We start from the raw sequence: 55,724 nt of genomic DNA, 5'->3' as shown, positions 1-55,724 counted from the left end.
CTCAGCGCGAACCGCTGCGGCGCGGACAGATCGGCTTCGTCGCTGACCAGGCCGAGTTCGGAGTCGCCCAGCTTCAGTCCCACGAAGAAGACGGGGCCGTCGTCCGGGAAACGGCTCGTCTCCACCGCGCCGAGCAGCCGCTCGTAGAAGGACCGCATCCGAGGCAGGCCGGGGGTGATGATGATGGGCTGGACGGTCGTCATATCCGCTCCTTCGTTCACTTCACGTCGCTGTCCGAGGTGGTACGGCGCGGCGGCGCGAAACTCATCGGCGGGACCGGAGTGCTCACGGCCGCAGGGGCGCGCGTCGGCCGGGAACGTCCGCCGCGGCCGGGGTGAGGCGACCGTGAGCGGGGCGGCGCCGAATGGGCCGGTGCGTCCGCCGCGGCCGGGGACGCGTCAGCCGGAGACGTTCTCGGCGGCGAAGGAGGAACCGGCGGGCATGGACGCGCCGGCGGGGAGACCGAAGAGCGGAAGCAGCCGGTCGGCGTCGAGATGGGTGGTGCTGCCGGTGACCAGCCCCCCGGACACGTCGAGGACGACCAGCCCGAACGGGACGTGGACGCCGTCGGGGCCGGGCCTGGTCTGCCAGAACGCCGGTGAGCCGTTCGCCTCGACCGGGATGAGCCGCGCGCCCTCGCAGGACGCGCCGGGGGCCAGCAGCGCCCGCCTGATCTGCTCCCGGCCGCGCAGCCACCAGGCGAAGGGAGGCATCGACAGCGTCGCGTCCTCGTGCAGCAGGGCGACGAGCGTGGCGACGTCGTGCCGTTCGAACGCGGCGCAGTAGCGGGCGAGCAACTCGCGCTGGGCGGGGTCGGACGGCCGGAACGGCTCACCGGGCACGGCGCCCGCCGCCCGGAGCGTCGTCCTCGCCCGCTGCAGCGCGCTGGTCACCGACGCGACGGTGGTCTCCAGGAGGGCCGCGACCTCCTCGGCCTTCCACCGCAGCACGTCGCGCAGGATCAGCACGGCCCGCTGCCGGGGCGGCAGGCGCTGCAACGCGGCGACGAACGCCAGGCGGATCGTCTCACGCCGTACGGCCAGCTCCTCCGGATCGCCGTCCAGCGGCAACACGAGGGCGTCCGGAACCGGCTGGACCCAGGCCCGCTCCGGCACCGGCCCGCCGATGCCCGCCCCGGCCTCCGACGCCGGGCCGAGGTCCATGGCCAGGGCGCGACGCTGGACGCTGCGCAGCATGTCGACGCAGACGTTGGTGGCGATGCCGTAGAGCCAGGTGCGCAGCGAGGCGCGACGCTCGTCGTAGCGGTCGAACGACCGCCAGGCGCGCAGCAGCGTCTCCTGCACGGCGTCCTCGGCCTCGAAGCCGGAGCCGAGCATCCGGTAGCAGTAACCGGTCAGCTCTGTCCGGAACGGCTCCAGCCGGGACACCTCGCCGGTCGGCGTCTTGACCATCCCCCGACCATACGCGCCGCCGCCGACACATTCCGGCTCTCCCCCGGCCGGCACCGTGAACCGGTCGTACGCGGCGGCCGGAGGCGTACGGAGCCAGGACCGATGAGTTTCGGGTCCCGGATCCGTACCCCTGTCGAGACCACAGGACGAACGGCACCGGCAGGAGATCGTGATGACCGAGGACGACATCCGCAAGGCGGTGGCGGCGGAGCGCGGTGAGCAGGCGGATCTGCTCGCCACCCTGAGCCCGGAACAGTGGGACGCGCCCACGTTGTGCGAGGGGTGGCGGGTGCGCGAGGTCGTCGCCCACACGACCATGCCCTTCCGAGCCTCGCTCGGCAGAACGCTGCTGGGGCTGGTGAGGGCACGCGGGAACTTCAACCGCATGGCCGACCGGCACGCGCGCCATGACGCGGCCACGATGTCCCCCGAGACGCTGCTCGCCTCGCTGCGGGACAACGTCGAGCACCCGTGGACGCCGCCGGGAGGGGGCGCCGCGGGAGCGCTCGCGCACGACGTCATCCATGGGCTCGACATCACGGTGGGCCTCGGACTCGACCGCCGGGTTCCGCCGGAGCGGGTCGCCATGGTGCTGGCCGGGATACGGCCGAAGAACATCGCGTTCTTCGGGACCGACCTCACGGGGGTCAGGTTGCAGGCGACCGACATCGACTGGAGCCACGGCACGGGGGCACCGCTCCGGGGCCCGGCGCAGGACCTGCTGCTCGTCGTCTGCGGGCGGCGCCTGCCGCCGGGCAGGCTCACGGGCGAGCCCGCGGCGCGGTTCTCCCGGTGACTCCGGAGCCGCCCGGTCGCCCGTCCACCGGTTCGAACGGCGGGGCGGCGCCGGCCGGGCGAGCCCGGGTTCTTCCCGAATGCGATTCGATAATTTCGCATGATAGTTGAAAGTTTCACTATCACGAAGAATTCCTCCGGGTGTTCGCCCACGTTGTAGGGGTGGCGAACACCCGCGCGCCGGCCCCCGGGCGATGCGCCGTTGACATGCGAGGCCCGATCTTGAAAAGTCGCATGGGAGCGCTCCCATTCTCCCTCCGACTCCACCTGGGGGTCAGATCCGCATGTCATCGACACATGAAGCCTTTCCCACCACACCACACGGAACGCCGGTCCCCGAGCCGGGGCGGCGTCTCGGTCCCCTGGCGGGGGCACGGCGTCTCTCTCTCCCGCTGAGAAAGGGCGTCACCGCCGACACGGCCGCCGGGAGCCAGGGACTGTTCATGGCCCTGTACCGGATCGTGCTGGGGCTGCTGTTCGCCTGCCACGGCGCGGCGACCCTGTTCAACGTACTGGGAGGTCCCGAAGGCGGCCACGTGCCCGCCCTCGGACAGTGGCCCTCGTGGTGGGCCGCGGCCATCGAACTGGTCGGCGGTGTCCTCGTCCTCCTCGGCCTCGGCGCCCGCACCGCCGCCGTCATCTGCTCGGGCACCATGGCGTTCGCCTACTTCACCGTCCACCAGCCCCACGCGCTGTTCCCGATCCAGAACGGCGGGGAGAAGGCCGCCCTCTTCTGCTGGGGCTTCCTGCTCGTCGCGGTCCTCGGCCCCGGCCGATGGGCGCTGTCCACGCTGCTGACACCCTCGCGGACCCTCGCACACGACAGGGCATGACGGCCGCGCATTCCCGCCGTACGGACGACCGATCATGTTCCCGCCGCCCCCGGTGCCGATCGTGGTGCCGGGGGCGGTGACATCCCCCTGCCGCCATTCCGTGATCAGCCGCATTCCAGGTGGTTCGTCCGTACAATCCCATCGGGGGTGGGCGAGATGGCCACGCGTTCCACGGGCACCACCGCGTCACCGCGTTCCGCACGCGCCACCGCGTCACGTTCCACGGGCGGGATCACCGTGTCACGTTCCGCACGCGTCGCCGCGTCGCGTTCCACGGGCGGCACCGCCTTGCTCGCCGTCGCGGCCGGAGCGGCGTGGCTGCTGTTCGTCACCGGCCTGGGGATCGGCCAGGGCGGCATCCGGCGCAGCGGCCTGATCTGGACTCTCGGCGCGCTGGCCGGCCTCTCCTTCCTCACGGTCGGCATCGTCATCGCCCGGAAGCACCCGCGTAACCAGATCGGCCCGCTCATGGTGCTGCTCGGGCTCGCGTGGATCCCCCAGCAGATGCTGTTCCTGCCCGGCGACCCGCTGTGGGCGCTGGCACTGTGCGGCGTCTGGGCGGGGATCGCCTGCCACCTGTTCCTCGCCTTCCCCACCGGCAGGCTGGGCCACGTGTCGTACCGGGCGGTGACCGGCCTGGCGTACGTCGCGTCCCTCGTGCTGTCCGTGGCACAGGCACTCATCCGCCTTCCGCTGCCCGCGCCGCTCCAGCACGTCGCCGTCGCGATCGACACCTCGTCCTGGCAGGCGACGGTCCTCATCTCCGGCGCGGTGCTCGTCCTCACGGTCGAACGCTGGCAGCGGGCCAGCGTGGCGCAGCGCAGGGCGATCGCACCGGTCACCGGCGCGTCGATCGTCGCCACGGTCGCCTTCACCGGGGACCGCGTGGCCAACCTCTTCCCCCCGAACCCGGTGCAGCTCCCCACCGCGCTCGTCATGCTGGCGGCCTTCACGGCGGTCCCGCTGGCGTACCTCGCCGGGCTGATGCGAAGCCGCATGGACCACGGACGGGTGGCCGAACTCGTGGTCCACCTGAGCAGACGCGAACGGCCGGACACGTTGCGCGACGAGCTGGCCGCCACCCTGCGGGACCCGGGGCTGACCGTGGGCTACTGGACGGCCGACCAGGACCGATACGTGGACGCCGACGGCCGCCCCGTCGACCTGGATCCGGGGCGGGGCAGGGCCGTCACCCGCGTCGACCAGGGCGAGTCGCCGCTCGCCGTACTCGTGCACGACGCCGCCCTGCTGGAGCAGCCCCTGCTGGTCGAGGCCGCGTGCGCCGCCGCGGCCCTCGCCCTGGAGAACGAGCGGCTCACCGCGGACCTGCGGGCCAGACTGCGGCAGCTCGCGGCCTCCCGGCGGCGGATGCTGCAGTGGGGCGAGGCCGAACGCCGCAGGATCGAACGTGACCTGCACGACGGCGTGCAGCAGCGGCTGCTGTCGGTGGCGATGACGCTCGGACTGGCCGAGGCCGCCGGCGCGAACCCCGGACGGGCCGCACCGCTGATCGGCGAGGCCAAGACGGCGGTGCTCGCCGCGCTGGACGACCTGCGCGCCGTCAGCCACGGCATCCACCCGCCGGTGCTGACCGAGCGCGGCCTGGCCGGCGCGGTCAAGGAGCTGGCCGCCGTCTCCCCCGTCACCGTCGCCGTCACCTGCGACCTGGAGGCGGCCGGGCCGCTGCCGCAGTCCGTGGAGACCGCGGCCTACTACATCGTCAACGAGGCCCTGGCCAACGTGACCAGGCACGCCGCCGCGTCGAAGGCATGGATACGGCTCGCCCGCCACGAAGGCCGCCTCCTGGTCGAGGTGGGCGACGACGGCGCGGGCGGGGCCGACCCCGCGCGGGGTTCGGGGCTCGCGGGTCTCGCCGACCGCGCCGAGGCCAACGGCGGCAGGCTCACGATCGACAGTCCCCCGGGGGAGGGAACCGTGCTGAGGGTGGTTTTGCCGTGCGCGTAGCGATCTGCGAGGACTCCACGCTGTTCCGCGAGGGACTGGCCCGGCTGCTGGCCGAGTCCGGGTTCACGGTGGCGGCGTGCGTCGACGACGCCGGCGAACTCCTCGCCCACGTGGGGCAGGACCCGCCCGAGGTGGCCGTGCTCGACATCCGGCTGCCGCCCACGCACACCGATGAGGGGCTGCGCGCCGCCGTCACCCTGCGGGAACGGCACCCGGAGGTGGGAGTGCTCGTGCTGTCGCAGTACGTCCGGGTGAGCTACGCGGTCGAGCTGCTCGGCGGCCGCACCGAGGGAGTGGGCTACCTGCTGAAGGACCGGGTGTCGGACCTGGCGGAGTTCGCCGCCGCCATCCGCCGGGTGGGGTCGGGCGGATCCGTGCTGGACCCGGTCGTCGTCGAGCAGCTCGTCGGCCGCCACCGGCAGCCCGGCGACCCGCTGGGCCGGCTCACCGACCGCGAGCGCGCCGTGCTGCGGCTGATGGCCGAGGGACGCACGAACATGGCGATCGCCGAACGACTGGCCATCGCCGAGCGCACCGTGGAGAAGCACTGCACGAGCATCTTCGCCAAGCTCGACCTGGAGGCGAGCGCGCACGACCACCGGCGGGTACTGGCGGTGCTGCGCTACCTGAACGCGTGAGGTGCGGATAACCGCACCTTTCGAAGGGTGCCAGCCGGGTTCCCCCGCCTACGGCCGTCACCGATGATCGAATCAAGGGGAAGCCGCCGGTGACCGGACCGGCGGGAAGCCGTCGGCCCGACCGGGACGGCGGGAACTCACGGTGAACGGTGAACGGTGACCGGACCGCCGGGGATCCACCGGCGATCGGACCGACGGAAAGGAACACACTGATGGCGGTGGACGCTGGAGTACGGCGGCTGCTCGCGGACTCCGGGCAGGCGCGCCCGAGGGTGAGCCTCCGGGCCGACATGGTCACGGCGCTGCTCGGCGTCTGGTTCGGCGTCGGGCTGATGATCGACGCCTGGGCGCACAGCAACCTGGCCGAGCTGGAGACGTTCTTCACGCCCTGGCACGCGGCCTTCTACTCGGGGTTCGCGGCGGTGTCGGCGTGGATCATCTGGCAGGTCTACCGCAACGTCCGCGCCGGCCGCAGCGGCCTGTCCGCGGTGCCGGACGGATACCTCGCGGGGCTGCTCGCCATCCCGGGGTTCGCCGCGTTCGGGTTCGCCGACCTGATGTGGCACACGTTCCTGGGCATCGAGCAGACCGTCGACATCCTGTTCAGCCCCTCCCACCTGGGACTGATCGTGACGATGATGCTCATCATCACGAGCCCGCTCCGCTCGGCCTGGAACGCCCCGGACCTCGGGGATCGGCCCAGCCTGTCGCGGCTGCTGCCCGCGCTGGTCGGACTCGGCTTCGGCGCCGCGCTGGTGTCGCTGTTCGTGTCGTACGGCAACGCCATCCAGTGGGGCGCGGAGAGCGTCGTCCGGGCCTTCTCCAGCGCGGACGACGGCGGCGCCGGCGCCCTGGCCGCATCGATGATCATCACGAACGCGATGCTGCTCGCCCCCGTGCTGCTCCTCCTGCGGAGGTGGCGCCTGCCGTTCGGCAGCGTGACCGTGCTGTCCTTGGTGGGCGTCCTGATGCCGGGCGCGCAGACGGCCTTCGGCAACGTGCCGATCCTGCTGACGTTCGTCATCGCCGGGCTGGTGGGCGACCTGCTGATCCGGTGGCTGCGCCCCTCGCGGGAGCGCCGGGCCGCCTACTGGGCCTTCGCCGGCCTGTCGGCGTTCGCCACCTGGTCCCTGTACGTCGCGGTCGCCTCCCTGGTCGTGGGACGGCTACCCGCCGTACCCGAACTCTGGACCGGCGCGCCGATCGTGGCGGGTCTCATCGGCCTCGCACTCGGCGTCCTGTTCCTCCCGAACGCGGTGCCCGCGCAGACGGGCCTCCTCCCGAACGGGACACCCGCGGAGACCGTCCTTCCTTCGGACGGGACGCCTGCGGGCGCCGGTTCCCCGTCGAACGCGGCAACCGCACGGAGCGGCCGGCCGGACGCCGTGTTCTCCGCGAACGCGACGCGGGCGGAGGCCGATGAGCCGGACGCCCGACGGGCATGACCCTTCGGCTCCGACGATCCCGACGGCTCCGACCGCTCCGCCCGGCCGGTCCGTTGCGGCCGCTTCGGTCGCTTAGGTCGCTCCGCCCGGCCGGTCCGCTTCGCCTGCTCCGGCTGTTCTGCCTGGCCGTCCTGCTGACGGTGGCGTCGGCGTCGCCCGCGGTGGCGCACGACGTCAGGGCGGGGGCGGACCTGCGGATCGCGCAGACGATCGCGGGCGCCGAGCTGACCCTCGTCATCAAGGCCACGACCCGCGTTCCGGGGCCGCTGCGCGTCGAGGTGGTCGGATTCCCCACCGCCCCGGCGCTGGACCTGCGGCTCCGATCGATGACCGACGGGCGCGTCACGCACGGCACAGTGGCGCCCGGCCGCCCCTCCCAGCTGCGGGTCGAGGAGACCGGGCCGCACGAGCTGACCGTCGCCGCCGGAGGCGAGATCGCGACGATCCCGTTCCGGGTCCTGGTGGACCGCGGCTCCGGGTGGGAGTACCTGATCTACGGCGGCCTTTTCACGGCCGGTCTGCTCCTGGTGGGCGGCCTGCTCAGCGGGGCGTTCAACCGGCGCGGCAGACCGGCGTTCGTCGTGACCGCGGTCGCCGCCGCGGGGATCTCGGTCGCCGCGCTGATCGTGGTCCTCGAACCCTGGCTGCCCGCCGGGTCGCCGGACGGCGCCGAGCCCCGGCCCACGGGCTCCGCGCTCGGCAGGCCGTACGTCCAGCGGATGGTGAGCACGGTCCCCGCCCACCCGGCGGCGGGGGAGGAGTTCGTGACGCGCGTGGAACTGTTCGACGGGTCCACCGGGCGGCCCGTCGACGACCTCGCCGTCCACCACGAGGCCATGGCCCACCTGGTGGTCACCAGCGAGGACGGCCGCTACTTCCGCCACGTCCATCCGCTGCGCACCGCGCCGGGCCGGCTGGAGGCTCGGCTGCGCGCCGACCGTCCCGGCCGCTATCTCGCCTACGTCGAACTCGAACGCACCGACTCGGGCGGCCAGCTCCTCACCGGCTCCTTCACGGTCGCCGGCCCGGAAAGCCCCCCGACGACCTCCCCCGACCCGGACGCCCGGGACGCGACGGCCCCGCCCGAGACAGGAGACGCCTCAGACGGCCGGGACGCCACCGCGTCGACCGGTCCGAAGCCCCGGGACGCCACGGCCCCGCCCGGTGCCGGAGACCCGGACCCCGCGTCCTCACCCGGCCCCGGGATCCGCGGCGCCGAGGCGGGGACGGTGACGATGACGCCCGCCGTACCGCAGTCGGGACGGCCCGCCACCATCCAGGTGGTCACGAGCGGGACACCGAAGCCGTGGCTCGGAATGGCGGGGCACCTCATCGTGCGCGCCGAGGACGGCGAGTTCCTCGGCCACGTCCACGAGATGGGGACGCCCGGCAGCCGGTTGCGCTTCACATTCGGCTTCCCCGCGCCGGGTCGCTACTTCGCCTGGGCGCAGTACGCCACAGACCGCGGCATCACCACCGTGCCCTTCACCGTGGAGGTCCCCCGATGATCCGGAAGAAAGCCCGGCGAGGTCTGGGCGGCCTGGAGCTCGTCGGGATTCTGGGGGTCGTGATCATCGTGTTCTTCGCCGCCCGCGCCTCAGGCGGAGACCCGGTGACCACGGCGGGCGCCCACTACGCCGTCACCGTCACCGCCGACCGGAACACGATCGACGTACGGCTGGACAGGGGAGAGGCCGACACGGTCACCGTCGCCGCCGTGATGCCCGCCATGGGCCACGCGATGCCCGAGGTCACGGCCAGGAAGACCGCCCCCGGTCACTTCGTCGCGGAGGGCGACCTGTTCTCCATGGGCGGCGGGTGGGAGCTGTCCGTCCGCCTCGCCGGCCCCTCGGGCGAGGAGACCCTCACGCTCACCACCCTCGTCACCGGCTGACGCCGCGCCGTACCCACCCGGGAAAGGCCGGACGATGCCGATCGCCCAGCCTGTCTTGTCCCCTGTGGTACGGCCTGCACCTGGCGGCGGCGGTGGCCGTGGGCGCGGTGCTGGTGGTCTCCTCTCGGAGGGAGGCCGCCGAGCAGGGGAGGACGCCGGTCCTCATCGCACTGAGCATCGGCCTCACCGTTCTGGTGATCTTCGCCATCTGATCGCCGCTCGCCGGGACCGGGAGGCTTCCGCTCACCCGGTCACACGGTCATCGAGCCTGAAATTTTCAGAGCAATGGCTTAGAAACTTTCTATGCCTTCTTCTCCGCGTATGGGACCAGAGTGCGGAAGAAGGCGGCGACACCGTCGCTGACCTGCGGCACAGATCAGGGGATCGTCTCCCGAAGTACGTGCTGGTGAAATGGCCCGCACATCGCTCCGGCCGCCATTCGGCGAGCAGTGGTCCATGGAAAGTCGTCATGTTATGTTTCCGCGCGCATCGTGTTTCTGTTGCACGGTCGGGATCGCCCTCGTGTCGGCGTCTCACCCCTCACGTCACCACCGGCGGCCGGCTCGCGCCGACCCGTACAAGGCAAGGGAGCGCTCTTGAATCCGCAATTCCTCCGAAGAGCCCGGCTGCGGGCGCGCATGGTCGTCGGCACGCTGGCCGTACTGCTCGCCGCGGGGATGACGACGGCCGTCAACGCTCAGGCGGCCGCGGGCTGCCGGGTGGCGTACGAGGTCACGACCCAGTGGACGGGCGGCTTCACCGCGAACGTGAACGTCACCAACCTCGGCGACCCGATCAACGGCTGGCGTCTGGCCTGGACGTTCCCCTCGGGCCAGAAGGTCACCCAGGCGTGGAACGCGACGGTCACCTCCTCGGGCGCGCAGGTCACCGCGGCGAACGCGAGCTACAACGCGGCCGTCGCGACCAACGGGACGGTCTCCTTCGGCTTCAACGGATCGTGGTCCGGGAGCAACGCCGCCCCGGCCGCGTTCACACTCAACGGCGTCACCTGCACCGGAGGCACCGGCGGAACGCCGTCCCCCAGCGCGACGCCGACGACGTCGCCCAGCTCGAGCCCCTCGCCGACGACGTCCCCGCGGCCGGGCGACGCGATGGCCACGGTGGCCGCGATGCAGCCCGGCTGGAACCTGGGCAACACACTCGACGCCATCTCCGACGAGACGGCATGGGGCAACCCGCTGACGACCCGGGCCCTGCTGCACCACGTGCGATCCCAGGGCTACAACAGCATCCGGATCCCGGTGACCTGGAGCAACCACCACGGCCCGGCTCCCGACCACACCATCGACGCCGCCTGGCTGAACCGCGTCCGCGAGATCGTCGACTGGTCCCTGGCGGAGGGCTTCTACGTGATGATCAACCTGCATCACGACTCCTGGCAGTGGATCAACACCTACCCCGGCGACCGTACGACCGTGATGAACCGGTACACCGCGCTGTGGAAGCAGATCGCCGGCACGTTCCGCGACCACTCCTCCAAGCTGGTGTTCGAGAGCATCAACGAACCGCAGTTCACCGGCACCTCAGGAGACGCGGCGAGCGACCAGGTGGTGAACGAGCTCAACACCGAGTTCGTCCGCCTCGTGCGCGGGACCGGCGGCGGCAACGCCACCCGGCTGCTCGTGCTGCCCACCCTGCACACCAGCGGCGAGCAGGCCCGGCTGGACGCGCTGAAGGCCACCTTCGACCAGCTGAAGGACCCCAACCTCGCTGCGACCGTGCACTTCTACGGGTGGTGGCCGTTCAGCGTCAACATCGCCGGCGGCACCACCTACAACAGCGACGTCGAACAGGACCTGGTCGGCACCTTCGACCGGGTGCGCGACACTTTCGTCTCCCGCGGGATCCCCGTGATCATCGGAGAGTGGGCGCTGCTCGACTACGACCACACCCGGCCCGGGATCATCGAACGCGGCGAGTTCCTGAAGTATCTCGAAGCCGTCGGCTACCACGCCCGCACCCGGAAGCTCACCACCATGCTCTGGGACGCGGGCCAGTTCCTGAACCGCAACGAGCTGCGATGGCGTGACCAGGGCGTCTACGAGATGATGAAGGCCAGCTGGACCACGCGCTCCGGCACCGCCTCGTCCGACCAGGTGTACGTCCCCCGCAGCGGCTCGATCACCGCCAGGACGCTCACGCTCAACCCCAACGGCACCTCGTTCCAGGGCCTGTGGCAGGGCGGCGCCAAACTCGCCGCCGGCACCGACTACACCGTGTCCGGCAACACCCTGACCCTCACCGCGGCGGCCCTCACCCGGCTTGCCGGCAACCGCGCCTACGGCGTGAACGCCACCATCGAGGCCCGCTTCTCCCAGGGCGTGCCGTGGCAGATCAGCGTCATCACCTCCGACCCGCCGACCCAGGCCGCCGCTACCGGCACGACTGGCTCGTTCACCATCCCCACCCAGTTCCGCGGCGACCAGCTCGCCACGATGGAGGCCAAGTACGCCGACGGCAGCCCGGCGGGACCGGCCAACTGGACCCCGTACAAGCACTTCTGGGAGCACTTCCAGCCCGACTACACCGCGAACACCATCATCCTGAAGCCCGAGTTCTTCGCCGAGGTCAACGACGGCCGCGTCACCCTCACCTTCCACTTCTGGAGCGGCACGAAGATCACCTACAACATCACCAAGTCCGGCACCACGGTGACCGGCAGCACCGGCTGACGGTCACCGTGCTGACCGGCGGCACCAGCTGACGAACAACCGCCGGGGGCCGTGGCTGACACAGCCGCGGCCCCTCTCGGCGTGGGAGAGCGGCCGGCGTCAGTGCCCCTGGAGGTAGGGGAAGACCTGACTGAAGTCGCGGGCGGCGAGCCGGTCCCGGCGGATGCCGAAGACCAGGACTCCTCCGTCCCCGAATATCATCTCGTTGTCCTCGTCGAGCTGGAGCAGGTTGACCCACTGGGACGCCTCCGCCGCGAAGCCGGGGTCCTTAGGCTCCACCCCGGCCACCGCGTACGCGGCGGCGGCCTCGACAGGCTGGTGCAGGGCGTCTGAATAGCCGCCGACCCGGTGTGCCCGGCCGCCCTCCGCCTCGGCGAAGTCGGCGAGCATGTCGCCGAAGGTCTCCCAGGGATCCTCTCCCACGACGCGGTCCCAGAAGTCGTCGCCCAGCCTGACCAGATCGTCATGCCCGCGCGTCGGCCAGGTGACCACGGTCTCGGCGGTCAGCGGCACCTCGGGGAACACCTGCGACTCCCATCGGACGGGCGCCTCCTTCTCGGGCACGCGTACGGCCCCGGGCGGAAGCAGGATCACCCGCGCGGCCGTACCCTCCCAGGTGGCGAAGAACAGCAGCGCGCCCTCGGCGGGCAGGCCGATGTCCGACTCATACGCCGCGAGCGCCGCGCAGTCCAGCTCGGCGAGGAACTGCATCCCCGAACCACCGTCTTCGGTCCCCGGCCACGGCACTCCGGCGGGCAGCCGGGGCAGGCCACCCAGCCGGCCGACGACGGTCTCGCCCTCCTCGGCGACCGACAGCCGGACGGCCGGACGGGCCAGGGCGATGAAACGCTCGGCGAGCTTCTCGGGTAACAGCTCTCGGACGTACTCGGCGAAATCAACCATCCAGTCCTGCATGGCGCCCATCCTGTCGGTATTCGATCTTGAGTGGAACGGTGCTCGGGCGGCGGGCCCGGCCCGTGAGAGTGCTCGGACAGCGGACCTGGCTCGTGAAAGTGCTCGGGAAACAGGCCCGGCCCGTGAGAAAGGCGAGGTCAGCGCCAGTGATCGCGCTCCGGCAGACGCAGCCACGCGTCAGGCGGGCCGGTGACCGCTCGCGCGTCGGTCAGCCGCAGACCCGCGTAGGCGCAGGAGTAGGCGACCGCGTCGTACCGGTAGAGGTAGGAGAAAAGGACCTCAAGGGGCCCGTCGTCCTCCCAGGGAGCTCCACCGGGATGCAGGTCCCACCCGACGATCTCGCCGTCACGAACGATGCTGCCCTGGTTGCCGCTCTTGGGATTGGCGTAGAGGCCGTAACAGACGGTCCCCACGGACAGCCGCCTGCTGATACCGGAGGCCTGCGGTATGTATCCCCAGGGCTGGGTGACGACGCAGCCGCCGGGCACGTCGGTGACGCCGACGTAGGCCATCGACTCGTCATCGAAGGGGTCGATCTCGTCGAGGAACTCCTCGGGGTCCACGTCCTCGGCCATGGCCTCCAGCCGCCGCGTCGCCTCGGCCGCGTCGATCCCGGCCACGCACGCCAGCCCGGTGCCCTCGTAGTAGAACTCGCCCAGCGCCGCGCTCAGCCGTTCCGCCTCCACCACCGCGGCGGCCTCGTCATCCGTCAGCCCGCTCACCCCGGCGGGACGACCGAACAGGTCCGGTTTCGGACCGGCCAGGCTGAGGCGCCCCGGCGACCAGCCACTCATCATCGGCTTCCACGGATCGGCCCCGGCGGCCACCAGAACGCGAGCGTTGTCGTGACGCCCCTCGTACACGGCGACCCAGAGGGCGGTACGACCCTCGTGCAGGGCGTCGACGTCCTCCACCCGACCGGCCAGCTCTGCGACCTCCTTGGGCGAACCGTCCTCGGCCGCGTCGTGTAACGCCGACTCGTCGTCATGCATGCTCGTGGCTCCTTTCGGGGGTGGAGTGAAGAACACACTGCGGCACCGACAAAACGGCGTCGGCGAAGTTCCACCGAAGGGGAGCGGACCGATGCGAACACCCGCGAAGCTACGGTCAGGCGAGACACGAGCCCCATCTGACCCGGGAAACGCCTTCAAGATCGTCATCTGCACCGAAGGCCGACTCCTCCCGACGGCCTCCAGAAGCCGGTGACATCCTTCGAACTGCCATTCTGTTACTAACATAAAAGTTACTAACATTGATGTTAGTATTCTGATGGGCACTGGATGAACTCTGGAAGGCGACGATGTGGCGGACTTCGTAGGCAGGCGACACGAACTCGCGACGCTGGATCGCGAGCTGGCCAAGGTGACCGCCGGAATCGGTGGAGAGCGACCCGGACGGTGCCTGATGCTCCGAGGTCGCCGCCGGGTGGGCAAGTCGCGGCTGGTGGAGAGGTTCGCCGAGAGGTCCGGCGCGCCGTTCCTCTTCTACGCCGCCACCGGAGCCTCGCCGGAGACGGACCTGGAACGGCTCAGCCAGGACGCGCGGTCCTCCAGCCTTCCCCTGGCGAATCTGCTGTCCGCGGCCCGTCCGGAGAGCTGGGACGCCGCATTCGATGTGCTGGCGGCGGCACTGCCGCACGACCGGGCGAGTGTGGTGGTCATGGACGAGGTGCCCTACCTGATGGACGCTGAGGGCGCATTCGAAGGCATGCTCCAGCGGGCCTGGGACCGAGCACTGGAGACGAAACCGGTCCTGCTGGTCCTCATCGGCTCCGACCTGTCGATGATGGAGGCGCTGAACAGCTACACGCGCCCATTCCATCAGCGTGGACGGGAGATGGTGCTGGGCCCCCTCAACCCGGCGGAGGTGGGCGAGATGCTCGGCCTCGATCCCGCCGCGGCCTTCGACGCGGCCCTGATCACCGGTGGACTACCCCTGATCTGCGCGGAGTGGCCGCACGGCGCCGGAATGTGGGAGTTCCTGCAGGCGGCACTCAGCGATCCGGTCTCACCTCTGCTGGTGTCGGCGGAGCGCTCACTCGCCGCCGAGTTCCCCCAGCAGGCGCAGGCCCGTACCGTCCTCGCGGCGATCGGCAGCGGCGAACGGACGTTCTCCAACATCGCCCGTGCCGCCGGAGGCATCGGATCGACCCCGCTGCAGCGGTCACTGGGGATCCTCGCGGACAAGCGGGTGATCGCGGCGGAGCTTCCCGTGTCCACACGGCCTTCGAAGGACCGTCGCTACCGAATCGCGGACCCCTATCTCCGCTTCTGGCTGAAGCTCCTGGGGCCGGCGATGGAGGAGATCGAGCGGGGCCGCGGTGACCTGACGCTGGGGCGCATCCGCGAGAACTGGACCAGCTGGCGCGGCAGGGCCGTCGAACCCCTGGTGCGCGAGGCGCTGGCCCGGCTGCTGCCCGATGCACACCTCCCCGCAGCCCCCGCCATCGGCGGCTACTGGACCCGCACCAACGACGTGGAGATCGACATCGTGGGAGCAGACCGCGCGCCGATCGCCGGGGAGCTGTTGTTCGTCGGCTCGGTGAAGTGGCTGGAGAACTCCCCGTTCGACCGGCACGACCTCGCGGCACTGCACCGCCACCGCGCCGCGCTCACACCCGACCCCGTACCGGTGATCGCCGTATCGCGCAGCGGGACCAGCTGCACGGGACTCGACGCCGTGTACGGTCCGGCCGAACTCCTCACGGCCTGGTCCTCCTGAGCCCGCCGGGACGCATGCCGAGTCATCGACGTACGGGCCGCCGACCGTACCGGCTCGGTACGGCGACCCGTGGCCAGCGACAGTGCCGATCCAGGAGGACGAGCCGTAGCCGGCGGCCGTCACCGAATCCTGATCACCCGGACACCTCGTCGAGCCACAGGCGGCGGCTGAAGCCGCCCCGCTCGGTCTGCTTGCGGCGTGCCGCTTCCCGGATCTGCTCCTCGGAGAGTCCGAGTGCTCCGGTGAGGGCCGCCAGCACCTCGTAGATGTCAGCCAGTTCCCCCAAACGTTCGTCGGGCCCGGCCTGGCGCAGTTCGTCGGCCTCTTCGATGAGCTTGGCCATCAACGCGGGGACCAGCTCCGATTCGTCGAGGACACGGACCTCGGCCGTCGCGCCGTCGGCCTCGATGATCTCCGGAATCCGATCGCGGATCAGCTTGCCGTACTTGATTGTCCGTTTTTGCATAAAAATGTCGCCCTCCTGGCGGATACTCCGCATGTGGATTACCAGCGCGGCGTGGTCACCGGTGAGAGCGTATGGCGCGCAATCGTCCTGTACGGTGCCAACTCGGCCACCTACAAGTTCGCCTTCGGCGCGACCCTGCTGGACATCGCCGCCACCGGTCGTGATCACGTCACGTTGGACGAGCTGGCGCCGCGGTACGCGGAGCTCCTCTGCCAAGCCCTCCAGCGCCAGCCCCGGCAGGGCACCTCCGAGAGCAGCAGGTTCTTGGCCGCCTGCCGCGCGTTCAACGCCGGCGAGATCGACCTCGACACGCTGCACCGGCGAACCGTCCAGCTCGGCTTCGCCAACGTCATCGACGCCTTCCCCAAGCTCGGCGGCGACCAGGCACCGGTGCGCTACTACGAGGACCAGCGCAAGAGCTCCGTCTCCCCGGGCCTGGTGCTACGCGACGAACTCCTCGAACTCGCCCGATCGGTGCACGCTCCCGACCTCGACGCCGAGACCGCCGCCCGATGGCGGCTGGTGGAGACGGCCTGGGCGACCGGCATCTCCGGCGCCGTACTCGCCCCCTCGCCGGCCTACGACTCCAGCGTCCAACTGGTCCGCGACCCCGGCACCCAGCCGGCCCGCGACTCCAGCGTCCGGCTGGTCCATGACTCCGGCACCCAGCCAACCCACGACTCCGTCCCCCAGCTGATCTACGACTCCGGCACCCAGCACCTGGTCCTGCGGACCGAGCGGCGCCGCAGGAGCGTCACGGGAGTCGTCCCCGCCCTCAACGGATACCAGGACGGCCGCTGCGCCTACTGCGACCAGCTCATGGTCCAGGAGAGCAGCGGCCCCATCGTCGAGCACGTCCTGCCCTGGAAACTGCTCACCCGCGACTGGAAGGGCCCTGACGTCGACACCGTCTGGAATTTGGTGCTGTCCTGCAAGCCCTGCAACGACGAGAAGCGGGACCGGGCACCGCACGAGTCCTGGATGCCGTGGCTCGAACAGCGCAACAACGACCTCATCGAGTCACGCCATCCGCTGCGCGATGTCCTCATGGCCCAGACCGGCGCGACCCCGGCCCGTCGGCACGCATTCCTCAAGGACGCCTACCGAAGGGCGACAGAACTCCTACCTGCCGTCTGGACACCAGGCTGAGAGGCGCCGGAGTTCTCATCCAGGAAGAGTGCCCCCGGCATGATTCGAACATGCGACACCCGCTTTAGGAGAGCGGTGCTCTATCCCCTGAGCTACGGAGGCGGGGACTCCCTCCAAGGGTAGCGAAAGTTCGGCGTGCGTGCGCGCCGGGTGGGGTGGTGGCGGGTGAAGTCGCGTTATCCCTTCGCTGAGCTGCGGTAAAGGCGTGGCAAGTGACGGCGTGGGGGCGTGGTGGGCATGGCTAATGTCACGCTGCGTGATCGAACGGCGACCTGTTCGCAGCCGGGAGCGTCGCGCGCTGCGGCCGTTGGTGCTCTGCGGGGCGATGCTGGCTCCCGCGCTTCTTGCCACCGGCCTGCTGGTGGCCGACCTCACCGGGTACGGCGAGGCCGTCCGGGACGCCGGTGCCGACGGGGCATCGGAGGGGGGCGTCATCGCGGCTCTGCCGTACGTGGTCGTCCCCGTTCCGGACGCGGCCTTCGGGCCGAGGTGGGTGCCTCCTCCACCTCGGCCCGACCGGATGTACGAGGGGTGGATGCCGGGGGTCGTGGTGGCCCGGCCGCGCCGTCCGGCGGAGCCCGTCAGGGAGCCCGGGAGGCGCCCGGCGGTGCCCAGGGTGGCCGTTCCGAGGGACGAGCGTACGGCGGAGCCCACGGCGACGCCGCAGCCGGAGGCGGAGCCGACGCCCGAGGTGTCGGAGACGCCGCGGCCGGAGAGCGCGGACGCCGTGTTCGAGTGTCCGAAGGAGTGGTGGGGGACCTGGCTGTGGGAGGTGTGCGAGGAACAGGAGTGGGAGGGTGCTTGAGGTAGCAGGCTGACAAAAGGTGAGTTCCGTACATAACGGCTGCACCGTCTCTGGCTCGGACACTTGGGGAGCTGTAGTAACGTGCGTGCCTGACCCAGGTCACGAGTTCGCAAACGGAGGGGTCGTAAAGTGCCACCTCGTCGATCAGTGGGTCTGATCGCCGTTGTCGCGACCATGACCTCCCTCATCCCCGCGGCCGCGGAGGCGCGAACCGGATCGACGGCCTCCGGCCAGGCGCAGTCAGGGTCCCCGGTTTCCGCCCAGGCCCAGTCCGGAGTCCAGGCCCGGCCGGAGTCCCTGCTTTCCGCTCAGGCCCGGCCGGCGTCGCAGGTCTCCGCCGAGGCCGAGCTACGGCGTGACCCGACGACCCTCCTGGAGCTGCGCCGCGAGGCCGAGAAGGCGACCAAGGAGCTGGAGGACGCGACGAAGGTGCTCCGGGACCGGCAGGCCAAGATCCGGGCCTCGGAGAAGGAGCTGTCGGGCAAGCTGCGCGAGCTCCAGGCCGCCGACCGCGCCTTCGCCCAGATGCGGCAGCCGCTGTCGGACGTCGTCGGCCTGCTCTACCAGCAGCCCACGGGCGGTGACCTGGCCGGTTTCCTGTCCGGGGAGACGAACGAGGACACGTTGCAGGCCATGGCCGACGTCACCCAGATCGTCGCCGCGCGGGACCGCGTCCTCGCGGAGAGCGGCCGCCTGCAGACCGAACGCGAGAAGCTGGCCGCCCAGGCCCAGGAGCTGCGGGCCGACACCCTGCTCTCCGAGGCGCAGGCGAACGCCGAGATCGAGGCTCTCCGGGCGCGGTCAGGAAAGATCGTGAAGTCGCTGACCCAGGCGCTGGTGAAGCTGGGCGTCAAGGTCGACAAGTCGGGCCAGCCGGCCCAGGGGTGCAACCCGGTCCAGGTGGGCATGTCGGACCAGTTCTCCAACGGGCTGATCCCCAAGGCGTACCTCTGCCCGCTCCCGCAGCCCGGCAGCGAGCTGCGCGGGGACGCGGCGCTCGCGTTCATCAGCATGAACGAGGCGTACAAGAAGCGGTTCGGCAAGTCGATGTGCGTGACCGACAGCTACCGGAGCCTCGCCGAGCAGCAGTCGGTCTACTACCGCCGTCCGGGCTTCGCGGCAGTCCCGGGGCGGAGCAACCACGGTCTCGGGCTCGCTGTCGACCTGTGCGGCGGGGTGCAGCAGTTCCGGTCGGCCCCGTTCAACTGGCTGGAGGCCAACAGCAAGAAGTTCGGGTGGTTCCACCCGAAGTGGGCCTACGTCAGCCCCTTCGAGCCCTGGCACTGGGAGTACGACCCCAAGCTCGGCTCGCTGCTGTGACGTCCTCCCCGGGGTCCCCGGGGCTTCGGTCGTCTCCAACCTCGCCGGCCTTTCCCGCCGTGCCGACCTCTACGGTCTTCCCTGGCTGAGCGGCCGGGGCGGGGCGCCGCCCATCGGGTCAGGGCTCCGCGACGGGCGCTCTCGCGACGGGCGGAGGGTTTCGGCGCGGGGACGGGGTCAGGTCGGGAACGGGGTCCAGGTCAGGAACGCCGTGGCCGGTGAGCGGCTGTGTTCCGGAGAGCCGCCGCCGCCGAGTCATCGGGCGCGTGGGCCGATGGTGATCGACAGGTGGCCGCCCGCCTGGGCTGAGGCCAGCCTGACGGCCTGCTCGGCGGTGGTGGCCAGCACGACCAGGGCGTCGCGGTCCGACCGGTCGCCGAGATCGGCCAGGACGGTGACGCCCTCGGCCACGACCCGGGCCGGGACCGCTCCCTCCCAGCTGGCGGAGGCGGCCAGGACGTTGACGACGTCGCCGGGTGACAGCAGCCGGGCCGCCGCGGAATCCGCGACGCGGACCGGTGTGGCGACCGTTCCCGGGCCGTGCGCGGCCAGCAGGCCCGGACCGAGGAGGCGCACGTCGGTGATGGGCTCCCCTCGGCGGGCCGGGCCTGCCATGACCTTCCCGGCGACCGGTGCGCCGGGCCTGAGCGCGCCGTCGGGGACCGTCTCCGGCCGGAGGGCGGCCGTGGTGAGGTCGCGTGCGGCCAGTACGCCCCCGGGGAGGTTTCTGGCCGCCACCAGGACGGTCACCGAGGCGGTCTCCGGTCGCAGCGCGACGACGGCGCACGTGGCGGCCAGAGCGGTGACAACGGTGGCGGCGAGGCGGTGGTACCGGCCGAGAAGGCGGCGGAACGCGCGCATGACGGACTCCATCGTGAGAGTGGGAAGAACCGGGTGGCGCGGTACCCGTGGATGACTGGACGACCGCGCCCCGCCGTACGGCGGGGCGGGCGGTCTGTCGGCAAGGCGGTCTGTGGGGAGACCGGTCTGCCGGGAGGCGGTGACGGCGATTTCTCGGCCGTCGCCGCACGGTGGAATCGGCTTGGGCCGACCGGTGGGACCGGTCTGGCGGGTCAGCGGTTCGTGGACGGCGGGTGCCGGTCGTCATCGGCCGACGGGACCAGCCTGAGCCGACAGACGGGACCGGCCTGAGCCGACCGGCGGGACCGGCCTGAGCCGACCGGCGGGACCGGCCTGAGCCGACCGGCGGGACCGGCTTGAGCCGGCTGGGCCGGTCTGGATCAGCTGGCGGTTCGTGGACGGCGGGCGCCGGTCGTCACCGGCCGGCGGGGCGGGCGGTCACTCCGGGAGGTCGAAGGGGAGTTTGAGGCCGTCGAGGGCGGTGGAGCAGGGGCAGGCGCGCTCCTCCGGGAGGGCGGTGACGACCTCGGTGACGAGGGATCGCATGTGCTCGACGTTGGCGGCGAAGAAGGCCAGGACCTCCTCGTGGGTGACGCCCTCACCTGCCTCGACCCCGGCGTCGTGGTCGGTGACCAGGGACAGCGAGGTGTAGCACATGGCCAGCTCGCGGGCGAGGATCGACTCGGGGAAGCCGGTCATGCCGACGATCGTCCACCCGTTGGAGCCGAACCAGCGGGACTCCGCGCGGCTGGAGAAGCGGGGGCCCTCGATGACCACGAGGGTGCCGCTGTCGACCAGATCCCACTGGGCGGAGCGGGCGGTGGAGACGGCCGCCGCGCGCCCGGCCGGGCAGTAGGGGTCGGCGAAGGCGACGTGCACGACGCCGTCGGTGTCGTAGTACGTCTGGACGCGGCCGGAGGTGCGGTCGATGAGCTGGTCAGGGACGACCAGGGCGCCGGGGCCCACCTCGGGGCGCAGGGAGCCGACCGCGCTGGGGGCCAGGACCTGGCGGACGCCGAGGGAGCGCAGGGCCCACAGGTTGGCGCGGTAGGGGATGAGGTGGGGGGCGAAACGGTGGTCGCGCCCGTGGCGGGGGAGGAAGGCGACCGTGCGGGAGCCGATGCGGCCGACGGTGATGACGTCGCTGGGCGGGCCGTAGGGCGTGGAGACCTCGACCTCGGTGGCGTCGTCGAGCAGGGAGTAGAAGCCGGAGCCGCCGATGACCCCGATTTCCGCGCGAGTGACCATGGCGCCGAGACTAGCGCGACCGGCGGCCCGGCGATGAGACCGGACCGTGCCTGTGGACAACGGGCGGGTGCCGGGCCGCGCCTGTGGACAACCTGGGCGGGACGGCCTGGTGGTGTGACGGCACGGCGGTGTCTCGCGTGGGGAACCGCTCTCGCCTGCCCCGCCTGGGGGCCGCTCCCGTCTGGGAGGAGGCCCCTGCCTGGAAGGCCGCCCCGCATGGAAGGGGCCTTCCTACCTGGAAGGGTCACCACCGCGTGCCGCCGCCCGCTTCCGCCCTGAGCCGCCTGTGCCCCGGACGGCTCATGCCGTAGGTCGGCTCGGACGGCTCGCGCAGCGGGTCGGTTCGGACGCTTCGTGCCGCGGGTCGGTTCGGGCGGCTCATGCCGCGGGTCCGCTCCCTGCTGGGAGCGGACGCGATCAGGCGGCGGGGGCCGAGCTGCTCGCCGAGGCGGGGGCCTTGCTCTTGGACTCGGACGAGGAGCCGGACGGCTTCGACTCGCCGGACGAGCCCGACGACCCCGAAGAGCTCGACGACGCCGAGGAGTCCGACGAGCCCGAGGCCCCGGAGGAGCCCGACGAGCTGGAGGATCCCACGGTGCTGGTGGAGGAGGACCGGCTGTCGGTCCGGTAGAAGCCGGAGCCCTTGAAGACGATGCCGACCGCCGAGAACACCTTGCGGAGCTGGCCGGAGCACGACGGGCACTCGGTCAGGGCGTCGTCGGAGAACTTCTGGACGATCTCGAACTCGTTGCCGCACGCGTTGCAGGCGTACTGGTAGGTGGGCACGCGCTCCTCCTCGTTGGTTCACGCCGGTTGGCACTCTACGGACGCGACTGCTAATGGTATTCGGCTGACAGGGGTGAACGCGAGTCGGGTCCTTGCCATTCCACCGCGCCGCCGCGGCCCATCGCGCCCCAACCGGACGACCGGCGGTACGGCGAAGCCTCCGAAGTCCGGTGGCACGGCCGCAGCGGCGGGTCAGCGGCCGAGTTCGCCGAACCAGCCCGCCAGCTTGCCCCGGCGACTGATCGCCCTGATCCGCCGCTCGGCCGAGTCGCGGCAGGCGGCGGTGGTCACGACCAGGAGCTGGTCGTCGACCTTGATCCTGGTGGTGTCGGTGGGCACGAACGTCCGGCCGTCCCTCACGATCAGCGTGACCTGGGCGTCGGAGGGCAGCCGGAGTTCGAAGATCTCCACACCCTGAAGCTTGGAGGTCGGCGGGATCTTTATCTGGAGCAGGTCGGCGTTGAGCTCCTCCAGCGGCGCCGACTCCACTTCCAGGTCCTGCGCCTCGTCCACCTTCGACAGCCCGAGCCGCGTGGCCACGAAGGGCAGCGTCGGCCCCTGGATCAGGGTGTAGACGACCACGATGACGAACACCTCGTTGAACACGAGCTTGGCGGAGCCGTCGCCGCCCGTGCTCGCCGCCCAGGGGATGGTGGCGAGCACGATGGGGACCGCGCCGCGCAGTCCCGCCCACGACAGGAACGCCTGTTCGCGCCAGCCGAGCCGGTCCACCCGGGCGATCCGTACCAGGAAGGCGCAGACCACGATCGACAGCGGCCGGGCCACCGCGACCAGGATGAATCCGGCCACCAGGCCCGGGATGATCGCCGACGGCATCTCCGAGGGGCTGGCCAGCAGGCCGAGCATGACGAACAGGCCGATCTGCGCGAGCCAGGCCACCCCTTCGGCGAACCCCCGGGTTGCGGCGCGGTGCGGCATCCGGGAGTTGCCCATGATCAGTGCGGCGAGGTAGACCGCGAGGAAGCCGCTGCCGTCCAGGTGGACGGCCCCGGAGTAGGCGACGAACGCCAGGGCCAGCACGGCGATCGGGTAGAGACCGGAGACCGGCAGCGCGATCCGGCGCAGCGCGTACACGCCCAGGGGCCCGATGGCCAGACCGGCGGCGGCGCCCACCGCCAGTTCGACGACCACCTCCAGCAGCGCGTGCTCCACCGAGGACGAGCCCGCCGCGCTCAGCAGCACCACCGCGATGACGGTGGGGGCGTCGTTGAACCCGGACTCGGCCTCCAGGATGCCCGCGAGGTGGCGCGGCAGCGGCAGCCGGCGCAGGACGGAGAAGACGGCCGCGGCGTCGGTCGAGGCGAGCACCGCGCCGATGATCAGGGAGGTGCGCAGGTCCATGTGGAGCAGCAGGTGGACCGGTACGGCGACGGCCACGATGCTCACCCCCACGCCGACGGTGGCGAGCACCGCCGCGAGGGGGACGGCCTTCTTGACGTGGTTCCAGTTGGTGGTCAGGCCGCCCTCGGCGAGGATGACGGCCAGGGCGATCATCCCTATCTGCTGGGCGAGCTGCGGGTTCTCGAACTGCAGGCCCAGGCCGGCCTCGCCGACGAGCAGGCCGATGCCGAGGAAGATGAGAAGGCTGGGCAGGCCGGTGCGGTGGGCGACGCGCACCGCGACGATGGCCGCTATCACCACCCCTGCGCCCAGAAGAAGCCAGAAGTCGATGTCCATCTGGCCCCCTCTCCGACCTCGGGGACCATTCTGTCGTATTCGGCCGCCTCATCCGTCCCGCGCGTCTCACCGGGCCTGCTGGACGCTCTCATCCGTCCCGCGCGTCTCACCGGGCCTGCTGGACGCTCTCATCCGTCCCGCGCGTCTCACCGGGCCAGGTGGACGATCTCACCCGTCCCCTGCGGCCTCATCCGTCCCGTGCGGCTCACGGGGCCAGGTGGACGATCCCCTCCGGGGTGGCCGCGTACCGGACCGGCACGTCGTGCGGCTCGGCCGGCACGCCGTCCATCAGCTCGCCCTCGTGCAGCAGCGCGACCGTCGGCACGTTCGGGCCGACCCGGGCCAGCGCGCGGTCGTAGGAGCCGCCGCCGCGGCCGAGCCGTACGCCGGTCGCGCGGTCCACGGCCAGGGCGGGCACGATGACCAGGGCGGCGGTACGGATCGCGTCGACGCCGCGCCGGGTGTCGACCGGCTCCATGATCCCGAAGCGCCCGGGGGCGAGGGTGCCGGGGCCGTCGTACACCGCCCAGTCGAGGTCGTCGTCGTCACGCAGCACCGGCAGCATCACGGTCGCGCCGTGCTTCCACAGCGCGAAGACGAGGCCGTGGGTCTCGGGCTCGGCGCCGACGGACCAGTAGCAGGCGACCAGCCCGGCCATCTGCACCCAGGGCCGGTCGAGCAGGGCGTCCCTGATCCGGACGGAGGCCGCGTGCCGCGCGTCGCCGGGGATGGCGGTCCGCGCGTCCTCGATGGAGGACCTCAGCCTCGACTTGTCCACAGACGCCTCCGTTATGGTTTCGGTTATGACCGACTTCCATTCTGTGACCAAAGCCGTAGTCCCCGCCGCGGGGCTGGGCACGCGCTTCCTGCCCGCCACCAAGGCGACCCCTAAGGAGATGCTTCCGATCGTCGACAAGCCGGCGATCCAGTATGTCGTGGAGGAGGCCGTCTCCGCCGGTCTGCTGGACGTCCTGATGGTGACCGGGAAGAACAAGAGGTCCATCGAGGACCATTTCGACCGGGCGATCGAGCTTGAGGACGTGCTGGAGGCCAAGGGCGACGACGAGCGCCTGTCCAAGGTGCGTGAGCCCGCCGACCTTGCGACCATCCACTATGTACGGCAGGGCGAGCCGCGCGGCCTCGGCCACGCGGTGCTGTGCGCCAAGCAGCACGTGGGCGACCACCCGTTCGCCTGCCTGCTCGGTGACGACCTGATCGACCAGCGTGACGAGCTGCTCAAGCGGATGATCGAGGTGCGCCGGACCCACGGCGGCAGCGTCATCGCACTGATGGAGGTGCCCCAGGAGCAGGTGTCCCTGTACGGCTGCGCCGCCATCGAGGCCACCGCCGAGGACGACGTGGTGCGGGTGACGGACCTGGTGGAGAAGCCCCCGGCGGACGAGGCGCCGTCCAACTGGGCCATCATCGGCCGCTACGTGCTCGACCCGGCCGTGTTCGACGTCCTGGAGAACACCGGGCCCGGCCGCGGCGGCGAGATCCAGCTCACCGACGCGCTGCGCACCCTGGCGGGCCGCGGCAAGGAGGAGGGCGGCCCGGTCCACGGCGTGCTGTTCCGCGGCCGCCGCTACGACACCGGCGACAAGCTCGAATACCTGCGTACGGTGGTGAAGTTCGCCGCCGACCGGCCCGACCTGGGACCGGACTTCCTGCCCTGGCTGAAGGAGTTCCTGGCGTCTCGATGAACGATCCCATGAGAACGGTCGACGACCACCTTTCCGACATTCTGCGGACCGTGCGGACGCTCGCGCCGCTGGAGATCGAGCTCGACCAGGCGCTGGGCACCACCCTCGCCGAGGAGGTCGCCTCCCCGGTGCCGCTGCCGTCTTTCGACAACTCGGCCATGGACGGCTACGCCGTACGGGCCGGGGACCTCGCGACGGTGCCCGCGAGGCTGCAGGTGCTCGGCGACATCGCGGCCGGCAACGCCCGGACGCTCGCCGTCGGCCCCGGCACGGCCGTACGGATCATGACCGGCGCCCCGGTTCCGCCGGGCGCGGACACCGTGATCCCGGTCGAGTGGACCGACGGCGGCACCGTCGAGGTGCTGATCGACCGGCAGGCTCCCGAGGGCAACGCCATCCGCCGCGCGGGCGAGGACGTCTCCGAGGGGCAGGCCGTACTGCCGGTGGGCACGCCCATCGGCCCGGCGCAGCTCGGCATTCTCGCCGGGGTCGGCCGCCGCCGGGTGCTGGTACGGCCCCGCCCCCGGGTCGTGGTGATCTCCACCGGCGCCGAGCTGGTGGAGCCCGGCGCGCCGCTGGAGCACGGGCAGCTGTGGGAGTCCAACAGCTACACCCTGGCCGCCGCGGTGCAGCAGGCCGGAGGGGAGGGCTACCGCGCCGGGATCGTCGCCGACGACCCCGCCCGGTTCCTCGACCAGCTCGACGCCCAGCTGCTGCGGGCCGACGCCGTGATCACCAGCGGCGGCGTCTCGATGGGCGCCTACGAGCCCGTCAAGGAGGCCCTCTCGCCGCTCGGCACGGTCCGCTTCGAGCGCGTCGCGATGCAGCCGGGCATGCCGCAGGGGTTCGGCGTCGTGGGCCATGACCAGATCCCGATCTTCGCGCTGCCCGGCAACCCGGTGTCGTCCTTCGTGTCGTTCATGCTGTTCGTCCGTCCCGCGCTGCTGAAGATGCGCGGCCTGGCCGCCGGGGCCCCGTACAGCGTGCGGGGGGTGACCGCCGCGCCGCTGCGCTCGCCGCAGGGCAGGCGCTCCTACCTGCGCGCCGTGCTCGGCCGCGACGGCACGGTCACGCCGGTCCGGGGGCAGGGCTCGCACCAGCTCGCCGCCCTCGCCTCGGCCAACGCCCTGATCGTGGTCCCCGAGGACGTCACCGAACTGCCCGAGGGCTCGAACGTGGAGGTCATCCCGCTGTGAGCGGATTCACACCCGGGTTCACACCAGGGTTCACCCCCGGAGCCACTTCCGGCGCCACACCTGGGTCGGCTCCGGGAGCCACCCCTGGGTCCGCGCCCGGATTCACGCACATCGACGAGACCGGCGCGGCCCGCATGGTCGACGTCTCCGCCAAGGACGTCTCCGCCCGTACGGCGAGCGCCACCGGCAAGGTGCTGCTGTCGGCCGAGGCGGTCGCGCTGCTGCGGTCGGGGGAGGTGCCCAAAGGCGACGCGCTCGGCACCGCCCGGATCGCGGGGATCATGGGCGCCAAGCGCACCCCCGACCTGATCCCGCTCTGCCACCCGATCGCCCTGCACGGGGTGAAGGTCGACCTGTCGGTTGCCGACGACGGGGTGGAGATCACCGCGCGGGTGAAGACCGCCGACCGCACCGGCGTCGAGATGGAGGCGCTGACCGCGGTCTCCGTCGCCGCGCTCGCGCTGATCGACATGGTCAAGGCGGTGGACCCGGCGGCGGTGATCACCGACGTGCGGGTGGAGGAGAAGACGGGCGGCAAGACCGGGGTCTGGACCCGCCCGTGACCGGCCGCTCCGAGCGGACGCGGATGGACGGATCCCGTCCCGGGCGGACGCGGATGAGGGCTGGATGATCGGATGAGGGCCGGGTGACCAGGTGAAGGCTTTGGTGATCTTATGAGGGCTTTGGTGATCACGGCGTCCAACCGGGCCGCCGCGGGGGTCTACGAGGACAGGTCCGGCAGGCTGCTCGCCGAGCTGCTGGCCGAGGCCGGGTGCGAGGTGACGGGTCCGCGGGTGGTGCCCGACGGCGAGCCGGTCGAGGAGGCGCTGCGGGCCGGGGTGGCGGAGGGGCACGACGTGATCGTCACCACCGGAGGCACCGGACTGACGCCCGCCGACCTGACCCCGGAGGTGACGCGCCGCGTACTCGACAGGGAGATCCCCGGCATCGCCGAGGCGATCCGCCAGTCCACCCGCGACAGGGTGCCCACCTCGATCCTGTCCCGGGGGCTCGCCGGGCAGGCGGGGAACACCCTGATCGTCAACCTGCCGGGATCCTCGGGCGGGGTCCGCGACGGCATGGCCGTACTCGCGCCGATCCTCAAACACGCCGTGGACCAGATCCGCGGAGGGGACCACCCGCGCTGACCGCGGCGGCCCGGGCCTGCTCGCGTCGTGGTCCGGGGCGGAGAGGGGAGTGACGAGTCCGTGGCACGGCGGCACGCCTTGGGAGGATGATGGAAGGCGTGGATCGACTACGTGGCTGGCCGGTGACCCTGACGGAGGGGCCCGTGGGGCTTCGGCCGTTGCGGCTGAGAGACGTGCGCGTCTGGCGCGAGTCGCGGCTGCGCAACGCCGACTGGCTGCGCCCCTGGGAGCCGAGCAACCCCGAGACGCCCCTGTTCCGGACGGGTCTCGGCCCCTACGTCTCGATGACCGCCACGCTGCGCCGGGAGGCCCGGCAGGGGCTGGCGCTTCCCTGGGTCGTCACCTACCGGGGGGCGTTCGCCGGGCAGCTGACCGTCGGCGCGATCGTCTGGGGGTCGGCCAGGTCCGCGCAGATCGGCTACTGGGTGGACAGCGCACTGGCGGGGCGGGGCATCATCCCGACCACCGTGGCCATGGCCGTCGACCACTGCTTCTTCACCACCGGCCTGCACCGCGTCGAGGCCAATATCCGTCCGGAAAATCACGCGAGCCGCAGAGTGGTTGAAAAGCTTGGTTTCCGGGAAGAGGGCATCAGACGTCGGCAATTACACATTGACGGCGCCTGGCGTGACCATATTTGTTATGCGCTGACCGTTGAGGATGTGCCCAGAGGGCTGCTGACCAGGTGGCGCAGGGACCGAGAAGCGGCGGCGCACGGCGGCGCTCCGCACGAAGAGGTTTGAAGATCTCGCGACACACCGCATCGAATACTCGTCAAATAGTGACACGCGGTCTTACGGTGCGTGACGTGAGCACATCGAGAGCGCCAGCGGACCAGCGGCGCTTTCGTGCTGCCCGGAGGTGGCCGTGAGCGGCAGCGTCCTCCTCTATCTGGCCATCGTGGTGATGTGGCTGTGCGTGCTCGTGCCCATGTGGCTGCGCCGCGACCGGCCCGCCTACTCCGAGACCGACGCCGAGTCCGGTATGGACGCCGGGGGAGACTCCGACGTCGATGCCGACGCCGTCACCGTCGCCGGGCCGTACGGCCCGGCCGCGCGGGCGTCCGAGAACGCGGACGTGGACGTGGACGGGGGCGGTGACACGCGCGCCGAGCCCCCCGCCGGCACCGATGGCGCGGGCTCCGACGCCCCGGCCGCGGTGCCCGGCTCCGAGGCCGGGAGGCGGCGCGCCGAGAGACGGCGCCGAGCCGTCCAGGTGGCCAAGCGCAGGCGGCTGACACTGTGGTGCGTGCTGCTGCTCCTCGCCTCCGTGGTGACGGCCGCGACCCGGGTGATCCCCTGGTGGGGGATCGCCCCCTCCGTCGTCCTCCTGGGCGGCTACCTGACGGTTCTGCGGGCCGCGGTGAAGGCCGACGCCGAGCGGCGCAGGGCCGCGGCCCTGGCCAGGGCGGAGCGTGCCAGGCGCGCCCGCCGGCGTGCCGAGCTGGAGGCCCGGCGGCCGGTGGCGGAGGTCATCGACCTCACCGCGCTGCGCGACGAGCTGTTCGACCAGTACGCCGAGACACCGCGCCGCGCGGTCGGCGACTGACGCCCGGTACGCCGCGCCGTACGGCCGGCGACCGAGACCCGGTACGCTGCGGCGCGCGGCCGACGACTGAAGCCCGGTACATCGGGACGAGACGCCGTACGGCCGGCGGCTGAGGCCCGGAACGCCGGGACGTGAGCCGTACGGCCGGCGACCGAGACCCGGCACGCCGGGACACCGCGCGGTCGGCGACCGACACCGGGACGCGGCGCCGTACGGCCCCGGGCGGCACGTTCCCATCGGTCTTCGACCCGGTCAGGGCGTCCGGCTCACCGGTCCCCGCCAGAACGGGTCCCGGCCGATGAGACCCAGCATCCTGGTCTGGACGTCCGCGTCGACGGGCACCTCGACCCTGGGACCGTACTGGCCGGAGGAGCGGAGGACCTCCTCCATCGGCTCCATCTCGGCGAGGAGCCGGGCGCAGAAGTCCGGGTCCAGCCGGTCGTCCTGGCCGGTCGCCCTGGACAGATCCCAGGTGTGCATGAACACGTCGGCGGTGTAGAACCGGTCGATCGCGGTGTCCAGCGGCACGGTGCCGATGTGCGGGTTGGCGAGCTCCCGGTGCGCCGTCCCCGGGTCGTCCAGCACCGCCTGCACGCCGTCGCGGTGCGCCTGCCACGCGGCGACCGGGTCGTCGTCCACCGACGGCCCGGGAGGCAGCACGACGCCGGAGCCGGAGGCCAGGAAACCCGGGAGCCATTCGACCAGGTGACGCACGACGTCGCGGGCGGTCCAGCCGGTGACCGGGGACGGCGCGTCCCAGGACCGGGTGCCGCGGACCCGGTCGGTGAACAGCCCGGCGACCTGCCGGTGCCGCTCGGCCGGGTGATCAGACAGTGCCATCGGCGAGCATCCTCTCCAGCTTCGCGTGTCCCTCGTTGACACCGACCTCCATGCCGCTGCGCAGCCACGCGTCACGGCTCTCGAAGCTGTCGACCAGCGACTGCGTCCGCAGCCGCGTACGGCCGTCGCCCAGGTCCTCGAACCACAGCGTCTCCAGTGCGACTCCGTCGGGGTCGCCCTCGAACGTGAAGGTCTGCACGATGCGGTCCGGCCGTACCTCGTGGAAGCAGCCGTGGAACCAGTACTCCGTGTTCCCGTCCGTGTCCTCGCGCGCCGAGACGTACCGCCAGCTGCCGCCGGTACGCGCGTCCCAGTGCTCGATCCGGGTGGCCATGGCGTCGGGACCCACCCACCGGGCGAACAGCGCGGGATCGGTGTGGGCGCGGAACAGCCGTCCAGGTGCCGCGGCGAAGTCACGCGTCATCCGGATGACCGGCAGCCCCGGGTCGGCCTCGATGACCGTCTCCTTGATCATGTTCATCCTCGTCTCCCTCCATCTCCGCCAGGACGGCGTCGAGGCGGTGGTAACGCTGCTCGACACGGCTTCGGTGGCGCTCGATCCAGGTGTCCATCAGGTCGAGGGCATCGGTCTCCAGGCGCACCGGCCGGGGCTGCGGCCCCGGCGGCCGGCTGACGAGCCCCGCGTCCTCCAGCACCCGCAGGTGCTTGTAGACGGCCTGCAGCGACATCCGGTACGGCTCAGCCAGCCGGCTCACGGTCGCGTCGCCCTCCGAGAGCCGGGCGACCATGTCGCGCCGCGTCGGATCCGCGAGGGCGGCGAAGACCCGGGACAGCACGTCCGTGCTCATCACCTCTCCGTTTCAACCCAACGGTTGAAAGAACCCTAGGGCGTAGATCGTCTGTCTATCAACCCCGCGGTTGAAAGCACTGTTCAATGTCGCTTGTCGGGTGATCGGCGTCGACGCCGTGACGTGGCTCGCGCCGTACGGGCCGCTCCTGCCGCGCCGTAAGGCCGGCGACCGGCCCTGGGTCCGCCGCCTGCGGCTTCCCACCCTGCCGCGCCGCCCCTCCCGACCTCCCGCACGATCCCTTTGGTCTCCCCGTTCTCGGATGGCGCGAGCGGCTCCAGAAGTTTGCTAACCTAGTTCAGGTCTTGGGGATGTAGCGCAGTCCGGTAGCGCACTTCGTTCGCATCGAAGGGGTCAGGGGTTCGAATCCCCTCATCTCCACAAGACGAAAGGCCCGGTTCCAGATCATGGAGCCGGGCCTTCGACGTGCTGAGATCCTTCCAAGGACAGGGCGTGTCGAGGGCTGTCCGCCTACACTCGAAGGCATGGGTGCCATGCGCGAGGAGCTTCACCACCTGGTAGATCAGGTGCCGGAAGCAGAGCTCCGGCCGGCCTTGGAGTTGATCCGGGGCTTCCTGGAGGAGTATGAGGAGGAGAGCGAGCGGGATCTGCCGTTCTTCGCCTCGTTCGAGGACGAGCCGGACGCGTCCGAGAAGTATCGAGAGATCCTGCGCTCCCGGTCGGGCTTCTGACGTGCTCCTGTGCGACTCGGGTGTACTCATCGCGGTCGGGAGCAAGAAGGACAGGCACCATCATGCGTGCCTCGATCTGCTGCGCCGTACCAAAGGGCCGATTCTTGTGCCGTCGCCGGTGCTGGGTGAGGTGGGTTATTACCTGACGGCCCGGGTCGGTCCCGAGGCGGAGCTGAACTTCCTGAGATCCTTCGGTGGCAACGGCTTCCGCCTGGCCGAGCTTGAGGACAGCGATCTCGTTCGCATGGCGGAGCTGGCGCAGCAGTACATCGGCTTCCCTCTGGGAATCGTCGACGCGTCGGTCATCGCGGTGGCCGAGCGCTTGGGGTTGTCGACGATCGCCACGGTCGATCATCGGCACTTCCGCGCGGTGAGACCTCGCCATGTCGACGCGTTCACCCTCCTGCCGGAAGGGATCACGAGCTCCGGCTGACGGCCAGGACCGGGGCGGGACTCATGATCAGTGAAGACCGGCTGGAGTCAGCGAAAAGTCAGCGGATCCGCTGACACGAGGACGGGGCCGAGATCATCAGGTGGCACCGATGCGGCACCAGATGGCATCCGATGAACCGACCCGGCACGCCCCACCGCGGTTCGCATCGAAGGGGTCAGGGGTTCGAACCCCTTCATCTCCACCCAGGTCAGAGGCCGCTTCCGAGAGACCGGAAGCGGCTTTCTGCGTTGCTGAGTGACCAACTGAGTGACTACGGCCGTATCTCGTCCAGAGGCCCTGGTCATCGCGGGATCATGGACTCCCTCCCAAGATCCGCGCGGGAGGACGAGGCGTTGCGGGTCTGGGAGGAAGGCGATGAAGCATCGTGTGCTGCTGTGCTGGACGAGTGCCGTTCTCCTGTCGCTCCTTCCTCATTGGGGATTCCTGGACGCTGACTCAGGGATTCAGATCTGCGCTCATCTGAACACTGAGGATGGTTACCCCGGTCATGACGTGCTTGCCTTGGGCTTCGGCGCCATGGCTACGCTTCTTCCCGTCGTCCTGGTGGTGCTGACAGTGGCCATATGGCGATCCTCAGGTAAGAGGCTCCGCCTCCTGGCATGGATCGGGGCTGGTGCGGCGCTCATGACGGCCGCCTACTACGCGGTCTCGGTCGTCACGTTCTTCTCCCCCTACTGTCCCTTGGATTCGCAGGGGCTCTGGTTCGTTCTCCTGCTCTATGGAGGTATAGCCGCACTCCTCATCGCCGGTATGCGGCGCAGCCGCCGAGCGAACGCCGGTGCGCGGCCGTGAGCCGTGCTCAGTCGTGCGAGAAGATCTGGTCCATCGCTTCGGCCCCTTCCAGGAGCATCGGCCGGAGCTGCTTGCGGTAGACCGTTTCCGTCACTGAGGTGTTGCGGTGGCCCACCAGGCGTGAGATGGCCTCGATGGACATACCGGAGTCCGACAGTAGTGAGACGAAGCTGTGGCGCATCTCCCGAGGCGTCCACTCCTGAGCGTTCAGGCCGGCCTTCTTGAGGACGGCCCGGAACGAGCGGCGGACGTTGTGGGAGTCCAGTTCCGTGCCGACCTTGGACGCGAACACGAGGCCGTTGTCCTGCCAGCTCGCGCCCGCCGCCTTACGGGCCACGTCCTGACGCTCACGGTGGAGCTTGAGCGCGTCCACACACCGTCTCGGCATGGCCAGCGTGCGCCGGGACCTGCGGGTCTTGGTGTCGCCACCCTCCCGGACCGAGCGCCAGACCATGATGGACGGCGGATTGCCGTCGAGGTCGACATGGGACCAGATGAGCGCCCGTAACTCTTCCGTCCGTGCCCCGAGCAGCAGCGACAGCACGATGTAGGCGTGCAGCGCCGTGCCCTCGGACGCCTTGAGTACGGCTTCGGCCTGGTCGTGAGTCAGCGACTTCGACGGCCGCTCCTCCCTGCCCTTGGGGATCTCGCACAGCAGCACCACGTTCCGCTTCACCTTGTCGCGAGAGGGCTTCGTGGCCGACAAGGACCGCTGGCCGACGGAGAGATGAGCGGCGACGGTATCAGACCGGACTGGACTCGTAGGTGCTTTCCTCTTCCTGCGACGTGAATGCGGTGACTAGTCTGACGGCCGTCAATGATCGACATGGATGTCACAGTGGGCGTCGGGATAAGAGGTAGATATGGCAGTGGGTCGCAGGCCGCGGGTCAGGCTCAGGTCCTTGGCGGTCGCGACGGGTGTGCTGCTGGCGCTCGGTTCGTTGAACCTGTCGGTAAGGAGCGCGGCATTCGGGTTTGATTCCTCAATCGGCCGGCTGTCGGCTTCTGCGGCGAAGAAGCTCTCGTCCTCGGCCGAGGTCACTCCCTTCGGCACTCCGGTTGACGATCCCCTCAAGGGACACACTGGCGCTGTGACAGCGGTGGCTGTTGGCAAGCGTAGCGATGGTACCCCGGTCATCGTCTCCGGCAGTCGCGACAAGACTGTACGGATCTGGAACCTGGACACCGGTAAGCCTATTGGAAAGCCTTTGAAGGGGCATGCCAAATTAATTTATAGCGTAGCGATAGGTAAGCGCAGTGATGGCACTCCGGTCATCGTCTCCGGCGGAGACGACAGCACTCTGCGCATGTGGAATCTGAATACCGGGAAATCTCTTGGTCGGCCTATCGTATCTAAGCGCGATATCATGTGGGGAGTATCAACGGGCAAGCTTCGTGATGGCACTCCGGTCATTGCCGCCACTGCGGGGGGAGTGTCATCAGTCGTCGGCCTGTGGAACCTGAACACGGGTAAATCCATCAAGAGATCCTTCACGGAAGTCTTCACCACTGCTACCGAGGTGGTCACCGGCAAGCGCAGCGACGGCACACCTGTCGTCGTCACTGGAAACACCTCGGGCGAGGCACGCGTCTGGAGTCTGGAGACGGGGAAGCCCGTCAGCAAGTCTCTTGCCGGATGCGATGACTGCCAAGTGCGAGCTTTGGCGATGGGGAAGCGCCGTGACGGCACTCCGGTTGTTGTCTCTGCGTACTCCCCGGGATGGCCTTTCAAGGAGGGAGATCTTGGTGGCAGGATCCGAGTTTGGAACCTGAACACGGGAAAGCCTGTCGGAAAGCCCATCAAGGTTCAGCCCAACGGATTTTCGGATATGACGGTGGGACGGAGCGGCGATGGCTCGTCCGTCATCGTCTACGGTGATGACTACGGCAACGTGTCGGCGTGGGATCTGGATACCGGAGATGCGGTTGGGGAGCCCTTCGACAGCCGCTCCGGCACGGTCTTCGGTTTGGCGGCCGGAAGGCGCAGTGATGGCACTTCAGTCATCGTCTCCTGCGGCAGAGACAAGACGATACGGATCTGGAGTCTAGGATCATAGATGATCTTGCGGGATGGGTTGGCTTGACCTGGCACCGGAAGAGCGGGTCGGCGGAGAGCTGAGTGACCAACTGGGTGACAACGGCCACGGACGGGGCCGGACGGCCGCGGACAACGAGGGACCGTCCCCGCAGCTCAGACAGCGCATAGGCCAAGGATCCGGCCCCTGCGAAAGGCTTCACATCGAAGGGGTCAGGGGTTCGAATCCCCCTCATCTCCACCAGGACGACGAAGGCCCGACTCCAGAACTTGGAGTCGGGCCTTCGTCGTCCTGGAAGGAGTAGAGCCGGTCGGCGGAGAGGGCGCCCTGAAAGGTCGTCCTCAGTGAAGAGCTTTTTGGCCGAGCATCCTGCTTTCCGGACTGAGTGCTGGGGCTCCGGCGGTGGCTTGGCTGCCATCGACAGAGGCGTGGTGGGCGGGTGCGGCTCATCTGAGATGATTCAGGGTCGTATGACGTAATTTGTGATTATTTGACCTCAACTTCGGTTGAGGGTGAAGAGTGCTCTGCGTCGGTGTCGGACAAGCTGAATGCAGGGGGCGGCTGAAGTGCGAGTGGTGCAGGTGGCGCGTTTCGGAGGTCCCGAGGTTTTGGTTCCGGGCGAGGTGCCGGACCCGGTCGCCGGACCGGGACAGGTGGTGGTCGACGTATCCGTCGCCGGCATCACGTTCGTCGAGACGCAGATCCGGCGGGGTGCCGACAAATGGCACGACAGGCCCGTCCTGCCGTACGTGCCGGGCGGTACGGTGGCCGGTCAGGTGGGTTCGGTGGGGGAGGGCGTGGATCTGATCTGGTCCGGACGGCGTGTCATCGCCGAGGTGGGGGAGACCGGCGGCTTCGCCGAGCGCGCGGTGGCCGTGGTGGAGGATCTGATCCCGGTGCCGAATGGGCTGGGGTTGCCTGAGGCCACCGCTCTGCATACCGACGGCAGCACCGCACTGGGGCTGGTCGAGGGAGCCCGGATCCTTCCCGGGGAGTGGGTGCTGGTCGAGGCGGCAGGTGGCGGTGTCGGCACTCTGTTGGTGCAGTTGGCTCGGGCGGCAGGCGCCAGGGTGGTGGGAGCCGCACGCGGTGCACGGAAGCTGGACATGATCCGTGGTCTGGGCGCAGATGCCGCGGTCGACTACTCGGACCCCGATTGGGCGAAGCAGGTACACGAGGCGACCGGTGGCGCGGGTCCTGATGTGGTGTTCGACGGGGTCGGCGGAGCGATCGGCCGGGCCGCGTTCGAGGTGACGGCGGTCGGCGGTCGCTTCTCCATTCACGGTGCTTCCAGCGGTCAAGTCACGGAGATCGATCCTGCCCAGGCGCAGCGGCGTGAAGTCGAGGTGATCGGGATCGAGCAGCTCTTCGGTTTCGGGCCGAAGATGCGGGGCTGGGCCGAGCGGGTGATGTCGGAGGCGGCGGCGGGTCGGATCCGGCCGATCATCGGACAGACTTTCCCCCTGGAGCGTGCTGCGGACGCGCATGCCGCGATCGAGTCACGAAGTGCCCTGGGCAAGACTCTCCTGCTGATCTGACGATGCTTGGCGCGGTGTTCCCCGTGGTCAGGATCATCTCCGGTCGATAGAGGCCGGAGGGAGTCAGCGAAAAGTCAGCGGACCCGCTGACACGGGAGCACAACCGAGATCGACGGACCTCATCGTCGTGGCACCTGACAGCACTGGATGGCATCCGGCGACCAGAAGCGGTACGCCCCACCGCGGTTCGCATCGAAGGGGTCAGGGGTTCGAACCCCTTCATCTCCACCCAGGTCAGAGGCCGCTTCCGAGAGACCGGAAGCGGCTTTCTGCGTTGCTGAGTGACCAACTGAGTGACTACGGTCCATCCATCAGGCCCGTGCCCTTCCGGGTTTCGCAAAGTCCAGTGGTGAGGTATCTCAGCGGTGAGCGATTCCAGCCACGTGACCGTGTGGGTCTTCCTGGGAGAGAGTGCTCAATGGGATCCGCCTGGTGATCATGTTGGAGTCCTGGCGAGTGGTTCGGGTCCTGCCTCGATATCCCGACACGGCGGCAAGCGCCAAACAGTGGGAGGTCGCCGTCATGAACAGTCCAAAGGCGCTGACGGGGCTCTCTACTGAGCCAGGAGAACGGCGATCGCCTCGGCGGCATCGGCAACGACGTAGTCAGGCTTGTTGATCTCATCCAGCCATTGGCGGCCGCGATCGATCCAGATCGTTCGCAAACCAGCGGCCTGTCCGCCTCCGATGTCTGCTGCCGCGCTGTCACCGATCATCCACCCGCCCGCCGCCAAGGTCATGCCGCATCGCTCAGCTGCGATCTCGAACAGCTTCCGGTCCGGCTTGCGGACATCCTCCGCCCCAGAGATCGCCCACCCGTCGACATGCTCAGCCACACCACTGCTGGTGATCGTCGTGAGTTGCACATCAGCTAAGCCGTTCGTGACCAGACCGACCTTCCAGCCCGCTCGCCGCAATCGGACGAGTGCGACCAGGGTACTCGGACCGGCCGGGATCAAGGTCGGATGACGGCGACGATACTGAGCCCACAACTCCACAACCGAGTCGGACAGCGAGAACCGCTCCCGGAGCTGGGAGAAGAAGGTTTCCTTAGTGACGAGGCCATCCCCGTCTGCCTCCACGATCCACTCGACTTCGCCTGCGTTAAGCTCGCGCGTTTCGCAGAATTCCACGGCCCATAGGCGCAGCCCTTCAGCACGGTCCACGAGCGTGTTGTCCAGGTCGAAGAGCGCCAGTCGTTGCATGATGGATCAGCCTATCCACCAGTGCCTCTTGACCAATCAGTCACTTCTGCCAGCCATCAGGACGATCTGACCCCTCTTGCGGGTTCGAGCAAAGTGCAGATAAGCACGTCCGGTCAGAAGAGTTGCTGTTGTGCGGCCTGGGCTACCTCACGAAGTGGACGCCCGACGATCCCCGGCATCCTCGCATTTCCGTACCACCCGGCTGGTACGAAGTGGAATTCCGCGGACACCTCTTGGACCCCGACGACCCTGACGACGCCGCCTACGAGTTCGTCCTGAGCGGTCCGGCCGGTGCCCGGCCCACGTTCCATGCCCACCTCAACCACGGCCTCAATCTCATCGAGAACGACTGATCACACCGGATTCATTCGTCTGGGAAGAGACAACCCGGCGAGATGGATACTCTCGCCGGGCTTGGATCTACGTCAGAGTGCTGGGCTACAGGTCGGGAAAGAGCTTGTTCATCGCCTCGGCCCCTTCCAGGAGCATCGGGCGGAGTTGCTTGCGGTAGACCGTCTCCGTCACTGAGGTGTTGCGGTGACCGACCAGACGGGAGATGTTCTCCAGCGGAATGCCGGAGTCGGATAACAGCGAGACGAAGCTGTGCCGCATCTCTCGGGGCGTCCATTCCTTCTCGTTCAGGTCGGCCTTCTTGAGCACGGCCCGGAACGAGCGGCGGACGTTGTGAGAGCCGAGTTCGGTGCCGACCTTGAAGGCGAAGACGAGGCCATTGTCCTGCCAGCCGTCACCTCGGAGAGCGCGGAGCCGTCCGGGCCGGTCGAGGTGATCGGCCGCACGTCGACCGCACCCCAGCGCAGCTTCCGCGAGACCCCGCCGTCCGGGTCAGGGACGTCGAGCCGTACCAATCCACTGCCGCTCCAGCAACGACAGATACCGACTGGAGCGAGCCTCCTCCGCCACGCGGGCCGGCGGCAGACCGCCGTCCTCCGCCCGCCATCGATATCCCGTCTTCCGGCCGATCCCCACGATCCGGCACGCCTCGACCGTGCCCACACCGTCCAGGATCAACTGCCAGTACTGCGAATCCAGGTCGAGCCGCCGCTTGGACGCCGTCTCGTACTGACCCCACCGCCAAGATCTTCAGGACGCTCCTAGCGCGAGATGGGCACGTTTCTGATCGTCCCGAGATCCTTCACGTCGAAGGTCATCGACGTGGTGCCCTCCGGCGGCGCGGGAAAGTAGATGTAACCGCGCTGCGTGGAGCCGGCGGGAATCGTCGTGACCCCGTTCTGCAGGAAGTACGACTCGCTCGTCCGCGTGCTGAAGTACCGCGCCTTGGTGGCCTCGTCCACGAGCGTGATCGCACTGAACGGTGACATCGCCACGTACTCGTGCGCGAACACCGCGCTGAACGGCTGAGGCACGGGCACGACGAACGTCTCCTTGTTCGTGTTCTCGATCTCGAAGGGCGCGACCAGGAGCGCCCCGTCCCGGTAGAGGGGATGCACATCCAGCCGCAGCTCTCCCCGGGTCAGTGACCCGACCACGGGCCCCAGGTCATTCCCTCTGAACGGCGCGGGCTCGGCGGCCACCGTCGCACCCCTCGTCGCCGAGGGCGACAGGGTGACCGTCATGTCCGGGGTGCGGTTCTTCACCTTGTAGGAGATCTCCACCCGGCGGTTGCGTGCCCTGCCCTCGGGGTCGTCGCCGCCGTCCGGTCTTTCGTTCTTGGCGATCGGCTCGTGCTCGCCCTTGCCCGTGGCCCGGTACGTGTAGTCGACCCCCAGCATGCGTGCCAGGTAGTCCCGGACGGCCTTCGCCCGCCGTTCCGACAGTCGCTGATTGTAGGCGTCCTCGCCCTTGCTGTCGGTGTGTCCCTCGATCTCGATGGGCGGCTTGGCGGGATCGGCGCGCTCCCGCGTCTCCTGGGCCGCGTCCCGCAGGATGGACGCCGCCTTCGGCGAGAGAGTGGCCTGGTCGAAGGCGAACAGCACGTCAGCGCGCAGGGCGATGGTCTCGTCCTCACCCTGCTGCGTGACCGACCTCTCGGGCGTCTCCACGTACTCCTGTACGTCGGCCACATAGGACCAGGCGTCGGCGGTCGGCGGCGTCACCGGCCACTGGAACACGCCTCCCGGCTCGGCCTGGCCCTCCTCGCCGGGCCTGGCGACGGGCGGTGACGCGCCGTCGGTCACGGGGATGCCGGTCAGCTCGCCCAGCCCTGCCATGGCGAGCACCGTCACCTGCTTCACCCCCGCGGGCAGCGGTGGGAAATAGACCTCCACCGGGTAGCGGGTGCCCTTCCTGAAGGAGTCCGCGGCGTAGTTCTTCCTGGTGCCGAATGCCTTCTCCCCGTCCTGCTCGCGCAGCGTGAAGTACAGTTTCCTGCCGACCGGGTCCAGCAGCCAGAACTGGGCGAAGTCGGTGGTGAGCGGGCCGAGGCCGAAGTCGGCGCCGTGGAAGTCGGCGGTGTTGATGGAGAGCTCCATCTTCAGAGCGGTGAGGTCGCGATGCCGTTCGACGGCCTTGATCTCCAGATCCACCGGCGCGCCCGCGCTGACCACGCCTCGGCGGGTGAACCCCTTGCCTTGCGCGGCGGTCGAGGGGACCGGCTGCGGCGACGGCGTCTGCCGTGTCGTCTCCTTCTGCTCACCGGGCGTCTGCCGCACCCCGCCCGGCGAGGGCGTCGGCGCGGCACACCCCCCGAGTACGACCATGACAGCGACGGACACGGTCAGAGCGGTGCCACGCACAACAAACCTTCCCTTCAACGAGATCATTCGCGACCGAGATCGGCCGTCAAGTCGATGCTCCCGACTGTGGCAGGGCGTCAGAACTCCCAGGCGTCGTCGCGCAGGAGCACCACCTTCCCGCCGGGCCCCAGCCCGGTGACCGTGACGTCCGAGCCGCCGACCATGAAGTCGACGTGCACGCGCGAGGTGTTCACACCCGCCGCGTCGAGCCGTGCGGGATCGTCGGTACGCAGGTGGGCGGGCACGCCCGGAGGCAGCCCGGCGCCCCAGGCCAGGTGGCAGGTGGCGTTCTCGTCCAGAAGGGTCTCCATGAAGGTGATGCCGCTCTCGCCCACCCGCGAGGAGCCGTCGACCAGGGCGAGCTCGCCCAGCCGGGCCGCTCCCGCGTCGGTCGCCTGGTGCGCGCGGACGACGTCGGCTCCGGCGCTCGCCCTGACACCGGTCACGACGCCGTCGGCGAAGGTCAGTTCCAGATCGCGGATGACCGTGCCGTCGAGGGACAGCGGCCGGGTGGCGCGGACCGTGCCGTCGACGCGCCGGTAGTCGGGAGTCGTGAACACCTCCTCGGTCGGCAGGTTGGCCTGGAACGGGCGGCCCTGGACGTCCTCCAGGCGGGCGGCGGTCCAGTGGGCGTCCGGGAGGAGGCCGATGGTCAGGTCGGTGCCGGGGCCTTCGAACCGCACGGCGTCCAGGCGCATCTCGGTGAGCCGCCGGGCGCGGTCGAGCAGTTCGACGATGCGCTGCCGCCACGCCTCGCGCGGGTCGGGCTCGTCCAGACGGAGGACACGGCGCAGGTGCCGCCACAGCCGGGCCTGGTCGGGTTCGCCGAAGACGGCGCGGGCCCACTCGGGCGTCGGGCAGGGGACGATCGTCCAGCGGACCAGGTTGTCGAGCTGGAGCCGCTGCCGGGAGGTCAGGGCCGGCATGCGGTCCAGCCCGACGCGCACCGGGTCCAGCCCGGCCAGGAGGTCGGGGGCGGCGGCGCCGCGGATGTTGACGAGGACGCCGCTTTCGCGTCCGAGCTCGTCGTTGCGGGCGTCGAGCCACGAGGGCACCTCGGCCAGGCTCGCGGTGGCGGCGTGCCGGACGCGGGATCGTTTGACGTACGGGTCGAAGTACCAGACGTCGACGTAGCGGGCGCCTCTGGCGTATGCAGCCTCGGCCAGGGCGCGGGCGAGCGGGGCATGCCCGATCTCGGCGTTGATCAGCACCCGGTCGTCCGCCAGCAGGGGCACGGCCACGTCGAACACGACGTCGGCATAGCCGGACAGGTCAGCGGGGGGAACGGTCAAGGGGGGCTCCTTCGTGTTCGCGGTGACGTACGGGCAGGAACAGCAGCGCTCCGGCGGCGGACACGACGCCCGCGAGGGCGAAGCCGCCGGCCAGGCCGAACCGGTCGGCGAGGGCGCCGAGGGCCAGGGCGGCGGTGAGGAATCCGATGTCGAAGAAGGCCGTCGTGGTGGCGACGGCGGATCCGCGTTCGCGGGCGGGCAGGCCGTGCACCGCCATCCTGAGGAATGCGGGCAGCCCGAGGCCCTGCCCGGCGCCGATCAGCGCGATCGCGCACCAGGTCCCGGCCGGAGAGGGCCAGACGGCGAGCAGGGTCGATCCCGTCCCGGTCAGCAGGAGGGAGGTGACGGCCAGGCGCGTCGGGGCGGCCGTGGCGAGCAGGCGATGTCCGGCCAGCCGGATGGCGACGAGGACGCCGCCGTAGACCAGGAAATGGAGGCCGCCGGAGCCGCCGAGCGCGGCGAGGCGCAGCGGCAGGAAGGCGCTGATGGCGGTGTAGCCCCACACGGAGGCCAGGTAGCCGAAGCCGGGTCGTAGAGCGGACGTGTGGTACAGCCGGGCCCGCCGGATTCCCGGATCCGGGCTCGCGCTCTCCGTGTCCGGGCTCATCGTGTTCGGCAGGGTGAGGCCGAGCGCCGCCGACCCCAGCGCCGCGGCCGCGGCCGTGACCCAGACTGCGGCGAACCCGGACGCGGCGTACAGCGTCTCGGCGATGACGGGCCCCGCGAGCAGGCCGGCGTTGACGGCGACGGAGAAGTGGTTGATCGCCGCGCCGGGCCGCCGGTGGTCGCCGGCCAGGGTTGCGAGGCCGACGTAGGCCAGTGCCTCACCGATGCCGGCGACGCCGCGCAGGACGAGGAAGAGCGGTAACCGCCCGACGGCGAGCAGCGCGAGGGACGTGCCGGACAGCAGCAGCGCGCCCGCGCACAGGGCCGTGCGGCGTCCGGCTCTGTCGGCCACCCGTCCGGCCAGCGGGCGCGCGAGCACCCCGGCCACCGCGGTGACGGCCAGCGAGACGCCCACCATGCCGGCCTGCCGGTCCAGCGGGCCGGTGACGTATCGCGGAACCGCCGGGATGAGCAGTCCGATCGACAGGAACGCGCCGGCCGCGCAGACGAGCAGGCGGCCGATCACCGCTCGTCACGTAGTTCGAGCAGGCGGCCGATCATCGTTCGTCACGTAGTTCGAGCAGGAGCGCGGTCATGCTGACCTTGACGCCGTCGTGCGGCGGGCCGGCCTTGTCGTGCAGGAGCGCCACGGCCTGGTCGACCAGGCCGACGATCTCCTCCCAGACGGGCCTGGCCAGCCATACCTCGGCGTCCATCGACGTGCGCTGGCGATCAATCTCAGTCAGGCGCCTGGCCAGGTCGGTGCTCATCGCCCGGTGGACGAGTTGCCGTCCCTCGGACCGGTCGAGGCGCTCGCCGCTGGACGGATCGTACCGGTACCGCAGTTGCGGACGGCCCTTGCCTGTCCGCGGCCGCTCGTCCGTCTGCTGGAGGAAGCCCGCTTTGGCCAACTGGCGCAGGTGGTAGCTGGCTGAGGCGTGCGCGATGCCGAGTTCGTCGGCGACCTCGGTGGCCGACATCGACGCGCCGGTGAGCAGCGACACGATGCGGATGCGCAGCGGGTTGGCCAGGGCGCGCAGGGGAACCAGGTCATCCTGATTTTCCAAAGACACCTTGGGATCATAATTTATCCAACAACTCTTGGGAAAGAGGCGACTCTGCGACGCGCCCTCAGGACTGGACGGCAGCGCCGGACGATCGCGGCGTTCATCTCGGAGAGCGATGATGAGGCGGGGCCGCGGCGTGGCGGGCCGAATCGCCCAAGCGGTAATGAACGGCGCAGACTTCATCGAGCGCCGCTGGAGGTCCTCGACCTTCCACCGCCGCAGCGAGCAGGTCACGCGGTACGACCTGTTCGATCGCGTTCCACACGTGCGACGGCCCGACGAGGATGCCTTGCGCCTCCTTCGGCCTCCAGCGCCTCACGGCGGACCGGGACTTCGTGTCGATCACTGAGCACGAGCGACATCCGTTAAAGTTCACGGGTGCTGCTGACGATCATTGGCGGATGCGGTGCGTGGCCGGCGGCGGGCCAGGCCTGCAGTGGTCACCTCGTGGAGCACGACGGGTTCAGGCTGCTCGTCGACCTTGGACACGCGACGGTGCCGCGGCTGCTGGAACGGGTCAGCGCCGATCAGATCGATGCCGTGTTCATCAGCCACGGACATCCCGACCACTGCGCCGACCTGAACCCGCTGTTGCGGGCGCGCACCATGCGTGATGACCCCCCGGCGGCGCTGCCGGTGTACTCGCTGCCCGGCGCCCTGGACGCGGTGCTCGCGCTGGACCGCCCAGGGGTGCTGGCCGACGCCTATGTCCTGCACGAGTTCACCGCCGGCAGCGGATTCGACATCGGCCCGTTTCACGCACAGACTCGTCTGCTGCCGCACTCGGTGCCCAATGCCGGCATACGGCTGACAGCGGGCGGACGGGTGCTCGCGTACACGGGCGACAGCGGCCCGAGTCCCGACAGGGTGGAACTGGCGCGTGACGCTGACCTGCTCCTGGCCGAGGCCACCTTCGTGAACCAGGTCCCGGAGGATTCCCGCCGTCACCTGACGAGCGCCCGTCAAGCAGGCCGGCAAGCCCGGGAAGCCGATGTCCGGTGCCTGGTGCTGACGCACCTGCAGCCAGGCACGGACACCCCGGCCGCGCGAGCCGCCGCCGGGGCCGGCTACGACGGTGAGATCGGCATCGCCACGTCCGGTCTCACCTTCGACCTTTCGTGAGCCGGGGTTTCGGGGATCGAAGAACGTTCACCGGACGCGGGCTTGGACAGGACTCCACCCGTCATCGCTGTCTCGGTTCGCCGCGCTGCTGGTCGCGCCGACGGCCGATACGGGTGTGCTGCGTGCTAGCCGGTGGTATCCCTCGGGACGGACGCGGATGTCCGACCGTGGACGGATGCCGCATGATCCGGTCAGGCGATACCTTCCCACCATGAAATGGGCTGGATGGCGGCGCGGTGGAAGGGGCGTCACCGACGTGGCGGTGGCGGTCGCCGTGGCGCTGCTCATCAGATACGCCATCGTCGATCCGCCGGGGCCGTCGTCACCGTGGCCCGCGTGGTCGGCCTGGCTTGTGGCGGCGGTCCTGAGCCTTCCCATCGCCGTCCGGCGTCGCCGGCCGCGGGCCGTGCTCGCTGTCGCGTGTGCCGCGGGCACGGGGGCGACCATGGCCGGCGCCGTCGCGGCGGGCGCGATCTGGCTGACTTTCGTGCCGACCGTGCTCGTGCTGTACCTGGTGGCCACCACAGCCTCGACCGCCTGGTCCGTGGCGGGCCTGGCGGTCTGCCTGTCCGCCGCGGTGACCGCGATCCTGATCTTCTACGCGCAGGTGTTCCCCGGTCTCGCGCTCGCGGCGGCGCCCAGTGAGCTGCCGGTGGCCTGGCCGATCGAGATCGGTACGATCGGTGTGCTCCTGACCGTCGCCTGGGCCCTCGGAACGGTCGTGCGCTGGAAGCGGGACACGACAGCCCGGCTCGTCCGCCACCTCGCCGACGCCGCGGTGACCGACGAGCGCAGGCGCATCGCCCGGGAACTGCACGACGTCATCGGCCACAGCATGAGCCTGATCGCCGTCAAGGCCACCGTCGCCAACCACGTCGCCGACGCCCGCCCGCAGGAGGTACGTGCCGCGCTGGCCGTCATCGAGCAGACCAGTCGCAGCGCGCTCGCCGAGATCCACCGGGTGCTCGACCTGCTGCGCTCCGACGGCGATCCCCGGCAGGACCCTGTGCCCGCACCCGGTATGGCCGACCTGCCCGAGCTGGCCGCCCACGCCCGCTCGGCCGGGGTCGAGGTGGAGCTGACCGTCCGGGAGGAGGCCGCCTTGCCTGCCGCGGTCGCGATGTCGGTGTACCGGATCGTGCAGCAGGCTCTGACCAATGTCGTCACCCACGCGGGGCCGACTCGCTGCGCGGTCACTGTGGGCGTCGACAGGCGGGAAGCAGTGATCGAAGTCGTCGACGACGGCCCCCGTCACGGCCGGCCGCCGCGTGCGAGCCACGGCGGACACGGTCTGGTCGGCATGCGGGAACGGACCAAGATGTACGGAGGCACGTTCAATGCGGGGCCCCGGCCGGCAGGAGGCTTTCACGTGTCGGCTCGACTGCCCTACGAACAGGACGGCACCGCGGCATGAGCATCGGCGACACGAGCATCGGGGCCGCACCGCACGAGTCGTCCCCACCCGTCCGGGTCCTGCTCGTCGAGGACCAGGTCCTGATCCGCGACAGCCTCAAGGTCCTCATCGACGCCACACCGGGACTGGCCGCCGCGGGCGAGGCGGGCACCGGTGCCGAGGCCGTGCCCCTGGCCCGCCGGCATCGGCCCGACGTCGTCCTGATGGACGTGCGGATGCCGGACATGGACGGCATCGAAGCGACCCGGCGCATCTACGCCGACCCCGCCTGTGCCGGCGTGCGCGTACTGATCCTCACCACATTCGACCTGGACGAATACGTGTACGCGTCGCTGCGGGCGGGTGCGAGCGGCTTCCTGCTCAAGAGTGCCACGGCGGCCGAGCTGCTGGCCGCCATCCGGGTCGTCGCCTCCGGTGAGGCGCTGCTCGCGCCCACCGTCACCCGCCGGCTCATCACCGAGTTCCTGCGGGGACCTCATCCCACCCAGGGCGTACGGGGCCTCGATGACGTGACGCCGCGCGAGCGCGAGGTGCTCACCCTTGTCGGCAGGGGAATGTCCAACGCCGAGATCGCCGAGCATCTGCACCTCACCGTCGGCACGGTCAAGACCCACATCGGCCGCCTCCTGGCCAAACTGCAGGCCCGAGACCGGGCCCAGCTCGTCATCGCCGCCTACGAGGGCGGGCTCATCGTCAACCCGCACGGCCACCGGTGACCGGCCCGCCCTTCTCCGAACGCGATCGACGACCGGGTCGTTCCACGTCCCGAGATCAGCGACAGTGCCGGTGAGCCGGCTTCCGGCCGCACCGGCACCGGTCCGGCTCATCATCCTCTCGGGCCGAAACCCGTCATGAGGACATGTACGCCGATGAGGACGGCGACCCAGATCATGGCACGCCTGGTCGGCGGGGGGCCGCCGCGCAGCAGCGAGACGCCCAGGGGGATGAAGGCGATGCACAGACCGCCCACGGCGATGAAGGACTGTGGTTCGGTGCCTTTGAGCGTCCCGAGCGCGAGCGCAGGCATCAGGCCGAGTGCGATCGAGCGGCCCGGCCCCAGGGCACCGGAGCGGTAGGCGCCGATGGCCAGCACGACCCAGCCGAAGAAGGCCGGCCCGGACATGGACCTGAACGGGTGCCAGACCGTGTCCCGCCACGCCAGGTAGTAGCCGTCGATGCCGGTGAGCATGGTCTGCAGGCCGAGGACGTCGGTCAGGTGAAAGGCCAGGTGATCGGTGCCGAACTGGAAGGTCCGGGTGAACAGGCCGACGATCACCAGGCAGCCGCCCCAGATTCCCCACAGCGGGTTGGTGGCGGCGATCCTCTGTGCCAGCGTCATCACCGCCGGCCACAGCAGCACGAACCCGCTGGCGAAGCAGGTGTAGGCGGCGGTGATGAGGGCGGGATGCTGGGTGTAGGCGGTGAGCTGGTAAGGGACGAAGTAGTAGAACGGGGAGCGCAGGAGGGTCCCGGCCATGATCAGGCTGGGGCCGCCGATCAGCGAGATGGCGCTCACCCATCGACCGGGAAACGGGGGTTGGCGGTCCAGGTTGGCGGAGGCGTTGGCGGCCCGCCGGTCCGCGCCGGCCCGCCGCCATCGCGTGATGCGCCCGCCAAGCTCAAGCTTCATGGATTGCTGCCTGTCCTGTCCTTGTTGGTGCGCCCGGACCGGTATGTCGGGGCACGCCAAAATGGTGAGGGGTGATGCGGGGGGCGCGCGTCTGGCTCGGGTCGCATCTTGGTGGGCAGAAACGGGCAGGTGGTGCGACCCCAGACGGATGCGCATGTCCCACCGTGGGCAGATGCCGAGTGGTCCGTTGAGGCGATGACTTCGCGTCCTGGAGGTGCGTGGCGCGGGAAACGATCGTCTTCGGGCCGGGAAGCGATCTTTCGGACCCGGGCTTCCTCCCAGGCCGGACCTACTCGTGAACGCCCCACAAGACGAAAGGCCCGGTTCCAGATCATGAGGCTGGGCCTTTTCGCTGTTCAGGGGTGTGCGGGTCGTCGGTGGCCGGGATCGTGTGGCGCGGTACCCGCTGGGGGCTCCGGGGCCGGAGTCAGCGAAGAGTCAGCGGACGTCCTTGAGGCGGGTGGGCCGCGACACTGTGGCGAGACGCTGGCCGGCGGCCGAGTCAGGCATCGGGGTTGTCGAGAATGATGACGGGCGCCTCTTCCACATTCAGCCACTCGCTCTCAAGCCTCATGCCGGTGGCTGCTTCCATGAAGGCGAACGGCGCGCTGCATTTGCCGCGGTAGTCCTGCGGGTCGAGGCTGTCGAGCATGGCGCGAAAGTCGGCCAGGATGCCGGGGTCTCCCTGTTGGATGGTGTGCTCGGGGAAGAGGAAGTCACGCATCCGTGCCCGGATCTCGCCGCCGGCTGCGTAGAGGAGTGTCTCGCCCCCCTTGAAGTGCCAGGTGGTCATCCATACGCGTGCCTCTTTGCTGAGCTCGGTGAGGACGAGGTCGGACGGGGCTATGCCGTAGCTGAATTCGAGGAAACCCCAGCCTCCTTGGCCTTTGAAGACGAAGAAAACGGGTCGGTCCTCCGTGAAAGCCTCCTCCGTGGGGTACTCCATGATGCGATGCTCCGGGTCGCGACCCCCGTTCAGCCGCCGGAGGAGATCGTCCACCGTGATCTCCTCGTTGAGAGGTTGCACGATGATCCAGCAGAGTCCGTTCTCCAGCCACTGGTTCCGCTCGAAGAGGCTGCGGTAGTGATCGATCACATGATCATTATGGTGAAGGCCGGGCAGCATGGTGAAGGCCCGACTCCAGATGGTGGAATCGGGCCTTCTTGTCGATCGGGGACTATGCGGTCGGTTCTGATCTGCACCAGGCCCGGCAGGCGCACCCGGCTCATCTACCGCTTCACCGCCCACGACATCGACGGGCTCGCGGCCCTGGTCAGGAACCGGCTCAAACGCATGCAGTACCAGCCGCGCCTTCTGGAAGGCTTCATCGTCGAGACCGGCCTCGCGCTCTCTGACCTGTGACCTCCGGCGTTCTCGCTCGGTAGGGTCGACGACCATGGTCAACGACTGGCGAGCGGACCGGATAGGAAGTGCCCTGGAGGGCGGCAATCCCACCGTGCTGCGACGGCTCGAAGCCGGCTTCGCGGTGATCGGCGATACCCAGTTTCTGCCGGGCTACTCGGTCCTGCTGGCAGACGAGCCCGACGTTCAGCGGCTATCGGACCTGCCCCGCGCCAGGCGACTGGCGTTCCTGTCCGACATGGATCGGCTCGGCGAGGCGGTCGAGCGGGCCTGCCGCGCCCTGGACCCGGCGTTTCGGCGAGTGAATCTGGAGATCCTCGGCAACACCGATGCCTTCCTTCATGCGCATGTGTGGCCGCGCTACGAATGGGAGCCCGCCCATCTGGTCGGCCGTCCGGTGTGGCTGTACCCGCACGAACACTGGAGCGATCAGCGATTCGCTCTGGGGCCACAGCACGATGCGATGCGTGAGGCGATCAAGCGTGAACTGCATCTGCTCTCGGGAAACGAGCATCCCTGAACAGGGAAGCGATCTTCGAAGTGGCTCTCGCGCCGCAGGTCGGGGTCGCGTCCACGGACGTGGCGTAGGGGTTTTCAGCTGCGTGGCGTGGCGTTGTTCCGTTCGCATCCGTGGATCCGCACACGACGCCGTCTCCCGGCCGGCCCCGGTCCTGATCGAGTGCCGGTGAGTCGACGTAGCCTGACCCGCGTCGGATCGGATCGGGACGGGACGGGTGGCGGATGCGGTTCGGGTCTGGGTGGGCGGACGAGCGTGGTGCGACGGAGCTGCTGGCCGCGGCTCGAGCCGGGGACGATGCCGCTTTCGGATGCCTGGTGGGGCCGCTGCGGGACGAGTTGCGCGCGTACTGCTACCGAATGCTGGGTTCGGTCCACGACGCGGAGGACGCGGTGCAGGAGACGATGGATCGAGCGTGGCGCAACCTGGAGCGGTTCGAGGATCGCGGGTCGATCCGGCCATGGCTGTACAGGATCGCGACGAACCGGTCGCTGACGCTCATCGAACGGCGGGGACGGCGTGAACTGCCTGCGGATCTGAGTCCGGCGGGAGCGCCGCAAGCCGAGGTGACCTGGCTGGAACCGTACCCCGACCGTTTGATGAGGTGGACGGCGGAGCAGGTCCCGGAGGACCGGGCGGTGGCGCGGGAGAGCGTGGAGCTGGCGTTCGTCGCCGCCCTGCAGCATCTGTCCGGTCCGCAACGGGCGGTCCTGGTACTGCGTGATGTCCTGGGCTACACCGCCCGGGAGACCGCCGACACGTTGGAGAGCACGGTCGCGGCGGTCAACAGCGCCCTGCAACGGGCCCGCAAGGTCATGGCGGCCCTGCTCCCGGAGACCACCCAGCGGCGGACGCTGGACGCGTTGGGCGAAGCGAAGCGGCGGGAGCTGGCCCGGAAGTACGCGGCAGCCTGGGAGGCCGCGGACGTCGATGCCATCGTGGCGATGTTGACGGAGGACGCCAGATACTCGATGCCGCCACTGGCGACCTGGTACGCGGGCCACATCGACGTCCGCGGGTTCCTGACCGAGGCGGTGACGAAGCGACGCTGGCGCTTCCTGCCCACTCGGGCGAACGGGCAACTGGCGTTCGGTACCTACATGTGGGACGGGCGTCGAGCCGTCTACGTCGCGGCGGGCCTGGACCTGCTCGCTTTGCGCGGCACCCGGATCGCCGAAGTGGTCTCGTTCCTGGACGCGGACCTCCCGGCGTTCGGCCTGCCGTCGGAACTGGAGGAGAAGCGGTACGGCGATCCGCGATGAGTTTCTGGAGACGCGCGGGTTGTAGTCCCGACAGGAGTACCGACCTGAAGGGACCAGGGGTTCATGCCCACCGACGAAGAACAGATCCGTGACCTGATCGAGCGCTGGGCCGAGGCGGTCCACCGCGGTGATGCGAACGGGGTGGTCGCCGACCACGCCGACGACATCGTGATGTTCGACGTGCCGCCCCCCTACGAGGGGGTGCGCGGCATCGAGTCCTACCGCCGGGTGTGGCCGCCCTTCTTCCGATGGCAGGCGCAGGGTGCCGTCTTCGAGATCGAGACGCTGGACGTCACCGCGGGCGGCGACGTCGCCTTCGCCCACGCCCTGCTGCGATGCGGCACCCCGGAGGACTTCGCCGGGAACCCGGAGAACCGGCTACGGCTGACGTTCGGGCTGCGGAGGCAGGGGGGCCGGTGGGTCATCGCCCACGAGCATCACTCGTTCCCGATCGTTGACGCCGACCGGGACGGCGGCGCCGAACAGGAAGTGCGCCGGCTGCACCGAAGGTGGTACGAAGCCACCACCGCGAGGGACCTGGACGGCATGATGGCCGCCGTCGCCGACGACGTCGTGTCCTACGAGCACGAGGAACCCCTCCGGTATCTCGGGGCCGAGGCCGTACGGGAGGTCTGCCGGCGCAACCTCGGTGCGCCCGGCGTCGCCGTCAGCTGGGACATCCCTGACCTGAAGGTGGTGGCCCGGGAGGACCTGGCGGTCGCCTGGGGGCTCAACCACGTCCGGATCGAGCAGACCGACGGCCGGTTCCTCAGCAGCTGGTCACGGGGGACCCGCGTGTTCGAGCGGCGGGACGGCGCCTGGGTGATGATCCATCAGCACCTCTCCGTCCCGTACGACCCGGGCGCCGGTGAGGCGGAGACCGACTCGCGTCCGTGAGATCTCGCCATGTCGATGCGTTCACCCTCCTACCGGGAAGGGGCCACGGACTTCGGTGAGATTCTGGCCAGGCCGGCACGGTCGTCCGGCGCGGCGAGCACGGACTCGGTCATGTCGCGGCCGGGCTGCTCACCGAGGCCGGGCGCTCCCGCGGCCGCGGTCGCGACCAGGCCCGGATCGGTGACCGGGACCGGGTCGACGAACCCGCTCCGTCGGCGTGCTCGCCGCTCACCTCCGCGGCCACCGCCGCCGACCGGATCCTGCCCACTCCGCCGGGACCGACCGCGGTCACCGCCGGTGCGCCCTGGCCGGCTCGGTCAGCCCGACCCGTTCGCTCCCCCGACCGATGAACGAGGTCAGCGGGATCGGCGGAACCGATGCCGGGCCGGATTTGCCGCATGCCCTCCGTGATCCATCCGTGCTGACGATCCGTGGTCGCCACGGACGCGCAGCGGCCGATCCGGGCGAAAAGCTGAGCACACGCAAACAGGGGGTCGATGTGCCCCGGACGACAGGAGTACCATGACCGGCTCTTCCTCCCAGGCAATCAAGACCGTGCTCCATCCCGTGTCCGATCTGGCCAAGGCCAAGGCGGTGTACTCGGCCCTCCTCGGTGTCGCGCCACAGACCGACTCGCCCTACTACGTCGGCTTCGAGGCCGGGGGACAGCACATCGGACTGGTGCCAGGCGGTGGACCGCAGGGCATGACCTCACCGGTGGCCTACTGGCACGTTCCGGACATCGAGGCGAAGCTGGCCGAGGTGATCGCCGCGGGGGCCATCGTGAAGGAGGCCGCGCACGATGTCGGCGGTGGCCGCCTCGTGGCCACCGTCACCGACCCCGACGGCAACGTCCTCGGACTGCTTCAAGACCGATGAACGCCGACGCCGGCGCCACGCCGAGCACCGGCTCACCCGTGACGACTTCAGGGCCATCGGCACCCTTTTCAAGATCGGGTACATCGAGGTTTTCGGAGGGAGATCTGCCATGAGCGGCATCGGAACGACGGGCCACCTCGTAGAGAACCGCCCGCAAGGCTTCTTCCCCGGCGAACTCCATGAGAAAGGCAGCAATAAAGCATGAACGGGCATGTCAGCGCCAACCTGCTCAGCGGCGAGAACATTGAGCGGCAGCCTGGGAGGCGCGGAACGAGGTTCACGCTCAACGGTGCACTCTGGTCACTGCAGGCGTTGTTCGGCTTCTTCTTCGCCGGGAGCGGTTTCGGCAAAGTGCTGTTGTACGACGGAGCTCTGTATGCGGCGGCGCCCCGGGCCGTGGCCTGGTACGCCGCGGTGCCGCAGCCTCTGATCGTCTTCATCGGGGTCTGTGAGGTGCTCGGCGGTGTCGGCCTGATCCTGCCGGCGATGACGGAAGTCAAACCGATGCTGACGCCGCTCGCCGCCGTCGGCCTGACACTGACGATGATCCTCGCCGCTGGTTTTCATATCACGCGCAACGAATACGCATTGGTGCCCGCGAATCTCTTGCTGGGAGGCGTCGTGGCGTTCGTCGCGGTCGGACGATGGAGGCTACGGCCCATCGCGCCCGCGCCCATCACCACCTCACGCGCACTCATGTCGTTCGCGGTCCTCGTCGCACTGGCCCTGCTGACATTCGCCCCGACGTGGTACACGATGACCAACGTCCGATTCTGATCACTCTGGTTTCACACGCCTGTTCCCTCACCCAGCCGGAACGGATCAGGGAGGGTACCGAGCGGGGTACGCCCGGAGGAGGCGCTGGACCGGCGGCCGTGAAGGGGCCGGACAGCCCTTTCCGCTTTGAGAAAGGGACGAGGCCCAACGTCGACACGATCGCATTGCGGAAGGCGGCGCCGGCCTGCATCACCTTCTGCTCGACGTGGATGTGCGGATCGGCCTCGCTCATCTGCGCCTTCATCCAAATCTCATGACGTCACGGTTTCCGGCAGAGGAGATCCGTGCCCCAGGTCCGTGGACGAGCCCCGGGCCCGGAGGGTTCCCACGGGCGGTTCAGGCGAGGACGGGCTCCTGTCCGGCACAGCCGGGGGGATGGCTCTCGCCGGCCATTCGTTCGGCTGCGTCGATGTAGTCGGCCAGGGCGCCGCGTGACTGGGCGAGCCTGGCCATCCGGTCGTCCAGCCGCTGCAACCGGGACCGCATCGCGACCAGCAGTTCGGGACATCCGAGCAGTTCCGGGGCCTCTCCGGCCGCGCAGGGCAGCAGGTACGCGATGTCCTCGGAGGACAGGCCCGCACCGAGCAGGTGCCGGATCTGCTTCACCCGCAGTACGGCGTTCTGGTCGTACTCGCGGTAGCCGTTCGCGCCGCGGGCCGCCTCCAGCAGGCCCTGGGCTTCGTAGTAACGCAACTGATGGGTGTTCACACCCGTCCGGCGACTCAGCTCCCCGATCAGCATGGAAACCTCACTTGACCTTCACACCGGTATCAACGTTGACGATGCTGCCATGAACAGCGGAACCGATACATCCGTGACGGTCATCGGACTCGGACTGATGGGCCGGGCGCTCGCCAGGGCGTTCCTGAGAGCCGGGCATCCCGTGACCGTGTGGAACCGTACGGCCTCCAAGGCCGACCGGTTGGTGGCCGAGGGTGCGCGACCGGCGCCGACGGCCGGCGACGCGCTCGGGGCGAGTCCCCTGACGATCATCTGCCTCACCGACTACCGGGCCGTGCACGAACTGCTCGGCGCGAGCGGCGGCGCGCTGGACGGCAGGACGTTGGTCAATCTGACCTCGGGCACCTCGGCTCAGGCCCGGGAAGTCGCCCGATGGGCCGAGCGGCGCGGCGTCCGTTACCTGGACGGCGCCATAATGGCCGTCCCGCCGGCGATCGGGACCGCCGATGCGGTGATTCTGCACAGTGGGCCGCAGCCGGACTTCGAGGCGCACGAGTCGACGCTCGCCGTGCTCGGCACCGTCACCCACCTCGGCGCGGACCACGGGCTGGCGTCCCTGTACGACGTGGCCGGTCTCGCCATGATGTGGAGCGTCCTGAACGCCTGGCTCCAGGGCACCGCCCTGCTCAGGACGGCCGGGGTCGACGCCGCGATGTATGCGCCGTTCGCGCGGCAGATCGCCGCCGTCGTGGCCGAATGGCTGCCCGGGTACGCCGAGCAGATCGACAGCGGCTCCTTCCCGGCCGAGGTGTCGGCCCTGGAGACCGACGTGCGGGCGATGACACACCTGATCGAGGAGAGCGAGGCGGCGGGTGTCAACGCCGAACTGCCGAAGCTGATCAAGGCGATGGCCGACCGCTCGATCGTCGCCGGACACGGCGGAGAGCAGTATCCCGTGCTGATCGAGGAGTTCGGCAGACCCCACGACGACTGACCGGTCCCGGCGCCGGGAGTGCCGGTGGGGTAATACGCCTGGAACATGGCCGAGGTCGCGGCGCTGCTGCGGGACCTGCGGGTCTTCGCTCCCGTGCCGGGTGAGCACTCGGTGCTGCGGCCTCTGTCCCACCGCGTCGGCTTCATGTTCGGCCTGGCCGACCGCAGGCTGGCGGCGGCCGGCACGGCCGACCCGGTCGCCTCGGCGGTGCTCCGGAGAGCGCGGGCGGCGGCCCTGGAGCGGGCAGCCGACGGGCCTGCGGGACTCGTGCATGGCGATCTTCATCCGGGCAACGTGCTGTCCGGCCCGGACGCCCGTCTGGTGGCGATCGATCCGAGGCCCGCCTGGGGCGACCCGGACTTCGACGCCGTGGACTGGGTGCTCGAGGAAGCCGCGGATCTCACCGCGCTGGAGCGAAGGATCGAGGAGTTGGCGGCACTGGTTCCCGGTCAGTGTCCTCGTCGTGTGCTGGGCTGGTGCCGGGCCCTGGCCGCCCTCATCGCGGTCCCCCGGAGGCGCGCGGGGCGAGACGACGCACAGACCCGGTTCCTCATGGCTCTGGCCCACGGCTGATCCCTTCGCCGGCCCCAGCCGGTCCCCGTGTCACCGGTCATCCAGCGATCTTCCACCATCCGGCGTCCGGAACCGGATACGGGCGCGGGTCCTGCCAGGATCGGCCGTCGACGAGACCGGGGCGCGGGGCGAACGGAAGGCGGAGCAAGCTCACCCCTGCCGATTGGGAGCGATCATGTCCGGCGTCGGGATGGGCGCGGCCCTTCCCGGACGGAGCCGGTCCGGCGCCTCGGTGACCGTCCCCACCTGGAGGGCTCCGGCCTTCCGCCGGCGATATGTCCTTCGCCATGGAAATCGGCCCGGCGTCATCGATTCCGGCCCGGCCGGGCTCA

General features: G+C 70.0%; 58 protein-coding genes and 2 tRNA genes (2 of these 60 running past the window's edge). 35 read left to right on the top strand and 25 right to left on the bottom strand.

What is annotated here, in order from left to right:
- Both ACFYSC_RS05920 and ACFYSC_RS05915 read right to left on the bottom strand, forming a co-directional pair.
- On the bottom strand, window positions 1-203 hold the 5' portion of the coding sequence (locus tag ACFYSC_RS05920) for a VOC family protein (RefSeq protein ID WP_389957271.1). The gene continues 154 nt to the left of window position 1, outside the view; the window shows 203 of its 357 coding nt (coding positions 1-203); the start codon lies at window positions 201-203; its stop codon lies off the left edge, out of view.
- Between the two features lie 195 nt (window positions 204-398).
- The gene (locus ACFYSC_RS05915) at window positions 399-1,412 is read right to left on the bottom strand and encodes a sigma-70 family RNA polymerase sigma factor (RefSeq protein ID WP_389957268.1); all 1,014 of its coding nucleotides are present in this window, start codon (window positions 1,410-1,412) and stop codon (window positions 399-401) included.
- 172 nt (window positions 1,413-1,584) lie between these two features.
- Here ACFYSC_RS05915 and ACFYSC_RS05910 point away from each other — a divergent pair, with 172 nt between their 5' ends.
- The 8 genes from ACFYSC_RS05910 to ACFYSC_RS05875 all read left to right on the top strand — a co-directional run bounded on the left by ACFYSC_RS05910 (window position 1,585) and on the right by ACFYSC_RS05875 (window position 11,675).
- Window positions 1,585-2,208: a maleylpyruvate isomerase family mycothiol-dependent enzyme gene (locus ACFYSC_RS05910; RefSeq protein ID WP_389957265.1), complete on the top strand. Its 624-nt coding sequence runs from the start codon at window positions 1,585-1,587 to the stop codon at window positions 2,206-2,208.
- A gap of 442 nt (window positions 2,209-2,650) precedes the next feature.
- Window positions 2,651-3,040 carry a DoxX family protein gene (locus tag ACFYSC_RS05905; protein WP_389957263.1) on the top strand — a complete coding sequence of 130 codons (390 nt, stop codon included), beginning with the start codon at window positions 2,651-2,653 and terminating at the stop codon, window positions 3,038-3,040.
- A 237-nt stretch (window positions 3,041-3,277) separates the two neighbouring features.
- On the top strand, window positions 3,278-5,005 hold the full coding sequence (locus ACFYSC_RS05900) for a sensor histidine kinase (protein ID WP_389957260.1): 1,728 nt from the start codon (window positions 3,278-3,280) through the stop codon (window positions 5,003-5,005).
- Entirely contained in the window at window positions 4,996-5,643 is a 648-nt protein-coding gene (locus tag ACFYSC_RS05895; protein WP_389957258.1) for a LuxR C-terminal-related transcriptional regulator, read from the top strand. The genes ACFYSC_RS05900 and ACFYSC_RS05895 overlap by 10 nt, the downstream gene beginning before the upstream one ends.
- A gap of 212 nt (window positions 5,644-5,855) precedes the next feature.
- The gene (locus tag ACFYSC_RS05890; RefSeq protein ID WP_389957255.1) at window positions 5,856-7,088 is read left to right on the top strand and encodes a hypothetical protein; all 1,233 of its coding nucleotides are present in this window, start codon (window positions 5,856-5,858) and stop codon (window positions 7,086-7,088) included.
- Between the two features lie 53 nt (window positions 7,089-7,141).
- Entirely contained in the window at window positions 7,142-8,596 is a 1,455-nt protein-coding gene (locus tag ACFYSC_RS05885; protein WP_389957252.1) for a hypothetical protein, read from the top strand.
- A complete protein-coding gene (locus ACFYSC_RS05880; RefSeq protein ID WP_389957249.1) occupies window positions 8,593-8,982 on the top strand; it encodes a hypothetical protein in 390 nt (129 codons plus the stop codon). The genes ACFYSC_RS05885 and ACFYSC_RS05880 overlap by 4 nt, the downstream gene beginning before the upstream one ends.
- Before the next feature lie 596 nt (window positions 8,983-9,578).
- Complete coding sequence (locus ACFYSC_RS05875) at window positions 9,579-11,675, top strand: cellulase family glycosylhydrolase (RefSeq protein WP_389957246.1); 2,097 nt, start codon at window positions 9,579-9,581, stop codon at window positions 11,673-11,675.
- A 99-nt stretch (window positions 11,676-11,774) separates the two neighbouring features.
- On the opposite strand, the gene ACFYSC_RS05870 is transcribed toward ACFYSC_RS05875, so the two are convergent.
- Window positions 11,775-12,590, bottom strand: coding sequence for a YwqG family protein (locus ACFYSC_RS05870; RefSeq protein ID WP_389957243.1), 816 nt, complete (start codon window positions 12,588-12,590; stop codon window positions 11,775-11,777).
- 137 nt (window positions 12,591-12,727) lie between these two features.
- A complete protein-coding gene (locus ACFYSC_RS05865; RefSeq protein ID WP_389957241.1) occupies window positions 12,728-13,582 on the bottom strand; it encodes an ankyrin repeat domain-containing protein in 855 nt (284 codons plus the stop codon).
- A gap of 310 nt (window positions 13,583-13,892) precedes the next feature.
- Between ACFYSC_RS05865 and ACFYSC_RS05860 the strand changes: the two genes are divergently transcribed.
- Window positions 13,893-15,311 carry an ATP-binding protein gene (locus ACFYSC_RS05860; protein ID WP_389957238.1) on the top strand — a complete coding sequence of 473 codons (1,419 nt, stop codon included), beginning with the start codon at window positions 13,893-13,895 and terminating at the stop codon, window positions 15,309-15,311.
- A 133-nt stretch (window positions 15,312-15,444) separates the two neighbouring features.
- On the opposite strand, the gene ACFYSC_RS05855 is transcribed toward ACFYSC_RS05860, so the two are convergent.
- Window positions 15,445-15,777, bottom strand: a complete 333-nt coding sequence (locus ACFYSC_RS05855) for a phosphoribosyl-ATP pyrophosphohydrolase (protein ID WP_389957236.1) — start codon at window positions 15,775-15,777, stop codon at window positions 15,445-15,447.
- A gap of 33 nt (window positions 15,778-15,810) precedes the next feature.
- Between ACFYSC_RS05855 and ACFYSC_RS05850 the strand changes: the two genes are divergently transcribed.
- On the top strand, window positions 15,811-16,926 hold the full coding sequence (locus ACFYSC_RS05850; RefSeq protein WP_389957233.1) for an HNH endonuclease: 1,116 nt from the start codon (window positions 15,811-15,813) through the stop codon (window positions 16,924-16,926).
- A gap of 29 nt (window positions 16,927-16,955) precedes the next feature.
- Here ACFYSC_RS05850 and ACFYSC_RS05845 read toward each other — a convergent pair.
- Window positions 16,956-17,028 (bottom strand) — tRNA-Arg (locus ACFYSC_RS05845).
- 154 nt (window positions 17,029-17,182) lie between these two features.
- Between ACFYSC_RS05845 and ACFYSC_RS05840 the strand changes: the two genes are divergently transcribed.
- The gene (locus ACFYSC_RS05840; protein WP_389957230.1) at window positions 17,183-17,731 is read left to right on the top strand and encodes a hypothetical protein; all 549 of its coding nucleotides are present in this window, start codon (window positions 17,183-17,185) and stop codon (window positions 17,729-17,731) included.
- 174 nt (window positions 17,732-17,905) lie between these two features.
- Window positions 17,906-19,051 (top strand): D-alanyl-D-alanine carboxypeptidase family protein, encoded by a 1,146-nt coding sequence (locus ACFYSC_RS05835; RefSeq protein ID WP_389957227.1) that lies wholly within the window; start codon window positions 17,906-17,908, stop codon window positions 19,049-19,051.
- A 255-nt stretch (window positions 19,052-19,306) separates the two neighbouring features.
- Here the strand turns inward: ACFYSC_RS05835 and ACFYSC_RS05830 are convergent, their stop codons facing one another.
- The 5 genes from ACFYSC_RS05830 to ACFYSC_RS05810 form a co-directional block, all read right to left on the bottom strand.
- On the bottom strand, window positions 19,307-19,912 hold the full coding sequence (locus ACFYSC_RS05830; RefSeq protein WP_389957224.1) for a flagellar biosynthesis protein FlgA: 606 nt from the start codon (window positions 19,910-19,912) through the stop codon (window positions 19,307-19,309).
- Between the two features lie 438 nt (window positions 19,913-20,350).
- The gene (locus ACFYSC_RS05825) at window positions 20,351-21,160 is read right to left on the bottom strand and encodes an S-methyl-5'-thioadenosine phosphorylase (protein WP_389957221.1); all 810 of its coding nucleotides are present in this window, start codon (window positions 21,158-21,160) and stop codon (window positions 20,351-20,353) included.
- Between the two features lie 417 nt (window positions 21,161-21,577).
- A complete protein-coding gene (locus ACFYSC_RS05820) occupies window positions 21,578-21,946 on the bottom strand; it encodes an FmdB family zinc ribbon protein (RefSeq protein WP_389957219.1) in 369 nt (122 codons plus the stop codon).
- Between the two features lie 192 nt (window positions 21,947-22,138).
- The gene (locus ACFYSC_RS05815) at window positions 22,139-23,644 is read right to left on the bottom strand and encodes a potassium/proton antiporter (protein ID WP_389957217.1); all 1,506 of its coding nucleotides are present in this window, start codon (window positions 23,642-23,644) and stop codon (window positions 22,139-22,141) included.
- 205 nt (window positions 23,645-23,849) lie between these two features.
- Window positions 23,850-24,422: a 5-formyltetrahydrofolate cyclo-ligase gene (locus tag ACFYSC_RS05810; protein ID WP_389957213.1), complete on the bottom strand. Its 573-nt coding sequence runs from the start codon at window positions 24,420-24,422 to the stop codon at window positions 23,850-23,852.
- A gap of 25 nt (window positions 24,423-24,447) precedes the next feature.
- Between ACFYSC_RS05810 and galU the strand changes: the two genes are divergently transcribed.
- From galU to ACFYSC_RS05780, 6 genes are all read left to right on the top strand, one after another.
- Window positions 24,448-25,347, top strand: a complete 900-nt coding sequence (gene galU / locus ACFYSC_RS05805) for a UTP--glucose-1-phosphate uridylyltransferase GalU (RefSeq protein WP_389957210.1) — start codon at window positions 24,448-24,450, stop codon at window positions 25,345-25,347.
- A gap of 8 nt (window positions 25,348-25,355) precedes the next feature.
- A complete protein-coding gene (gene glp / locus ACFYSC_RS05800; protein WP_389957943.1) occupies window positions 25,356-26,543 on the top strand; it encodes a gephyrin-like molybdotransferase Glp in 1,188 nt (395 codons plus the stop codon).
- 110 nt (window positions 26,544-26,653) lie between these two features.
- A complete protein-coding gene (moaC, locus tag ACFYSC_RS05795) occupies window positions 26,654-27,106 on the top strand; it encodes a cyclic pyranopterin monophosphate synthase MoaC (RefSeq protein WP_389957941.1) in 453 nt (150 codons plus the stop codon).
- A 111-nt stretch (window positions 27,107-27,217) separates the two neighbouring features.
- Entirely contained in the window at window positions 27,218-27,691 is a 474-nt protein-coding gene (locus ACFYSC_RS05790; RefSeq protein ID WP_362930874.1) for a MogA/MoaB family molybdenum cofactor biosynthesis protein, read from the top strand.
- 89 nt (window positions 27,692-27,780) lie between these two features.
- Complete coding sequence (locus tag ACFYSC_RS05785; protein ID WP_362931228.1) at window positions 27,781-28,434, top strand: GNAT family protein; 654 nt, start codon at window positions 27,781-27,783, stop codon at window positions 28,432-28,434.
- A gap of 124 nt (window positions 28,435-28,558) precedes the next feature.
- Window positions 28,559-29,239 (top strand): hypothetical protein, encoded by a 681-nt coding sequence (locus ACFYSC_RS05780; protein WP_389957206.1) that lies wholly within the window; start codon window positions 28,559-28,561, stop codon window positions 29,237-29,239.
- A 252-nt stretch (window positions 29,240-29,491) separates the two neighbouring features.
- On the opposite strand, the gene ACFYSC_RS05775 is transcribed toward ACFYSC_RS05780, so the two are convergent.
- Genes ACFYSC_RS05775 through ACFYSC_RS05765 form a run of 3 tightly spaced genes read right to left on the bottom strand, consistent with a single transcriptional unit; the run spans window position 29,492 to window position 30,888 of the window.
- Window positions 29,492-30,079, bottom strand: a complete 588-nt coding sequence (locus ACFYSC_RS05775) for a TIGR03086 family metal-binding protein (RefSeq protein WP_389957204.1) — start codon at window positions 30,077-30,079, stop codon at window positions 29,492-29,494.
- Window positions 30,066-30,560 carry an SRPBCC family protein gene (locus ACFYSC_RS05770; RefSeq protein WP_389957201.1) on the bottom strand — a complete coding sequence of 165 codons (495 nt, stop codon included), beginning with the start codon at window positions 30,558-30,560 and terminating at the stop codon, window positions 30,066-30,068. The genes ACFYSC_RS05775 and ACFYSC_RS05770 overlap by 14 nt, the downstream gene beginning before the upstream one ends.
- A complete protein-coding gene (locus ACFYSC_RS05765; RefSeq protein WP_389957198.1) occupies window positions 30,493-30,888 on the bottom strand; it encodes an ArsR/SmtB family transcription factor in 396 nt (131 codons plus the stop codon). Before ACFYSC_RS05765 ends, ACFYSC_RS05770 begins: the two co-directional genes overlap by 68 nt.
- Window positions 30,889-31,195: 307 nt before the next feature.
- Here ACFYSC_RS05765 and ACFYSC_RS05760 point away from each other — a divergent pair.
- From ACFYSC_RS05760 to ACFYSC_RS05745, 4 genes are all read left to right on the top strand, one after another.
- Window positions 31,196-31,269, top strand: a tRNA-Ala gene (locus ACFYSC_RS05760).
- 104 nt (window positions 31,270-31,373) lie between these two features.
- Window positions 31,374-31,580: a hypothetical protein gene (locus ACFYSC_RS05755; protein ID WP_389957195.1), complete on the top strand. Its 207-nt coding sequence runs from the start codon at window positions 31,374-31,376 to the stop codon at window positions 31,578-31,580.
- Window position 31,581: 1 nt separating this feature from the next.
- Window positions 31,582-32,013: a type II toxin-antitoxin system VapC family toxin gene (locus ACFYSC_RS05750; RefSeq protein WP_389957191.1), complete on the top strand. Its 432-nt coding sequence runs from the start codon at window positions 31,582-31,584 to the stop codon at window positions 32,011-32,013.
- A 375-nt stretch (window positions 32,014-32,388) separates the two neighbouring features.
- Window positions 32,389-32,826 carry a hypothetical protein gene (locus ACFYSC_RS05745; RefSeq protein WP_389957190.1) on the top strand — a complete coding sequence of 146 codons (438 nt, stop codon included), beginning with the start codon at window positions 32,389-32,391 and terminating at the stop codon, window positions 32,824-32,826.
- Between the two features lie 7 nt (window positions 32,827-32,833).
- On the opposite strand, the gene ACFYSC_RS05740 is transcribed toward ACFYSC_RS05745, so the two are convergent.
- On the bottom strand, window positions 32,834-33,502 hold the full coding sequence (locus ACFYSC_RS05740; protein ID WP_389957187.1) for a site-specific integrase: 669 nt from the start codon (window positions 33,500-33,502) through the stop codon (window positions 32,834-32,836).
- Between the two features lie 226 nt (window positions 33,503-33,728).
- Here ACFYSC_RS05740 and ACFYSC_RS05735 point away from each other — a divergent pair, with 226 nt between their 5' ends.
- Together ACFYSC_RS05735 and ACFYSC_RS05730 are read left to right on the top strand one after the other, a co-directional pair.
- On the top strand, window positions 33,729-34,883 hold the full coding sequence (locus ACFYSC_RS05735) for a WD40 repeat domain-containing protein (protein ID WP_389957184.1): 1,155 nt from the start codon (window positions 33,729-33,731) through the stop codon (window positions 34,881-34,883).
- Between the two features lie 551 nt (window positions 34,884-35,434).
- A complete protein-coding gene (locus ACFYSC_RS05730; protein WP_389957182.1) occupies window positions 35,435-36,400 on the top strand; it encodes a zinc-binding dehydrogenase in 966 nt (321 codons plus the stop codon).
- Between the two features lie 553 nt (window positions 36,401-36,953).
- Here the strand turns inward: ACFYSC_RS05730 and ACFYSC_RS05725 are convergent.
- The 6 genes from ACFYSC_RS05725 to ACFYSC_RS05700 form a co-directional block, all read right to left on the bottom strand.
- Window positions 36,954-37,604: an HAD family hydrolase gene (locus ACFYSC_RS05725; protein WP_389957179.1), complete on the bottom strand. Its 651-nt coding sequence runs from the start codon at window positions 37,602-37,604 to the stop codon at window positions 36,954-36,956.
- Between the two features lie 438 nt (window positions 37,605-38,042).
- Entirely contained in the window at window positions 38,043-38,417 is a 375-nt protein-coding gene (locus tag ACFYSC_RS05720) for a tyrosine-type recombinase/integrase (RefSeq protein ID WP_389957938.1), read from the bottom strand.
- Window positions 38,418-38,716: 299 nt separating this feature from the next.
- Window positions 38,717-40,297 carry an OmpA family protein gene (locus tag ACFYSC_RS05715; protein WP_389957176.1) on the bottom strand — a complete coding sequence of 527 codons (1,581 nt, stop codon included), beginning with the start codon at window positions 40,295-40,297 and terminating at the stop codon, window positions 38,717-38,719.
- A 98-nt stretch (window positions 40,298-40,395) separates the two neighbouring features.
- Window positions 40,396-41,610, bottom strand: a complete 1,215-nt coding sequence (locus ACFYSC_RS05710) for an aminopeptidase (protein WP_389957173.1) — start codon at window positions 41,608-41,610, stop codon at window positions 40,396-40,398.
- Window positions 41,591-42,742, bottom strand: coding sequence for an MFS transporter (locus ACFYSC_RS05705; RefSeq protein ID WP_389957171.1), 1,152 nt, complete (start codon window positions 42,740-42,742; stop codon window positions 41,591-41,593). The genes ACFYSC_RS05710 and ACFYSC_RS05705 overlap by 20 nt, the downstream gene beginning before the upstream one ends.
- 31 nt (window positions 42,743-42,773) lie before the next feature.
- Window positions 42,774-43,289: an ArsR/SmtB family transcription factor gene (locus ACFYSC_RS05700; RefSeq protein ID WP_389957168.1), complete on the bottom strand. Its 516-nt coding sequence runs from the start codon at window positions 43,287-43,289 to the stop codon at window positions 42,774-42,776.
- Window positions 43,290-43,661: 372 nt separating this feature from the next.
- Here ACFYSC_RS05700 and ACFYSC_RS05695 point away from each other — a divergent pair, with 372 nt between their 5' ends.
- From ACFYSC_RS05695 to ACFYSC_RS05685, 3 genes are all read left to right on the top strand, one after another.
- Window positions 43,662-44,405: an MBL fold metallo-hydrolase gene (locus ACFYSC_RS05695; protein ID WP_389957165.1), complete on the top strand. Its 744-nt coding sequence runs from the start codon at window positions 43,662-43,664 to the stop codon at window positions 44,403-44,405.
- Window positions 44,406-44,616: 211 nt separating this feature from the next.
- On the top strand, window positions 44,617-45,819 hold the full coding sequence (locus tag ACFYSC_RS05690) for a sensor histidine kinase (RefSeq protein WP_389957163.1): 1,203 nt from the start codon (window positions 44,617-44,619) through the stop codon (window positions 45,817-45,819).
- The gene (locus ACFYSC_RS05685; RefSeq protein WP_389957160.1) at window positions 45,816-46,535 is read left to right on the top strand and encodes a response regulator; all 720 of its coding nucleotides are present in this window, start codon (window positions 45,816-45,818) and stop codon (window positions 46,533-46,535) included. The genes ACFYSC_RS05690 and ACFYSC_RS05685 overlap by 4 nt, the downstream gene beginning before the upstream one ends.
- A 110-nt stretch (window positions 46,536-46,645) precedes the next feature.
- Here the strand turns inward: ACFYSC_RS05685 and ACFYSC_RS05680 are convergent, their stop codons facing one another.
- Complete coding sequence (locus tag ACFYSC_RS05680) at window positions 46,646-47,449, bottom strand: hypothetical protein (protein ID WP_389957157.1); 804 nt, start codon at window positions 47,447-47,449, stop codon at window positions 46,646-46,648.
- A gap of 502 nt (window positions 47,450-47,951) precedes the next feature.
- Window positions 47,952-48,545, bottom strand: a complete 594-nt coding sequence (locus tag ACFYSC_RS05675) for a hypothetical protein (RefSeq protein WP_389957155.1) — start codon at window positions 48,543-48,545, stop codon at window positions 47,952-47,954.
- Between the two features lie 84 nt (window positions 48,546-48,629).
- On the opposite strand from ACFYSC_RS05675, the gene ACFYSC_RS05670 reads away from it, so the two are divergent.
- The 6 genes from ACFYSC_RS05670 (at window position 48,630) to ACFYSC_RS05645 (ending at window position 53,144) form a co-directional block, all read left to right on the top strand.
- Window positions 48,630-48,812, top strand: coding sequence for a hypothetical protein (locus ACFYSC_RS05670; protein WP_389957152.1), 183 nt, complete (start codon window positions 48,630-48,632; stop codon window positions 48,810-48,812).
- Window positions 48,813-48,846: 34 nt separating this feature from the next.
- Window positions 48,847-49,332, top strand: a complete 486-nt coding sequence (locus ACFYSC_RS05665; RefSeq protein ID WP_389957149.1) for a diadenosine tetraphosphate hydrolase — start codon at window positions 48,847-48,849, stop codon at window positions 49,330-49,332.
- 221 nt (window positions 49,333-49,553) lie between these two features.
- A complete protein-coding gene (locus ACFYSC_RS05660; RefSeq protein ID WP_389957146.1) occupies window positions 49,554-50,591 on the top strand; it encodes a sigma-70 family RNA polymerase sigma factor in 1,038 nt (345 codons plus the stop codon).
- Between the two features lie 63 nt (window positions 50,592-50,654).
- Window positions 50,655-51,488, top strand: a complete 834-nt coding sequence (locus ACFYSC_RS05655) for an SgcJ/EcaC family oxidoreductase (RefSeq protein WP_389957143.1) — start codon at window positions 50,655-50,657, stop codon at window positions 51,486-51,488.
- Between the two features lie 522 nt (window positions 51,489-52,010).
- Window positions 52,011-52,367, top strand: a complete 357-nt coding sequence (locus ACFYSC_RS05650; protein WP_389957140.1) for a VOC family protein — start codon at window positions 52,011-52,013, stop codon at window positions 52,365-52,367.
- A gap of 201 nt (window positions 52,368-52,568) precedes the next feature.
- On the top strand, window positions 52,569-53,144 hold the full coding sequence (locus ACFYSC_RS05645; protein WP_389957137.1) for a DoxX family protein: 576 nt from the start codon (window positions 52,569-52,571) through the stop codon (window positions 53,142-53,144).
- Window positions 53,145-53,480: 336 nt separating this feature from the next.
- On the opposite strand, the gene ACFYSC_RS05640 is transcribed toward ACFYSC_RS05645, so the two are convergent.
- Entirely contained in the window at window positions 53,481-53,885 is a 405-nt protein-coding gene (locus tag ACFYSC_RS05640; RefSeq protein WP_389957134.1) for a MerR family transcriptional regulator, read from the bottom strand.
- Between the two features lie 73 nt (window positions 53,886-53,958).
- On the opposite strand from ACFYSC_RS05640, the gene ACFYSC_RS05635 reads away from it, so the two are divergent.
- Window positions 53,959-54,819 (top strand): NAD(P)-dependent oxidoreductase, encoded by an 861-nt coding sequence (locus ACFYSC_RS05635; RefSeq protein ID WP_389957131.1) that lies wholly within the window; start codon window positions 53,959-53,961, stop codon window positions 54,817-54,819.
- A 45-nt stretch (window positions 54,820-54,864) separates the two neighbouring features.
- Window positions 54,865-55,392, top strand: coding sequence for an aminoglycoside phosphotransferase family protein (locus tag ACFYSC_RS05630; protein ID WP_389957128.1), 528 nt, complete (start codon window positions 54,865-54,867; stop codon window positions 55,390-55,392).
- Window positions 55,393-55,721: 329 nt separating this feature from the next.
- Here the strand turns inward: ACFYSC_RS05630 and ACFYSC_RS05625 are convergent, their stop codons facing one another.
- On the bottom strand, window positions 55,722-55,724 hold the 3' end of the coding sequence (locus tag ACFYSC_RS05625; RefSeq protein ID WP_389957125.1) for a hypothetical protein. 444 nt of this gene lie beyond the right edge of the window; the window shows 3 of its 447 coding nt (coding positions 445-447); the start codon falls outside the window, past its right edge — the gene reads right to left on this strand; its stop codon occupies window positions 55,722-55,724.

Source organism: Streptosporangium sp. NPDC004379, assembly GCF_042873875.1.
Classification (GTDB): Bacteria; Actinomycetota; Actinomycetes; order Streptosporangiales; family Streptosporangiaceae; genus Streptosporangium.
The sequence above is the reverse complement of the archived record's forward strand: the minus strand, read 5'-3'. Positions and strand labels throughout refer to the sequence as shown.

Coding starts and splice junctions, on each gene's coding strand:
- ACFYSC_RS05915 (WP_389957268.1), bottom strand. CDS start 1,412: ATGGTCAAGACGCCGACCGGCGAGGTGTCCCGGCTGGAGCCGTTCCGG.
- ACFYSC_RS05910 (WP_389957265.1), top strand. CDS start 1,585: ATGACCGAGGACGACATCCGCAAGGCGGTGGCGGCGGAGCGCGGTGAG.
- ACFYSC_RS05905 (WP_389957263.1), top strand. CDS start 2,651: ATGGCCCTGTACCGGATCGTGCTGGGGCTGCTGTTCGCCTGCCACGGC.
- ACFYSC_RS05890 (WP_389957255.1), top strand. CDS start 5,856: ATGGCGGTGGACGCTGGAGTACGGCGGCTGCTCGCGGACTCCGGGCAG.
- ACFYSC_RS05880 (WP_389957249.1), top strand. CDS start 8,593: ATGATCCGGAAGAAAGCCCGGCGAGGTCTGGGCGGCCTGGAGCTCGTC.
- ACFYSC_RS05870 (WP_389957243.1), bottom strand. CDS start 12,590: ATGCAGGACTGGATGGTTGATTTCGCCGAGTACGTCCGAGAGCTGTTA.
- ACFYSC_RS05865 (WP_389957241.1), bottom strand. CDS start 13,582: ATGCATGACGACGAGTCGGCGTTACACGACGCGGCCGAGGACGGTTCG.
- ACFYSC_RS05855 (WP_389957236.1), bottom strand. CDS start 15,777: ATGCAAAAACGGACAATCAAGTACGGCAAGCTGATCCGCGATCGGATT.
- ACFYSC_RS05835 (WP_389957227.1), top strand. CDS start 17,906: ATGACCTCCCTCATCCCCGCGGCCGCGGAGGCGCGAACCGGATCGACG.
- ACFYSC_RS05830 (WP_389957224.1), bottom strand. CDS start 19,912: ATGCGCGCGTTCCGCCGCCTTCTCGGCCGGTACCACCGCCTCGCCGCC.
- ACFYSC_RS05825 (WP_389957221.1), bottom strand. CDS start 21,160: ATGGTCACTCGCGCGGAAATCGGGGTCATCGGCGGCTCCGGCTTCTAC.
- ACFYSC_RS05815 (WP_389957217.1), bottom strand. CDS start 23,644: ATGGACATCGACTTCTGGCTTCTTCTGGGCGCAGGGGTGGTGATAGCG.
- galU (WP_389957210.1), top strand. CDS start 24,448: ATGACCGACTTCCATTCTGTGACCAAAGCCGTAGTCCCCGCCGCGGGG.
- glp (WP_389957943.1), top strand. CDS start 25,356: ATGAGAACGGTCGACGACCACCTTTCCGACATTCTGCGGACCGTGCGG.
- ACFYSC_RS05790 (WP_362930874.1), top strand. CDS start 27,218: ATGAGGGCTTTGGTGATCACGGCGTCCAACCGGGCCGCCGCGGGGGTC.
- ACFYSC_RS05785 (WP_362931228.1), top strand. CDS start 27,781: ATGGAAGGCGTGGATCGACTACGTGGCTGGCCGGTGACCCTGACGGAG.
- ACFYSC_RS05775 (WP_389957204.1), bottom strand. CDS start 30,079: ATGGCACTGTCTGATCACCCGGCCGAGCGGCACCGGCAGGTCGCCGGG.
- ACFYSC_RS05770 (WP_389957201.1), bottom strand. CDS start 30,560: ATGAACATGATCAAGGAGACGGTCATCGAGGCCGACCCGGGGCTGCCG.
- ACFYSC_RS05765 (WP_389957198.1), bottom strand. CDS start 30,888: ATGAGCACGGACGTGCTGTCCCGGGTCTTCGCCGCCCTCGCGGATCCG.
- ACFYSC_RS05755 (WP_389957195.1), top strand. CDS start 31,374: ATGGGTGCCATGCGCGAGGAGCTTCACCACCTGGTAGATCAGGTGCCG.
- ACFYSC_RS05745 (WP_389957190.1), top strand. CDS start 32,389: ATGAAGCATCGTGTGCTGCTGTGCTGGACGAGTGCCGTTCTCCTGTCG.
- ACFYSC_RS05725 (WP_389957179.1), bottom strand. CDS start 37,604: ATGCAACGACTGGCGCTCTTCGACCTGGACAACACGCTCGTGGACCGT.
- ACFYSC_RS05690 (WP_389957163.1), top strand. CDS start 44,617: ATGAAATGGGCTGGATGGCGGCGCGGTGGAAGGGGCGTCACCGACGTG.
- ACFYSC_RS05685 (WP_389957160.1), top strand. CDS start 45,816: ATGAGCATCGGCGACACGAGCATCGGGGCCGCACCGCACGAGTCGTCC.
- ACFYSC_RS05680 (WP_389957157.1), bottom strand. CDS start 47,449: ATGAAGCTTGAGCTTGGCGGGCGCATCACGCGATGGCGGCGGGCCGGC.
- ACFYSC_RS05670 (WP_389957152.1), top strand. CDS start 48,630: ATGCGGTCGGTTCTGATCTGCACCAGGCCCGGCAGGCGCACCCGGCTC.
- ACFYSC_RS05665 (WP_389957149.1), top strand. CDS start 48,847: ATGGTCAACGACTGGCGAGCGGACCGGATAGGAAGTGCCCTGGAGGGC.
- ACFYSC_RS05660 (WP_389957146.1), top strand. CDS start 49,554: ATGCGGTTCGGGTCTGGGTGGGCGGACGAGCGTGGTGCGACGGAGCTG.
- ACFYSC_RS05655 (WP_389957143.1), top strand. CDS start 50,655: ATGCCCACCGACGAAGAACAGATCCGTGACCTGATCGAGCGCTGGGCC.
- ACFYSC_RS05650 (WP_389957140.1), top strand. CDS start 52,011: ATGACCGGCTCTTCCTCCCAGGCAATCAAGACCGTGCTCCATCCCGTG.
- ACFYSC_RS05645 (WP_389957137.1), top strand. CDS start 52,569: ATGAACGGGCATGTCAGCGCCAACCTGCTCAGCGGCGAGAACATTGAG.
- ACFYSC_RS05640 (WP_389957134.1), bottom strand. CDS start 53,885: ATGCTGATCGGGGAGCTGAGTCGCCGGACGGGTGTGAACACCCATCAG.
- ACFYSC_RS05630 (WP_389957128.1), top strand. CDS start 54,865: ATGGCCGAGGTCGCGGCGCTGCTGCGGGACCTGCGGGTCTTCGCTCCC.